This is a genomic window from Pseudoalteromonas sp. 78C3, from assembly GCF_002836695.1.
Classification (GTDB): Bacteria; Pseudomonadota; Gammaproteobacteria; order Enterobacterales; family Alteromonadaceae; genus Pseudoalteromonas; species Pseudoalteromonas arctica.
Map to the genome: position 1 here is coordinate 1 of NZ_PJAV01000121.1, position 55,225 is coordinate 55,225.

Sequence of the window (55,225 nt, forward strand, 5' to 3'; positions counted from 1 at the left end):
TGCTTGTAGAAAAAGTGATTCAGGTATTCCTCTATAGCGGAGCGTCTCTTAGTGAATAATTCACTTAATTTAACGAGTTAAAGTGCTCGCTGATGCGAGCGTAGCGACTCCCGACGCTAAAATCACATCGAGAATAGCTACAGTGTTCTTATTTCACGAGCTGGGTTACCTGCTACTACAGTATTAGGCATTACATTTTTAGTAACCACAGCACCCGCACCCACAATACTATTTTCACCAATGCTTACACCCGCTAAAATAATTACACCTGCGCCAACCCATATGTTATTGCCTAACGCGATAGGCGCTGCAAAGTTTTCCTTATTAAGCTTTTTTGCTGGATTAGTAGCATGTGACACAGCTAAAAGCTGAACGTTCGGGCCTATTAAGCAGTCATCACCCATGGTGATTAAGTAATTGGCCAGTGGCTAGTTGAGGTGTAATTAATATTTATAAAAGTAGGATTGTTAATGAAGGCTGAGATATTTAGTCGTTAATCGCTATTTAGAAGTTTTACCTAGTTGTCTTGTTCTAAATTTTATATAGATACTTCTAATAAAGTACTTAAGAAAACTGTACTATTACAGGTGTTTTAAAATAACTATAACGAGAAACATATGAAATTATTAACTGCAGCAACTTTAATAGTTGCTTCATCGACAGCTTTTGCAAGCCCTGCACCGTTAGTGTCTATTCCTACTCATGATGCCTTTTTTAATAGTATTGCAGCGCATTGCGGTAAAGCTTTTGAAGGTGAAGTAGCGGTAGATAACGCGAAAGGGCCAAGCTCATTTACAGATAAAAAGCTGGTTATGCATGTACGTAAATGTAGCGAGGCTGAGTTACAAGTACCGTTTCATGTAGGAGACGATGCATCACGTACGTGGATCATAACGAAAACGGGTAGTGGCTTGAGTTTAAAGCACGATCATCGTCATAAAGATGGAACAGACGACGCATCAACTATGTATGGTGGCCATACGCTTGATGCAGGGTTTTCGCAAATGCAGTCGTTTCCAGCAGACCAATACTCTAAAGAGTTATTCGTAAAACAAGGCATTGCACAGTCTGTAGGTAATACATGGCAAATGTATATTTACTCAGAAGTATTTACTTATCGATTAATTCGCCAAGGACGTGAGTTTAAGGTGGATTTTGATTTAACTAAACCGATTACTCCACCATCAGCACCTTGGGGTTATAAAGACTAAGGTTACTTACCCTTGTTTGTATCTTCTTTAGTTTCGCATTGTAGTAAAACACTTAAATCTGGTTGGTAAGCACGTGGTTTTGTTGGAAAGCGCTCGTACTCTTGCACGCCTTCAAGTATTTTCAACATAAAGGTATTGCCGCGGCATAGACGGTCAGCATGGCGTAATAAAAATACACTTTGATTGGTAAAGTGTTTGTAATCGTCTGACTGGATTTCTATTTTATAGTTGTCTTCGCCAATTTTTGTTTGGTAGTAATGCACTTTGTTGTCAAAGTCGTAGAGCTTCTCTGTTTCGGCTTTTTCAGCAAGTGCAGTATTTGCACTTGAAAGGGCCACCAGTGTAGCGCCTATAAATAAGCGTGGTGCGTTTATTCCTTTCATAAAATATATCCTTTAATTTGCGAACTTTATACCCATTAATAAAAGTAATAAGGTCGATTTCTTTACGTATTAGTCTAACACCCAAAAAGGGAAAGTGTGATGTTCAAACAAATAAAACAACTTTTTGCTGTATTCGATGAACAGCAGCCAAGTATGCAAGAGCACGATTTAAAAACAGCTGTTGCTGCATTATTAATTGAAGTTATGCGTGCAGATACCAAGCTTGAACATGATGAACAACGAACCCTGACTGTAACCTTAAAAAAGTATTTTAATTTAACAGATATTGAGGTTAATGAGCTTACTAATAACGCGGAAAGTAGCTTAGATGATTCGATAGATTACTTTCAGTTTTCAAAACAGGTTAATGAGCATTGCAGCGCGGCGCAGCGAATAGAAATAATAGAATTATTATGGCGCTTAGCGTATGCCGATGGAGAAATAGATCCCCAAGAAGACTACGTAATACGTAAAGTAGCAGGGCTTTTATATGTAACGCATACCGATTTTATCGCCGCAAAACTCGCGGCGACAAAGTAATTAGTTATTTAGGCGTGCAAGTTATCTTAACTTACTTGCAACGCTTACTAACTGATGAGCAAGCGCCGATACTCGCTCTGCAGTAACAGGTTCATTAATTTGCCCATTTTCATCAAACAATGTGTGTACAGCGGGTACTGCAAGTTGATCGGCAAGCACTAACGATCCAATACCACTTAATATATCACGTACATGATTTAAACCGCGTAACCCACCAAGTCCACCTGGTGATGCTGAAAACAGCGCCACTACTTTATTACGAAAAGCAGGAACAGCACCTTGCTCTGTGCGCGATGCCCAATCAATCGCATTTTTAAGTGCTGCAGTTATAGAGCCGTTGTACTCTGGGCTTGCTAGTAAAATACCGTCAGCTGCACGTAGCTTGTCTTTTAAAAGCTGTACATCGCTTGGTGTACCTTGCGCTTCAATATCTTCGTTAAATAGTGGGATGTTTAATTCGTTTAGTTTTATTACTTCTACTTCAGCACCTGTTTGTAGAGCAAAACGTGCTGCCTCATTAATAATTTTTTGATTAAAGCTTTCTTGTCGAAGACTTCCTGCTAGGGCGATAATTTTTGGTGCTGACATGCTAGTGACCTTTTAGTGTTTAAACTTACAACGCTAATGTAGCAAAATTTTGCTTGTAGAAAACCCCAATAAACGCAACACTTGTGTGCGTAAATGCACATAAGTATAAGGTAAGCAGCATGGCGATAAAATTTGAAGATTGGCAAGACGTTAAAGTAGCGTTTGAAGTAGCACGATTAGGCACGTTAACGGCGGCAGCAGAAGAGCTTAATGTGCACCACAGCACAGTACTTAGGCGAATTAATAATCTTGAAAAAAACTTAAATGCACGCCTTTTTCATCGCCATGCTCGTGGTTACAAGGTTACTGAAATTGGCACCAAGTTATTTGCAACAGCACAAACTATCCATAGCTCCTTAGAGCAGTTACATAACGATATAGCAGCAGCCGATAGCACCCTTAGAGGGAGTTTATTGCTAACGACGGTAAGTGGCTTTATGGATGTACTTGGTGATGTATGTGAGCAATTTCAGGCATTACATCCGCAAGTGCAGTTAGAAGTTATTTTAGAACAAAAAAGGTTAAGGCTCGATCACGGACAAGCACATATTGCAGTTCGTGCAGGCCCAAGGCCTGATGAAGGCGATTATATTGCTCAGCATTTAGCGCAGTTATCATCGGGTTTATACGCTAATAAACGTTACATTAATAAGTACGGCATGCCTAAATTATTAAGTGATTTACAACAACATAACTTTGTATCGGGTGTGGCGGGTTTTAATGCCCGCGTACCTTATTTTGCATGGGCAGATGAACATATTCCTGCATCGCAAATTAAGCTGCGAGTATCTGAAACCGCAGAAGCGACTCGTGCAATAATTAAAGGGCTAGGCATTGGCGGATTACAGCATGACGTAGCGGCGCAATATTCTGATTTAGTACCTATATTACACAGTGAGTTAAGCTGGCCTACCGATGTATGGTTAGTCACGCATCATTTAGTGCATCGCACTGCTAAAGTACAAGCTTTTGCAGGGTTGTTAAAAATACATTTTAGTAAGTTAGCTGCTAATCAATAGTTTTAGCAGCATTTTAGCTGTGTTTTAAATGATTATAGTGTTTTTTTTACTTCTATGCCTAGGCGTTTAGCCAAGCGTACTAAGTTAGCTCTATCTAATTCAAGTACTCTTGCTGCTGCTGACCAGTTGTAGTTATGCTTCTTTAATTGCTCGGTAATTACGTTGTATTGCAACGATTCTACAGCTTGCTTTAAAGGTTGGTTGATTAAGGTGTTGGTTGTACTTTGGCTTGCTACTAGAGAGTTTTGCGGCGCACTCGGGGTTAAATCACAGTGCTCGCTTGTAATGGTTATTATTGGATTTTGCCATTGGCTTTGTTTTGCTTTTAGGGCGCTGCGACTAATAACATGTTCAAGCTCGCGAACGTTACCTGGCCAGTTGTACTGATTAAGCAGTACTTGCGCTTCAGGGCTTAGTTTTAATTGTTTTATCCCTAATTTACGGGCTGTTTGCTCAATAAAATAACCAGCTAAGAGTGTTATGTCGTGCTCGCGTTTACTAAGTGGTGGCACAGTAATAGGGTAGACACTGAGGCGATGGTATAAATCGGCTCTAAAGCGACCTTGAGCTACTTCTTCTTTTAAATTTCTGTTGGTTGCGGCAACTACGCGTACATCTACGTACTTTGGCGTGTCTTCTCCTACCGTTTGTATTTCGCCACTTTGTAGCACTCGTAATAGTTTACTTTGCATGGCCAGGGGCAGTTCGCCTATTTCATCTAAAAATAACGTGCCGCCATCAGCTAATTGAAATTTACCTTGGCGCGAATTTTGTGCGCCTGTAAAAGCCCCTTTTGCATGACCAAAAAATTCACTTTCGGCGAGGTTTTCAGGAAGTGATGCACAATTTAAGTGAATAAGCGGTTGATCTTTTCGAGCTGAATTTAAGTGAATATTACGTGCAACAAGTTCTTTTCCTACCCCTGTTTCACCTAATATAAGCACGCTAAAGTTAGATGCTGCAACGAGTTTAATTTCGTTTTTAAGTGTTTGCATTAGCGGACTTTGACCAATAATTTCACCGCCGTCCCGTGTTAACGCTTCACGATTTAGTTCTTGCACTAATGCACTTGAGTGCTGTGCATGCTGTTTGTAATGGGCAAGCTCTAAAGCTGTTTTAAAATGCGCACTACACAGCGTTTGTAAGGTATTGAGTGTATCAGCGCTTATGCTGTTAAATGCATTGGCGTTAAGGCTATCAAACGTAAGTACGCCAAGTAGCGCGTTTTTATCATAAAGAGGTAAGCCTAAACATGCATGTACCGGTATGTCGCCGGTTTTAGCTAATAGTAATCCGTCGTATGGATCGGGTAGCGGGCAGTCGTGCGCAAATTGTAGCGCGAGTGTGCTTTTGCAAATAGCTTCTAGGCGAGGGTGTTCTACTATCTTAAATCGCCTGCCAAGACTGTCGGACATTAACCCTTTAATTGCCAGTGGTTTTAATTGCTCACCCTGAAGCACTAATAACGCGCTTGCATCACTAGGAATCACCCGCTCAACCGTTGCTAGTAATTGATCAAAGCTATGCTCGTGTAGTGTACTTTGAGCAAGCTCTAGAGCAACTTGTGTAAGGTTGAATTGCTGGTTCATGTCAAAATGACCTGTTTGTGTTCTTATGAGTTAATTTATAGTAGGTCATAAAGACTCATACTGTAAAGTGGTTTAATTTAACTTATTGAATTTAATTAATTAAATTTGTTGGCACAGTATGTGTAATAGCTAAGTAACGTAGTTAGTTACAGAGATCGCCATGAACACACTAATGCTGAATAATTTAAATAATCAAACACAGTTTAGTTCACTATACGAAACAGTATTATTTGCTGCCAATACTGCATTAGCTGTGAGTTTAGTGTGTATTACGGCAAGTATTTTAATTAGCTACCCGTTTGCTGAGTACTTTTCCATGGCGGTGCAAGTATCAGCTCATATTGGGACTATTGTTATTGCTGCTATTTTAAAAGTAAGTTACGTACTGCGCTGTGTTGCACAACATGGTTTAGGGCAGGAGGTACGATAATGCGCCCTATAAACTTAACTGAGCCAATGCCAGCACGCGTTGCTATTCATCAAGTATCTCAATGGCCATTATGGATGCTCGCTTTTAGACCTTTCTTTTTAGGCGGTGGCTTATTGGCATTTTTGTCGGTGGGGTATTGGCTACTTATTTTAACAGGCCATGCAAGTTGGCACTCATCGATACCTGCGACATTATGGCACGCGCACGAAATGCTGTTTGGCTTTGCAGGAGTTGTAGCTGTTGGCTTTTTACTTACCGCTGCACAAACATGGACAGGCGTACCGAGCATAAGTGGGAAAGCCCTTATGTGGCTTACGTTTATATGGCTTGCAGCGCGCTTAGCCTTTTTTGTGATATTGCCTGATATTGCTCATTTTAATTTATATGCTGCACTTACATTACAAGTTATTTGGTGGCTAGGCGCCATAGCAGTACTGGCTAATATGTTATTAAAAGCCAATAGCAAAAGTAACTATCCGTTTTTAGCTATTTTAGCTGTGCTTTGTGGGCTCAATGTATTGTATTTAATACTTGTTTTAAAACAAAACATGCAGCTTGCACTTGGTGTGGTTGATACCGCAGTACTGGTAATTACTTTACTAGTTGGCATTGTTGCGGGTCGCGTTCTACCATTTTTTACCGCTAAAGGTCTAGGTTTAACCGCACAAGTTCGCACTCCTAAAATAGATAAAGCGGTGATGTATTTATCTATTTTGGCTATCACTTTATTTTTCATCAACAAGTTGTTTTTGAACACGATTAATCCTGCGTTAGTTGTTGCAACTGTTGCTGCGCTTCACCTGGTCAGGGCTGGTTTTTGGTGGGATAGCAAGGTATTGAGAGTGCCGTTGTTATGGTCTTTACATTTTTCCTACTTAGCGTTAGGCGTAGGGTTAATGATGGTTGCATTTAGCTTTTATAGCAGTGCAATACAATTTAAAGATGCGCTGCACTTAATCACTATTGGCACAATAGGTATGATGATTTTAGCAATGATGACGCGTGTATCACATGGTCATACAGGGCGTACACTCGCTATTCCTCATTACATGGCTGTTGCTTTTGCGTTTTTGCTTGTGGCCGCTATTACTCGTTCATTACTCCCTTTTATTATTGGGCCTCACCTTGCTTGGCAAATAAGTGCTTTGCTGTGGTTAGTGGCTTTTTCATTATTTTTAATTCACTGCACACCTATATTAACGCGGCGTCGTGTTGATGGGCGTCGTGGTTAGTTCATCCATAGGAAACACATATGTTATCTGATAAAACCATTGAGATTGTAAAAAGCACAGTTCCGTTATTAGCAGAGGCGGGTACGGTTGTTACCGATCATTTTTATAAGCGTTTATTTAGCCATAATCCTGAGCTTAAAAATATTTTTAATATGGCGAATCAAGATACAGGTCGTCAGCAATTTGCACTTTTTAATGCATTGGCTGCGTATGCACAAAATATTGATAATTTAGCCGTATTAAAAGAAGCGCTAACACGTATTAATCATAAGCATACAAGCTTGAATATTTTACCTGAGCATTACCCTATTGTAGGTGCACACTTAATTGGTACGCTTAAAGAGCTTCTTCCTGAGCAATTTACTCCCGATGTTGAATACGCTTGGCGCGAAGCTTACGGCGTACTTGCTGATATTTGTATAACCGAAGAAGCTGCTTTGTATGAGCACAGTAAAAATAAACACGGTGGTTGGGCGGGAACTCGCCAATTTGAAATAACCAACAAACAGGCTGAATCAGAACTAGTAACGAGTTTTACACTTACGCCAGTTGATGGCGAAGCTGTTATTACACATAAACCAGGGCAGTATTTAGGTATTAAAGTTAAGCCAGAGGGCGCTGAATATGAAGAAATTCGCCAGTATTCTATTTCACAAAAAAGTAACGCTAAAAACTACCGTATTAGTGTTAAAAAAGAGCTACAGCCAAAGCCTGGCATGGTGTCTAATTATTTACACTCATTAGAGCAAGGCACTATTGTTGAGCTATACCCGCCGGCAGGAGACTTCTTTTTACGTAATAATACAAGTCCAGCGGTACTCATTTCAGCAGGTGTTGGGCAAACGCCAATGCTGGCTATGCTTGAAACGTTATTAAGTGACAACTCTAATCAAGAGATTATGTATTTACATGCCTGCGAAAATACTCAGCAGCATTCGTTTTCAAAATATTTAAATGAGTTAAATGCAGTTTATAACCGCTTACAAACAATGACGTGGTTTAACCAAGCGACAGAGGGCGCTGACTTTACTGGGTTAATGAACCTAAACGCAGTACAAGCACAGCTACCATTGAGTAATGGTGACTTTTACTTATGTGGTCCTGCCGGTTTTATGGCATTTATAAAAAACCAGTTACTTGAGTTAGGTGTTAAAAACGAGCAGATTCATTATGAAGTGTTTGGTCCGCATCAAGACTTGTAATAACGCTTTAAAATAGAAAAAGGCGCGCAGCGATATGCTGCGCGCCTTTTTTATTAATTTATAAACATTAATAAAGTGCCTTATAACTCTTTACAGGTAACACCTTCAAGTACTGTAGTAAGCTCTTTTTTAGGATAGTAAAGCTCGCATTGGTTATTACGTAGTTGCAAAATAAACTTCTCAGATTTTATATTATGCGCGCCCATAATTACTCTGCCATCAGACCCTTTACTCATTGCATGATCAATTAGCAGTTCGCTACGTTTAGTAAATACCGAATCGGCAAGTGTTACTAATGTGCCTCCCTTAGCTTGTTGAATTGCCTGTTGTAGTGTTGTAATAACGCTGGGATTAACGCTCGTTAATATAGCGGGTTTAGCAGGCTCACTATCTACACTTTGGCATCCGCCTAAAGCGAGCAAGGTGGCTAATGGGAGTAATAATTTAGCCATTACCTTTCCTCACCCAGCGTTGGCCAAGTTAAGTCCATATTACGCTGGGTAAATTGTACCGGCATATTTAAAGGAATGAGAGATTCACGAGAGCTTGAAAAATTAGCTGGTTCTGCTTTTGCAGCAGCCGTTCTAACTGGACAACTGCCATTTTCAACATGAAATAATGCGGTGGCTAAAACGGCCTCGTCACTGTCGCCTAACTGATGATCAAAGTCGTCCTCAATTTCACAACCTTGAACATCAGCATCAAATTGTGGAGTAGGGGTTGGTGTAAACCCCGCAGCGTATTCGCCAAATCCTTTGCTATTTACGCCACTAAACTGAATAGTGTAATAGGTTGTTGCGCAGTTATGAGTTGGGGTAAAGCCATAGGGCTTACCGCAGGTTGTGTCGCCAATTAAAATAACTTCTGCGTCTATACCTTTTAAACCATTAATAAAAGCTTCTGATGCCGAACAGGTGCCTGATGTGCTTAATACATAAACCTTTGATAGGTTTAAATCAGGTAGGTTTTCACCTGTGCTAAAAAAAGTAGAGTAATCTATTTCTTCATCAATAAATGGGAAGGGCGAATCAACGGGTTGTTTATCGTTTTGTTGAGTTTGATAATAAAAGCGGTTGTTAACGTTGGCATTACCGGCAACCATATAAGCTAATTGTGCCGACAGTGCTAATAAACCACCACCGTTATATCTAAAGTCGATTACAAGCTCATCAATACCATCGGTTTTAAACTTATTTACCGCATCAATAAGCCCTTCTTGGGCAATGCTTATATGGCTATTAAATTGCATGTAACCCACGCTTGAACCATTTGCGGTTGTAATCGTTTTAACATTTTGAACAGGTGTTTGTTCAATATTACCAGCGGTTACATTAAATGTTTTTTCGGCGCCATCGTTACTGCGTACAACAATAGTATGTGAGTCGCCGTTAGTAGGACTAAATAAACCTTCGTTAAGCGTATCTACACCCGACTCTGTATTGGTATTAATGCTAACACCGTCAACTGAAAGTACGGTATCACCACGTTGAAAGCCTATTTGGCTTGCAGGCGAATCATCTTCAAGATAAGCAACGCGTAAAATACGATCGGCTGTATCGCCAATAAACGCCCAATTTATACCGTAACCAGAAGTAACGCCCGATTGCGCTTCTTGAAAGTAATCTTCAGTAGGTTCTGAAAAATGAAAGTTATCTTTTTTTGCACCTGAGTCGGTAAGCTGCTCTGTTTTTAATTGGGCAAAATAATCGGCTACTGTGGCAAAGCTTTCAGGGTCGTTATCGGCAATCTCATCATACCAAAGGTATGTTTCGTCGCTCCAAGAGCGAAGCCAAAGCTTTTCATAAAGGGCAGAACCCGCTTGATCTGGGTAGGGGTTGTTGTTATTAAAGGGATCGTTACCCGTACGAGGGATTTCGCAAAAGTTTTTTAAATCGTTAGAGGGCTCAAATACCGCCGCTGTCCATGTTGGGCTGCTACTAACAGGTGTTGTAACTATAGGCGTGGTAACTACAGGAGCAGAGTCGATACCGCCTCCGCCGCCACAACCCGTTAAAGCAAAGCCCGAAAGTGCTGCAAAAATGGCAAGCGAGGTTTTATTATTTTTAAACATAGTTAAGGACTTTCTGTAAATAAGTTGTTTAAAATATTACAACACTCGCTCGTTTATTCAACATTTATAACTTTGATTTATGTAAATGAGTGTTAAAGCTTAGAGCTTGCTCGCACTACTTGTATCTGCAAATGCTTGCTTTTTCCACGCATTAAATAACTTTTGCTGTTTATCAGAGATTTTTAAACCGTATGTTTTCTGCATGTAAGCGTAAGTGTCGGCTATACGTTTACGTGCATAGACAGGCGGTTCAACTACACGTTGCTTAAAGTTTACTTTTACTTCGCAGCGACCATACTGTGTGGCGTTTTCGCTAAGCATGCCAAAACGATAATTAGAGCGATCGGCATTAATTTCGCCAATAGCTGGCGCTAAGTTATTTATATCAGCTTCCATTTTTCTAAATTTAGCACTTACTTTACGGCAGTTTTTACGTCCGCCATCTTGCCAACATTGTAGCTGATGACCAAATTCCCACGCCGGAACAATATGTTCCCACTCAATGCGTAGTGCTCGCACATTTACTTTGCCTGAGCGGGTAAGTGTATTTCGAGGAATGTAACCACAGTTAGAAGGATCAGGAATGAGTTTTTTGCCTTCTTTTTTGATATCACAACCGCAGTAAATACTTTTGGCGTTGTCAGGGAGGGTTTTAATTAAATGTCTTTTAGCCGTTGAAAAACGGGTAAATTGTTCGGCAGATACCGAAAAACACACACAGCAAGCCAGTAAGGCCAGAATAAATCGAGTCATATCCATCACAAATGTGAACTACAGGAACAGGCAGTTTAAAGCCTTGAAGATAAAAGATAAAGTTAACTTAAGGCCTGCACTTATATTACTAAAAAGTGTCCGATTAATTTTTTATTCAAAGTTATTTTCACTATTCATTTATTTCTTACTATTTATCGTATTTTAACCACACAAGATTATACGTTAAGGAGTATGCTTAAAGCTTACTCAATATGGGGATTTGGATTGCAAATGAAATTTGTTGATTATTATGCAGTGCTCGGAATATCGCCTGATGCAGACGATAAAGCGGTTAAAGTAGCTTATAAAAAATTAGCCAGAAAATATCACCCAGATGTAAGCAAAGAGCCTCAAGCAGAAGATAAGTTTAAAGAAATAGCAGAAGCTTACGAAGTCATTCATAACAAAGAAGAACGCACTAAATACGACGAGTTACGTCGTCATCAACAAAATCGTGCTCGTCAACAGCAAGGTAATTATGGTGGTAACAATGCCTCATCGCAAAGTAATTATCAGCAAAGCGATCCTCAAACCGATCAAGAGTTTTCTGATTTTGTTAATTCAATGTTTGGCGGCGCCGGTGGATTCAATCGTTCCGGGCAGAGCAGAAGTAACGCTACTCGCGCGCAAAAAGGACAAGATGTGGAAATAGAGTTCCCGATTTTTCTTGAAGAGACTTTAGTTGATACCGTTAAGCCTGTTGAGTTTATGTTACCGCAGCGAGATAGTAGTGGTCGTGTCTCTGAAATTAAAAAATCACTTAAAGTGAAAATTCCCGCAGGTTCAGTAAATGGCGAACGAATTCGACTAAAAGGGCAAGGCGGATTAGGGTCAGCGAACGGGCAAAATGGCGATTTGTACTTACAAATTAGTTTAGTGCCCCACCCATTATTTGATGTTGAAGGTCATAACCTAAATATAGTCGTCCCTCTTGCACCATGGGAAGCGGCTCTTGGTACAAAAATAAATTTACCTACGTTGGCAGGCAAAATCCAATTAACTATTCCATCTAATAGTCAGTCTGGTCAACGCTTGCGTATTAAAGGTAAGGGATTAATGAGTAAAAAAGCCAAAGGTGATTTATTTGCTGTGCTTAAAATTGTTAATCCAACATCTGTTGATGATACCAGTAAAAAACTTTGGGAAGAATTAGCCGAAAAAGCTCACTTTGATCCCCGTAATAACTGGAGCAAGCCATAATGCAAATTATCGTGACACAAAAAGATGATTTACTTACTAGCAAAGAGCTATGTTTGAGTAGTGATATTAGCGAAGCAATTTTATATGAGCTAGTTGAGCACAATATTGCGGTTCCAATTGAGGGGAAGCATGTTACGCAGTGGCAATTTACGGTATCTGCAGTGACCTTAGTTAAAAAAGCGGCCCGTATTCAACATGACTTTTCGTTAGATTGGTCGGCAATAGCTTTAGTTTTACAATTGCTGGATGAGCGTGATGAGTTGATTTTCGAAAACGAAATGTTAAAGCGACATTTGAGTCGATTTAAACACTTGGAATAAAATCTGCCCTTGGGTACTTCCTAGGGCTTATTTAGTCTTTGGTGAGAGTGCGCTAGTTCTTAAAAACCAATATGACTACTTTGATTTATTCTTACTTTTAATTCGGATAAATCGTTTTAGTCGTATGTTTTGCATAAGTAGTAATATTCCACTTAGGCAAAAAAGTACGCTGGTTGCTGCAAAACTAATAAGCAGCGGATTATTAAAATCCTCTCGCTCATCGTAATCCATAATATGTAACATCCAAAAAAAGTCGAAAATTCGCCATAGTGTGCTGCGAACGGTGACAACTCTGCCGTTATTTTCTGACAAGTACAGTGTTGTGTTAAATGTGTCGTCAAATTGTACCTGCCAAACATTGGTTTTATATCCAACTTCTCGCATACCTTGCTTTAGCAGTACAGCGCTTGTCACTTGAGCATCAATAAGTAAGTGTGCTTTAGCATTTGCGGTAATTTGTATTTTAGTTGGCGGCTCAAAAGGTCGGCCTGTTATACCGTTAAAGCTTTGCTGTTCATCTTTATTTATTACTGTAATTATAGGTGTGGTTAAAAAGTTCTCAAAAATTATTTGTGTTGGATTAACCACCTGAGATGCAATATCGTTAAGGGAGGCAACATAATCAGCCTGCGTAAATGGGTTATTAAGAGTACGTGTTGCAAGATGCTCCCCATGAACTTTATCAAGAGGAATAGCGCTCATGACTAAACCGCCTAATAGCCAAGCTAAAATTTGTAATGTGAGCAAATAACCGAGCCATTTATGTAACTTGCGAGCATACTTAAATATTTTTTTATTCATGTTTTAGTCTTATTATTTTTAGAGGCTAGTTTATTACATTAATGGGATTAGTTACTGCGACATTTTGTCGCAGTTTAAACTATAGCTTACTGTAATCATTTAAAAATAAAAAAGATTACACTTAAATTGCTAACATGACTTATTTGTTTAATTGAGCTGAGTGTTTGATATCCAGCTAGCTTTAAACGCTAAAAAATACTTAAAAGCTGCGAAATATCTATATAAAGTGGTTAATAGAGCATAGTTGATTTGGTATAACGGTAAAACTGCGTTAAAGTTTGCAATGAAATTATTAGAGGATAAATACGAAACGATGTCGGAAATTCAATTTTTAAATGTAGATCTTGAGCTTGAATCAAAGCAAGATATTAGTTTGCTAGTGGCAGACTTGAAAAAAGTCGCGACGATTTTACATTATGACAAAGACGAATACCGTCAATTAGCGCGTATTGAAGCAACAGGTGTAGTAAACACGCCTGACAAAGCAATAAACCATATATGTGAGCTTATTGAATCGTGTTCGCGTAACGCGCTAAAACAATGGTTAAGCTGTTCACGTAGAACGTTTGATATTGGTTTTGAATCAGGCACTTCACCTAAGTGCTTTAATCAAGCCTTAGATGCAGATACACTATTGCGTATATCTGCGATTGGTGCGGGTATGGAAATTACAATTTACCCAATCGAAAAGTAACTATCTTCGCTCTACGACTGCTGCGGTCATTTTTGATACGCAGCACAGCTCATTGCGGCTATTTGTAATTTTTATTTCCCACACTGAACTACGTTGGCCAATATGAAACGCTCTTGCCGTTGCTGTTAAAGTGCCGTTGCGAGATGCTTTTAAATGACTTGCGCTAATTTCCTGCCCCACGCAGTAAAATTTTGTAAAATCGACAACAAAGTTAGCTGCATAGCTGGCAACTGTTTCGGCAAGTACAACGTTAGCACCGCCGTGAACCATTCCCATTGGGTTATGATGCTCAGGAATTGCCGGCATAGTGGCTACTAAGTAATCATCACCAATTTCAGTGACTTCTATTCCCATGGTTTTCATTAATGTTCCTTGGCCATCAATGCCTTGTTCTAACTGCTTGCACAGCTCTAAAGTGATGGGCTGGTACCAAATACTCATAATGACTCCTTTGCTTTTTTAATCATTTATAAACCTAGCTTTAGTTATATCCCTAAAATGTACACAAGTGAAATTACTTTGGCTATTTTAAGGCTTAATTTAAATTTGCGATTTTTATTTAACTGTATATACTCACAGTTAAATGTACTGTATGGAAAACCAGTTGTATGCGACCATTAACGAACCGCCAAGCTCAAATACTCGAACTAATTAAAGTTTTTATTAAAGACACTGGTATGCCTCCTACACGTGCTGAAATAGCGCAAACATTAGGTTTTAAAAGTGCCAATGCTGCTGAAGAACATTTAAAAGCACTTGCTAAAAAAGGCGCAATTAAAATGAAACCAGGTGCAAGCCGTGGTATTCAGTTAATTGAAGAAGAAGAGCCAGAACAATTAGGTTTACCGCTTATAGGGCGTGTTGCTGCTGGTTCACCTATTTTGGCGCAAGAGCACGTTGAAAGTCACTGCAAAATCGATCCATTAATGTTTAAACCGGCTGCAGATTTTTTACTACGCGTTAACGGTATGAGCATGAAAGATATTGGTATTATGGATGGTGATTTACTTGCTGTACATCGTACTCAAACCGCTGAAAATGGGCAAGTTGTTGTTGCCCGCCTAGACGAAGACGTAACTGTAAAACGTCTTGAGAAAGCGGGTCGTAAAGTATTACTTCATGCTGAAAACGACGATTTTGAATCTATTGAAGTAGATCTTGAGAATGAGTCTTTTAATATTGAAGGCTTAGCCGTTGGCGTTATAAGAAACGCTGATTGGATGTGACTTTAAAAATAGCTTTTAAACAAGCAGTTTTATAAATGCGTACTAATTAGTACGCATTTTCTGTTTTAAATTCGCACTAAAAATAGGGCATAAATAGCTCACTGACAATTTAAGCTGTAAACTTTTTTGCACTTATATTTTCCCCCTCCGAATGCGTTAAACCCCTTTGTTTTGCTCATCTTTTGAACTTCCTGTTACCTAGTTGGTTACTGATTTTTTATTAATTACTCAATATCACCTGATTGTTTTTTATACTAAAACTTGCTTGTTGTTCATTTTTTAGCTAATTATTAATGTGCTGAGCTAATAATAACTCACAGCTTTTTAGTTTTGAGAACACACAATATACACAAACCCGTTGTTGGCGCAGCAAAACCAATCAATATTAAATGAGATTGACTAAAAAAATAAAAATAACGAATTGGCGTTTAAGCCGTATGCCTCTTCGCTTTGCATTCGCAATAGCATCAAAGGAGCCGTCACATGGGTAAACTGACCTCTACCTTGTGGCTTATATTATGTGTTTTTTCGCACCCAGTTTTGGCTAACAGCCAATACAATATGCGCAAAGGCGTAACCGATATAAGCAATAATGTATATCAGCTGCACATGACCATATTTATAATATGTTGTGTGATTGGGGTGATAGTGTTCGCAATTATGTTTTGGGCACTTATTCATCACCGCAAATCTAAAGGGGCTGTACCTGCCCAATTTCACGAAAGCACTAAAGTAGAAATACTTTGGACTGCAATCCCGTTTGTTATTTTAATTGCTATGGCAGTACCAGCCACTAAAACCCTAATTGCAATGGAAGATGCCAGCAAAGCTGATCTCACTATTAAAATTACAGGCTCGCAATGGAAATGGCATTATGAATATATGGGTGAAGATGTAGAGTTCTACTCTATTTTATCTACCCCGCAAGATGAAATCGCGAACCTTGCAGATAAAAATCCTAACTACTTACTTGAGGTTGATAAGCCTCTTGTACTGCCAATAAATCAAAAAGTACGATTTTTAATGACTTCTGACGATGTTATTCACTCTTGGTGGGTACCTGATTTTGCAGTTAAAAAAGATGCGAATCCCGGCTTTATAAACGAAACATGGACGAACATAAACGAAGAAGGTACTTACCGAGGCCAATGTGCTGAGTTGTGTGGTAAAGATCATGGCTTTATGCCTGTTGTGGTGGTCGCTAAATCTGAGGCTGATTTTAAAACGTGGCTTGCAGATGCAAAGCAAGCTAAACAAAAAGCAGCATTAGCAGATGCCGCATTACTTGATAAAACCCTCCCAAAAGAAGAATTAATGACTTTAGGCGAACAAGTATATATGGCCAATTGTGCTGCATGTCATCAGCCTACTGGCATGGGGTTACCGGGTGTATTTCCTGCACTTAAAGGCAGCCCTATAGTGCTTGGCAATATAAAAGATCACATTGATGTAGTTATCCATGGGCGACCCGGTACGGCAATGCAAGCATTTGCCAAACAGTTATCTATAAAGCAATTAGCAGCGGTTATTACTTATAAACGTAATGCGTGGGGTAATGATACGGGTGATGTTATTCAACCGAGTCAAATACAGGCAGCACTTGATGCCAAAGTGGAGGCGAACTAATGAGTAGCATAGTAGAACAACCTAACGCCAATGAAGCTCATCATGCTCATCACCCAGCTAAAGGTTTTAAACGCTGGCTTTACACAACTAATCATAAAGATATAGGTAGTTTATATTTAATTTTTTCGCTGACCATGTTCTTAATTGGTGGCGGGATGGCTATGGTGATCAGAGCTGAATTATTTCAACCAGGTTTACAGTTGGTCGATCCTCACTTTTTTAATCAAATGACCACAGTGCATGGTTTAATTATGGTGTTTGGTGCGGTTATGCCGGCCTTTACAGGCCTTGCTAACTGGATGATACCACTCATGATTGGCGCGCCAGATATGGCATTGCCAAGAATGAATAACTGGAGCTTTTGGATTTTACCGTTTGCGTTTTTAATCCTATTGGCATCGTTATTTATGCCTGGTGGGGGTCCTGCATTTGGCTGGACTTTTTATGCACCACTGTCTACAACATACAGTAATGACAATACTGCATTGTTTGTATTTGCCGTACATATTATGGGGATTAGCTCAATAATGGGCGCAATCAATGTGATTGTAACTATAGTGAACTTACGTGCCCCTGGCATGACATGGATGAAGTTGCCCTTATTTGTATGGACGTGGCTAATTACTGCCTTTTTATTAATAGCGGTAATGCCAGTGCTTGCAGGGGCTGTCACTATGGTACTTACCGATAAGTATTTTGCGACCAGCTTTTTTGATGCCGCAGGCGGTGGCGACCCGGTGATGTTCCAACACATTTTTTGGTTTTTTGGTCATCCCGAAGTATACATAATGATTCTTCCTGCCTTTGGCATTATATCTACAATAGTACCTACCTTTTCTCGTAAAAAACTTTTTGGCTATGCCTCAATGGTATACGCCACATCCTCCATAGCACTATTGAGCTTTATTGTATGGGCTCATCATATGTTTACCACTGGGATGCCGGTCGCTGGCGAGTTGTTTTTTATGTACGCGACCATGCTTATATCGGTACCTACAGGAGTAAAAGTATTTAATTGGGTTGCCACAATGTGGAAAGGCTCAATAACTTTTGAAGTGCCAATGCTTTTTAGTATTGCGTTTATTGTGCTGTTTACCTTAGGTGGCTTTTCGGGGTTGATGCTGGCAATTACACCTGCTGACTTTCAGTACCATGATACTTATTTTGTAGTGGCGCATTTTCATTATGTATTAGTAACAGGGGCTGTATTTTCGATAATGGCGGGGGCCTATTACTGGCTGCCCAAGTGGACGGGCAATATGTTTAATATCACGCTAGCTAAATGGCATTTTTGGCTATCGCTGGTGAGTGTGAACGTACTGTTTTTTCCTATGCATTTTGTAGGGCTTGCCGGTATGCCGCGTCGAATTCCCGATTATGCACTTCAATTTGCCGACTTTAACGCAATCATAAGTATTGGTGGATTTGCCTTTGGTTTATCGCAATTGTTGTTTGTAGCTGTGGTAATTAAATGCGCGCGTGGCGGTGATAAAGTGCCTGCAAAAGTATGGGAAGGGGCAGAAGGGCTTGAGTGGGAAGTTGACTCTCCAGCGCCATATCATACTTTTTCTACGCCGCCGGTAATTAAGTAATGACACACGCACCGCTACTCAAACGTTTGGTACTTATTTGCATAGGCATGTTTGCCTTTGCCTTTGCTTTAGTACCTTTGTATGACGTGTTTTGTGATGTAACAGGGCTTAATGGAAAACCTTCGCTTGAGCAAGCAGAGCAAAGTACACAAATAGTACAAAATCGAGAAGTCGGCGTTAGCTTTACTACTCACGCACAAAGTGGTGCACCATTTGAAGTTAAATCAAAAGAATACAGTGTAGTGGTAAAACCCGGTGCAATGCGTGAAGTAATGTTTAGTGCTAAAAATAACAGCAATCTAGATAAAGTAATGCAGGCTGTACCATCAGTCTCGCCAGGTAAAGCGGCAAAGTATTTACACAAAATAGCCTGTTTTTGCTTTGATCAGCAACCTCTAAAAGCAGGGGAAGAACTTGAATTTAAATTACTTTTTTATGTTGATACCGCACTGCCAAGCGATATTGAAGAATTAACTTTATCTTATACCGTATTTGATATTAGTGAACAGCTGGTGGCAAGTAACAACTAGCTTTTTAAACTAGTGTGAAACTAGGAGTAAATAAAATGAATCAAGAATATGAGCATTATTACGTACCTGAGCAAAGCCCATGGCCTATTGTAGGTGCTGTTGCATTGTTTTTTATTGCAGTAGGGGCAGGCTTGACTGTTATGAGTGTAGGTAAAGAAGGTGGTAGCGGGGTTTATCTGCTTTATGCCGGTATTGCTGTACTTGTGTATATGTTGTTTAGCTGGTTTAAAAATGTAATTAGTGAATCGGACCAAGGTTTGTACTCAGCACAAATGGATCGCTCTTTTAGACAAGGTATGAGCTGGTTTATTTTTTCTGAAGTTATGTTTTTTATGGCCTTTTTTGGTGCGCTTTTTTATGCACGCGTATTGTCGGTACCTTGGCTTGGAGGCGCAGGCAATAATGCAATGACTAACGAGGTTTTATGGCCAACTTTCGAAGCTGTTTGGCCGCTAGTTTCAACACCTGCTGGCGAAACTACTCAAGCTATGGGCTGGCAAGGCTTACCGCTTATAAATACCTTAATACTGCTTACTTCCTCAGTTACTTTACATTTTGCCCACGTAGCGATGGAAAACAATAAACGCACTCCACTTAAAGTTTTTTTAGGCGCTACTATTTTATTGGGCGTTTGCTTTTTAGGGCTGCAAGTTGAGGAGTACATGCATGCATATAATGACCTTAACCTAACGCTAGATGCGGGTATTTACGGTAATACGTTCTTTTTATTGACTGGTTTTCATGGCATGCATGTAACGTTAGGAACGGTACTTTTATTTGTAATATTTTTACGGATATTAAAAGGGCACTTTACTAGAGATAAGCATTTTGCTTTTCAAGCAGCTGCTTGGTATTGGCACTTTGTTGATGTGGTGTGGCTGTGTTTGTTTGTATTTGTATATGTGCTGTAGCGTTTATTGGCGAATTATTTGCTTTAATAAAACCAAGTTTAAGCGCTGCAATAACAACAACTAAAACAACGACCGAAAACAATACGCGACGACCTAAAAAGTGAGACATAGGTCGTCCCCCAGTTTTCCCTGACACCATAATAAACAATGCTCTAAATAAGTTAAAAAGTATAAATATTAACAACAGTACGATAATAATTTTAATAATCACTGAGTTGACCCTTTATGCAGTTAGTTTTATGGCACAAACAAAAGCTTAGTTCACTAATCACACTTTGTATGGTTGTGGTTGTTGTACTTGTGTGTGTGCGACTAGGATTTTGGCAGTTGGAGCGAGGTGAGCAAAAGCAGCAACAACTAACCGCTATTGCTAAGCAACAGAATCGGGGTGTGATGAGCTGGTCTCAATTACTTAACCTGCCTGATAGCTGGAACAAAACTGGTGTATTGGTTGAGTTAAAAGGGCGGTTTGTACAAAACCAATATTGGCTTTTAGATAATCAAGTTTATAACGGGCAAGTAGGGTACGACCTACTTGCTTTACTAAAGCCAGACAGCGAAGAAAAAGTGATTTTAGTTAATTTAGGATGGGTAAAAGCGCTAATATCTAGAGATACACTGCCAAAGGTTACTCTGCCTACAGGTGTTTTTATTCTTAAAGCGCAAATAAAAGAAAATAACCTAAGTAGCTTTACGCTTGAAGATAAAACTACAAATAACGACTTACCTACAAGAATCCAATCTATCGACTTGAATATGCTGAGCACTCAAAGCCAGCAATCATTAATTAATTTTATGGCTTACAGACAAGGTACTGGTGATGAGATTGCAACACCTCATTATGAGGCAGTTGTTATGAGCCCTCAAAAGCATAATGCCTACGCTGTGCAATGGTTTTTAATAGCTGTTGCATGTGCTGTTGTGGCTATTTTTGCGAGTAAAAAAAGGACACATAATGAAAAATAATCCCCTTTTGTTGTTTGTGGGTTGCTGCGCAATCCCATTAGTTTTGGCATATGGCGCATTAAAGTTTGATTGGTTACCTACTGCAATTACTAATAATGGTGAGTTTTTAAGCCAAGAAATAAAACTTAAAAATTGGCCGCAAAATAATCCCAAACAATGGACTATCGCACTTAATTATTCAAACGAATGTAACACCCCATGCAGCGAACAGCTCAATGCACTTAATAACTTATATGTGGCACTTGGTAAAAACCAAGGCAAGGTTGATATGGCTGTAATGGGAAGTCCCGACAATAAAAATCTACCATGGAAAATTATTACCGAGCAACAGAGTTTAAATCCTGCAAGTTTATATTTAATTGATCATATGGGGTTAGTGGTACTTGAATACCCCTTTAAGGTCGAGCCACAAGAAAACCGTTTAGTACAAAAAGGATTATTAAAAGATCTAAAAAAATTACTTAACTATTCTCGTTCTAGCTAACTAAGTTGAGCTTAAGTTGGAGTATCTGATGTATAAAAATTATAAAAACTTAGTATTAATAACAGGATTACTCGCTTTGATTGTAGTTGCTTTAGGTGCGTACACCCGCTTAAGTGATGCAGGTTTAGGGTGCCCCGATTGGCCTGGTTGTTATGGCTTTTTAACGGTACCTAAGCATGAGGCTGACATAGCCTTAGCAACTCAAAGCTACCCCGATATGATGTTCGAAACCGCAAAAGCGTGGAAAGAAATGATTCATCGCTACTTTGCAGGTGCTTTAGGCTTACTTATTTTAGGTTTATTTGTGTTGGCTTTTTTAAAACGCCAATATCCAACTACGCCAGTTAAATTGCCTTTGGCTTTACTTCTACTAGTGGTGTTTCAGGCTGCCCTTGGTATGTGGACAGTAACCATGAACCTTCAGCCGCTTATTGTAATGGGCCACTTATTAGGTGGCTTTAGTATTTTGTCACTTATAACGCTTTTATATTTACGGCTAACCGCAAAACCTATTATGGGTGGCGATAGCGGCGCAAAACGCTATTTCGGTTTAAGTTTAGTAGCGCTCAGTGTATTAATTATCCAAATTGCACTTGGTGGTTGGCTGGCTGCAAATTACGCCGCTCCACATTGTAGTGGTTTGCCATTGTGTAATTACGCACAACCGTTTTCATTGAGTAGCGTATTTCAATTACCACTTGAGCACAGTAATTATGAGTTTGGTGTGTTATCGCAGCAAGCGCGTATGTCTATTCATTTATTACATCGCATTTGGGCACTCGTTACTTGCATTGTTCTGGCGTTAATTATGTGGAAAATATACAGCCAAGCGTACTCTAAAAAAATTAAAAATTGCGTTGTGAGTGTATTACTTGTTCTGCTTTGCCAAATTAGCTTAGGGCTTATTTTAGTACATTGGCATATTCCGTTGGGAGTTGCACTGGCGCATAACTTGATGGCAGCCATACTGTTATTAAGCATGGTTAGGTTGTGTTATTACCTAAAATCACGCACATAAAGGGGAAATATGATGGCACTTATAATTGATAAAAAAATACTGCTACCCGTTAATACTCAATCGCTAATTTCGCGTACTCATAGTTTGCTGCAAGACTACTTAGCAATTAGTAAATTTAAAGTGGTAGCCATGCTGGTGCTAACAGCTTGGGTTGGTTTAGCGCTGGCTCCCGATGTAGGGCGCGGTATGGTCGTACAGTTTATTAGCTTGTTAGGTATAGGGCTACTTTCTGCTGCTGCAGCTGTTATTAATCATGTGGTTGATAGCGAGATAGACTCAAAAATGGCGCGGACTCGTCATCGCCCTGTGGCTAAAGGGCGTTTAAGTAAAACACATGCGCTTAGTTTTGCAGCTGTTATTGGGGTTGCTGGTTTTATTATGCTGATGGTGTGGGCCAATACCTTAACCGCTATATTAACGTTATTTGCATTGGTAGGTTATGCATTTGTTTATACATCATTTTTAAAGCGTGCAACGCCGCAAAATATTGTTATAGGTGGGTTGGCTGGCGCAATGCCTCCATTATTAGGTTGGGTGTCAGAAACAAACCAAATGGCAGCAGCCCCTTGGTTACTCGTAATGATAATATTTACCTGGACCCCACCACACTTTTGGGCGCTGGCTATAGCACGAAAAAGTGATTATGAACGCGCTAAAATCCCTATGTTACCAGTAACCCATGGTATCGATTTTTGTAAAACGTGCGTCGTTGCTTACTCTGTTTTACTCGCTGTTGTTTGCGTATTACCTTATTTAATCGGTATGTCTGGATTAATCTATTTGATAGGTGCATGTGTATTAAATGCCGTGTTTATATATAAGGCGGTCAATTTAAAAATTGCTGGAAATGATGAGACTGCAATGGACTTATTTCGTTTTTCGATTATTCATTTAATGGTACTCTTTGTAATCTTATTTATAGATAAATGGCTCCCTTTATGAAGCAGTTATGGCTTGGATTAATTGTTATTTTAGTTTCGTTTTTATCAGCATGTTCAAATGAAAATAGTCCACCAGATGTAGATGCATTAGTTTACGAAAATGCAAAGCCACTGTCTGATTTTACGCTAAACGATCAGCGCGGCGAATTAGTAACTAAGCAACAATTTTTAGGACAGTGGAATTTAGTATTTTTAGGCTACACAAGCTGCCCAGATATTTGTCCATTAACACTTGCTAAGTTAAATGCTGTTTATAAAAACTTACAAGCAGATTATCCGCTACAAGTTTGGTTTTTATCGGTTGATCCAAAACGCGATACACCAGCTAAACGAAAGCAATATATAGATTACTTTAACCCAGACTTTTTAGCTGTATCAGGGGAACATAAACACCTTTTTCCTGTTGTTCGAGAGCTTGGTTTAATTTACGCCATTAGCGATAGTAGTGAATCAGAATATGCTGTTGATCATAGTGCCTCGGTCGCTATGGTTGATCAAAATGGAGCCGTTAGAGCTATTTTTAAACCAGAGTTTAAACAAGGTAGTGTGCCATTAATTAATGCGACGACTTTAACCGAAGAGTTTAAAAAAATAGCTGATTACTATAAAAACTAGTTTTTTACTTTTTACCAATTTTAAAGGAGCTTTAGGCTCCTTTTTTTGTATTTTAACGACAGGTTAAATTTAATTAAGCATTTTATGGCAATTTTAATAACTAGGGCTAAGCTTTTGTTATGAATTGAATTGACAGGGAATGCACTTACTAAATGCTAAAACTTCCGAGCGAACTTGCTATTACGCAAGTTGAAACACTACATAAAGACTTACTACACGAACTCAATAGCAACGATGATATCTGTCTTGATATTAACGATGTGATTTCTGCTGATACTGCCTCAATTCAACTTTTATGCGCCTTACAAAAACACCTACTTACTATACAGCACAAAATAATATGGGTAGGCAGTAGCGAGGCCTTAACGCATACAATTAATAAACTTGGCTTAAGCCAATACTTAACAACCGAAAGTAAAAGTTAGGGGTATATATGAAAAGAATTTTAGCGGTTGATGATTCAGCATCGATGCGTCAAATGGTGAGCTTTACATTAAAAACTGCCGGGTTTGATGTAACCGAAGCTAAAGATGGCAGTGAAGCTCTCGCTATTGCCAAGCAACAAGATTTTGATGCCGTGATCTCAGATGTAAACATGCCAATAATGGATGGAATTACATTAATACGAGAGCTGCGTACTTTACCGAGTTATAAATTTACACCATTACTAATGCTTACTACAGAGTCGGGCTTAGAAAAAAAGATAGAGGGTAAAGCTGCTGGTGCAACAGGCTGGATTGTAAAACCATTTAATCCCGATCAGCTACTAGCGGTAATTAAAAAAGTTATTCGCTAAGGAGCGCAGTGTGAGTATAGATTTAAGTCAATTTTTTGAAGTTTTCTTTGAAGAGAGTTTTGAAGGCCTAGATACCATGGAGGCTGAGCTATTAAACTTAGTGCCAGGTGAGGAAGATTTAGAAACTATCAACACTATTTTTAGAGCTGCTCACTCAATAAAAGGAGGCAGTGGCACTTTTGGTTTTAGCTCCGTTGCTGACTTTACTCATGTACTTGAAACACTACTGGATCAAATTCGCCAAGGTGAACGAGAGCTTAGTACCGAGCATGTCAATTTATTACTCAAAGCTGTGGATTGCTTGCGTGCTTTACTTGCTGCACTTCAAGGTGAGCAAGAGCCAGATTTAACCGAGGCAGATTCGTTAAAAGTACAATTTGAACGTGTACTTGGAATGAAAAACGAAACACAAGGAAATAAACCTCAAAGCTTTGACGAGCAAACAAGTAGTAACACCTATCAAATAGACTTTAAACCTCATCATCATTTATTTAAAACAGGAAACGAGCCACTGTATATGATCAGTGAGCTTGAAGAGCTAGGTGAGTTAGAAACCACAGTATTTTACGATGAAGTTCCAGAAATTACAGATTTGAGCAGTGATGAATGCTTTTTACATTGGCGCTTTTTTTTAGATACTAGCCATGATGAAAAAGCCATAAAAGAAGTATTTGAATGGGTAGAAGACGATGCCGACATAACAATTGAATTATGCGGAGGCTTATTTGGCAATGATGAGCCAATACAACCTAATCAAGGTGAGATATCTAAAGCTGTTGAGCTTGAAACATCCGATTCAATAAAAGTAGCTGAGCTACCTAGTAAGCCAAAGCAACCCGCTGCTAATAAAGATAAAAAACCTGCAAGTACACCAGAGTCTACCTCCATTCGAGTTGGTATTGATAAAGTCGATTCGTTAATAAATATGGTAGGTGAACTTGTTATTACACAAGCGATGCTCAATCAGCTTAGCGAACAAGAAATCACACCAGCCACAATCACTTTACTACAAGAAGGTCTAGCGCAACTTGCCCATAATACGCGTGATTTACAAGAAAATGTGATGCGCATTCGTATGCTGCCAATAAACTTTGTATTTAGTCGTTTTCCTCGATTAGTGCGAGATATAGCGCAAAAACTAAATAAGCAAGTTGAGCTAAAGTTGATTGGAGAGCAAACCGAGCTTGATAAAACAGTAATGGAAAAAATATCCGATCCTATGGTGCATTTAGTGAGGAACTCACTTGATCATGGATTAGAGACTGTTGAGCAAAGACTGGCGGCAGGTAAAGATCCCGTTGGCACAGTAACCTTAAATGCATTTCATCAGGGTGGAAACATTGTTATTGAAATAATGGATGATGGGCAGGGGTTAAATACAAAAAAAATAAAAGAAAAAGCCATCGCTAACGAATTAATCTCAGCTGATAACCATCTCAGTGACGATGAAATAAATGAGCTTATTTTTATGCCCGGCTTTTCGACAGTAGATGAGGTAAGTGACTTATCTGGTCGTGGAGTTGGGATGGATGTAGTTAAGCGAAATATTCAATCATTAAATGGCTCAGTAGAGGTAACCTCAGCGGCCGGTGTTGGTTCTACGTTTACTATTAGATTACCACTTACTCTCGCTATTTTAGATGGGCAATTAGTTAAGGTGGCTCAGCATACTTATATTATCCCGCTCATTTCTATTGTGGAATCTCTGCAAATTGATATTGCTAAAGTGAGTCGAGTGGGTAAAAGCCTTGATGTATTGAGGCTTCGGGACGAATACATTCCTATTTTAAGGCTCTACGATATTTTTAATCATAAAAATGCCATTGAATCACTCGATAAAACGCTGCTTGTTGTTGTAGAAACAGATAACCAAAAGGTGGGTTTATTAGTTGATGATTTACTGTCTCAACAACAGGTTGTTATTAAAAGTTTAGAGGCTAACTATCATAAAGTTGATGGCGTATCGGGAGCCACTATTTTAGGCGATGGGCGTGTATCGCTGATTGTGGACATTAGCGGCTTAATAAAGCTCTCAGGTTTAAAAAAACCAGGTAGCCAAGAATTAACGATTGAAACGCAAGCCACTTTGGAGGCGTTATGAGCTCAGAGCAAAGCCAGTTAAGTAATCAATTAAATCTTCAGCAACAGCAAGGTGTAAAACAGTTTTTAACTTTTATTATGGCTGATGAAGAATACGGCGTTGATATTTTAACAGTACAAGAAATTCGCAGTTGGGAAGAAATTACAGTACTGCCCAATGCGCCTGAATTTGTAAAAGGCGTTATTAATTTACGTGGAACAATAGTGCCAATTATTGATTTACGGTTGCGCTTTGGATTACCAAGTGTCGACTATGGGCCATTAACGGTGGTTATCGTTGTTAAAATAGAATTTGAACTAGGTAGTAAAATTATAGGTGTTGCTGTTGATGCCGTTTCTGATGTTTACAGTATTGCGGAGCAAGATGCGAAAGCGGTTCCTAGTTTATCTGAGTCGAATAATTGTGAATATGTAGCTGGGTTGGTGAATGTTGGTGAAAAAATGGTAGCGCTAATTGACCTGCAAAAAACAATGAATATTTAGCAAATAGAAACTAAATGAATAATAAACTTAAAGGTGGTGATGAGCATGGGATGGTTTAGTAATCCAAAGCAGTCAAAATCAAGTAATGATTTAATTGTAGACGCATTGAATAAATCATTAGCGGTGATTGAGTTTGAACCTAACGGAAAAATAATTACTGCAAATATGAATTTTCTAAACGCGATGGGCTATCGTCTTGAAGAGGTTCAAGGCCAGCATCACTCTATGTTTGTTGACCCAGATGAAGCTCAGGGCAACGATTATAAGAACTTTTGGCAACGCCTGCGTAATGGCGAGTTTATCTCAGATGAGTTTAAGCGTAATGCAAAAGGTGGAACTGAGGTATGGATCCAAGCAACTTATAACCCAATTGTTGATGAGCAAGGGCAAGTATTAAAAGTAGTTAAGTTTGCCACCGACGTGACCGAGCAAAAGTTAATAGCAGCAGAAGCTTCAGGGCAAATTAGTGCTATAAGTAAATCTCAAGCGGTTATCGAGTTTAATTTAGATGGCACTATTATTGATGCCAATGATAACTTTTTAAATGCACTTGGTTATCAACTTAGCGAGATTAAAGGTCAGCACCATAGGCTTTTTATTGACCCCGAACATGCAAATAGTATCGAATATAAAGAATTTTGGGCCAAACTAGGTCGTGGTGAATTTGATTCAGGGGAATATTTAAGAATAGGGAAGCAGGGTCAGGAGGTTTGGATTCAAGCATCTTATAACCCAATTTATGATATGAACGGCAAGCCGTTTAAAGTGATTAAATACGCATCTGATATTACTGAACAAAAAGAGCTTGAAAAAGCATCTCGCAAAGCAGCCGATTTAGCAAATGCGCTTAAAGTTTGCCAAGCGAACGTAATGATTGCTGATGAAGACCTTAATATAGTATTTGTGAACGATCGTGTTCAGAAAATGCTAAAAGTCCGCGAAAAAGAATTACAAACTGTATTACCAAGCTTTTCTGTTGATAATTTAATTGGCACATGTGTTGATGATTTTCATAAGCACCCTAATCATCAGCGCGATTTATTAAAAAATCTCGATAAGCCTCATAAAGCCGAATTACTTTTAGCGGGTGTCACTTTCACCTTGATTGCTTCACCTTGGATTAGCCAAGATGGAAAGCATTTAGGCACCATTGTTGAGTGGGAAGATAGGACCAATGAGGTTGCGCTTGAAAAAGAAATTGCTGAGCTGATTGGTGCTGCAGGTAATGGCGAATTAGATACAAGAGTCGCGGAAGAAGGCAAGGAAGGATTCTTTTTACGTTTGGCTCAAGGGCTAAATAGCTTAGTTAAAATAGTTGATGATGCAGTTGCTGACACGGGCAGTATGCTCGATGCGATGGCAAATGGTGATTTATCAAAACGAGTTGAAAAAGAATATAAAGGCTCATTTGATAAACTCAAACGCGATGCTAATGCTACGGCAGATAAGTTAACGGAAGTGATTAATCGTATTAATTCATCGGCAACGCTTGTAGCCAGTGGTGCAGAGGAAATCTCTCAAGGTAATGCTGATTTAAGCCAACGTACAGAAGAGCAAGCCTCATCACTTGAAGAAACAGCGTCGAGCATGGAAGAGATGACTAGCACCGTTCGCCAAAATGCTGATAACGCAAAAGTGGCAAACGATTTAGCAGAAGAAACATGCGAAAAGGCGATTCAAGGTGGTGAGGTTGTAAATAGAGCAGTTACGAGCATGTCGGCAATTAATGAGTCGAGCAAGAAAATTGCAGATATTATTGGTGTCATTGACGAAATAGCATTTCAAACTAACTTATTAGCGCTTAATGCTGCAGTAGAGGCTGCAAGGGCTGGTGAACAAGGTCGAGGCTTTGCGGTTGTTGCAGGTGAAGTTCGTAATTTAGCACAGCGCTCTGCAGGCGCAGCGAAAGAAATTAAAGAGTTAATAAGAGATAGTGTAGGCAAAGTAGCTGATGGCTCTCAATTAGTTAATGAGTCGGGCGCTACACTTAAAGAGATTGTTGTATCGGTACAAAGAGTGACGCAAATGATTTCTGATATTACAGAGGCATCTGAAGAACAAAGTGCGGGTATTGAACAAGTTAATACCGCCATCTCACAAATGGACGAAATGACGCAACAAAATGCCGCCTTAGTAGAGCAAGCCTCTGCCGCTGGCGAGTCTATGGCTGAGCAAGCTAATGAGATGCGCCAACTACTCAACTTTTTCTCAATAGGTCAGCAAGAGATGGCGATGATTTCGCCGACTATGCGCACACCTAAATTATCTCATAAGTCGCAAAGCAGTTTTGTAAGTAATAAACCCAGAGGCGATAACTTTGTAGACTCTGCTGATGAATGGGAAGAATTTTAACAACGAATCTTCTTATATACCTCGCTGAATACATAATCACAGCGAGGTATTATTTGGCAGGCTAAATTGAGAGCGAACAATGAAAGAGTTTTTGTGTACCGACCGCGACTTTAAAGAAATTGCCAGTTTAGTTTATAGCGCATGTGGAATTGTATTAGGTGAGCATAAGCGAGAGATGGTTTATTCACGCTTAGCAAGACGTATTAGAGAGCGAAAACTAACTGACTTTAAAGCCTATTTAGAGTATTTAAATAGCCATAAAGATCAGGAGTTTGATGCCTTTATTAATGCAATAACAACTAACTTAACGTCTTTTTTTCGTGAAATACACCACTTTGAATTTATAAAATCTGAGCTTGTACCTGCTCTCTTAAAGGCAAATAAAAATAGTAAGCGAGTAAGAATCTGGTCTGCAGGTTGCTCAACAGGAGAAGAGCCCTACAGTTTGGCGATGACTTTAAATAATGCATTTCCGAGCAATTGGGATGTAAAAATACTAGCAACCGATTTAGATTCTAATGTATTGGCAAAAGCACAAAAGGGTATTTACACCGCAGCGAATGTTAACGGCTTAGATGACGTGCAACTTAAGCGTTGGTTTTTAAAAAGTAAAGACGGTGAAAACTATAAAGTTAAAGATAGACTAAAAGAGTCTATTTCATTCAAGCGTTTAAACTTATTGCAAGATTGGCCAATGAAAGGATCATTTGATCTTATTTTATGTCGTAATGTTGTTATTTACTTTGATAAAGAAACAAAAGATCAGCTTTTTAAACGTTACGCCAATATATTAAATGAACAAGGTTATTTGTTTTTAGGTCACTCAGAAAGTATGGGAAAAGAGCATACGCAATTTAAAAATTTAGGGAAAACTATGTACCAAAAGGGACAAAATGCACGCAGAGTTTAGGCCGGTATTACCTAACTTTGAACATATTAAACGATATTGGGACTCGGGCCGAGGTAGCGTTGTTGCTAAAGTGCTTCCGGGTGAGTTTTATGTTTCTAAAAATAATGAGCTGATCTCTACAGTTTTGGGTTCGTGTATCGCGGCTTGTGTTTACGATGAAGTACTAGGGATTGGGGGCATGAATCACTTTATGTTACCAATTCAAAAGGGAGTAGAACTTAAGAATGCGCATAGTTTAAGTTGTCGGTATGGCAATTGGGCTATGGAGTATCTTATAAACGAAGTTTTAAAAAATGGTGCGTCTCGCCGTAACCTAAAAGTAAAACTTTTTGGTGGGGGTAAAATTATTAGTGCGATGACTGATATAGGGCTGGGTAATATTAGTTTTGCAGCGGCGTATATTAAAGAAGAGGCATTAAATCTAGTTGCCCACGATATGGGTGGACCATGGCCACGAAAAATATTTTTTCATCCGAACACCGGTAAAGTTCATATGAAAAAACTTAAAAACCTACATAATAATACGATTGAAAAACGCGAAGTCCGTTACTTACAAAACCTTAAAAAGCAAGAAGTAGTAACTGATATAGAGCTGTTTTAGGAGTATGCATGATTAAAGTATTAATAATTGACGACTCCCCCTTAATTAGGCGTTTACTCACTGAAATATTACAGCAAGCTAAAGATATTACGGTAGTGGGGAGCGCTGAGGATCCCTACGAAGCTCGCGAAATGATAAAAAAGTTAAATCCTGATGTATTAACGCTCGACGTAGAAATGCCAAAAATGGATGGCATTAGTTTTTTAAAAAACTTAATGCGATTAAGACCAATGCCAGTAGTGATGATTTCAACACTGACCCAAAAAGGCTCTCCTATTACACTCGAGGCACTCGAATTAGGGGCTGTTGATTTTATAGCTAAGCCTACTAATAACGTAAGAGAGCAATTGAGCCAATATGCATCACTTGTTCAACAAAAGGTGCGAATAGCTGCTGGAGCAAGAGTAAGAAGCTATAAAAAAACGGTCGTCACAAATGAGCCTATTAATACCCATTCTCAATTTTTACTTAATAAAGTAATTGCGATAGGTGCTTCCACGGGGGGTACTGAGGCTATCAAAGAAGTACTTATTAAAATGCCACAAAATTGCCCGCCCATTGTAATTACTCAGCATATTCCTCCTGTGTTTAGCGCCTCATTTGCTGAGCGAATGAATCGTACATGCACGATAAATGTGAAAGAGGCTGAACATGGCGATAAGCTTAGCACTGGCTGGGCTTATATAGCACCAGGTGGTTTTCATTTAAGTATTAAAAAGCGAGGTGTTAGCTTGTATTGCCAGCTTGATGATGGCGAGCCGGTCAACAGACATAAACCTGCGGTAGATGTGCTGTTTAACTCATTAGTTGAGACAGGAGCTAAAAACGTAGTTGCAGCCATACTAACAGGGATGGGGAGTGATGGCGCAAAAGGGTTACTTGCACTAAAACAAAACGGTGCGTATACCTTGGCTCAAGATGAGTACTCATCGGTGGTATGGGGTATGCCTAAGGCTGCCGCTGAGTTAAATGCAGCAGACGAGATAGTTGCGCTGGATAAAATAACCCAGCGACTATTACATCAGGCAGTTAAGGTTTAGGCGCTTCAATTACCCAAGGCTGCGAAAACCAAAAATAATCACCAGGGTTAGAAATAGAAGGGGCCGTACAATTAAAACGAGATCGCCCTTTATTAAGCACCTTTGGTGAGGTTATTTCGACTGTATTTTTATTTACCCATTTTAAATCTGCTTGGCCTACGCTTGATACGTAACAGGCAAATTGGCTTTTATGAAAGTCACCCATTTTAAATTCAATTGTGAGCGTGGGTGGATTTTGTTGTGTAACGCTATCTTGATAAGTTAAATTGGTGATATTAAACGCGCGTGAGTTAAGCTTAGTAATAAGAGTTTCTAGTTTGCTGTAAAAGCCTGATGCAGGAAAACGCGGTAAGCGGCTAAAATTAGAGTCTTTATTTACAGCGCCGGAGTGCTGACCAATACCCACAAAACCAAGCTCTGTCACAAGTGCTTGCAGCTCGTTATTAAACTCACCATACGGGTATGCTAAGTATTTATAGTCGTGGCCTATTTCTTCTTTTATACGCTTTTGAGAGCTAATAATATCTTGCTTAATACGTGATTGCCATTGTGCATCGGTTTCGTTTTCAAGCTTAAGGTGTAAGTAATCATGTTGTCCGCTATGATTGGCTATTAATGCCCCTTTTTTAGATAATTCTTTGAGCTTATCCCACCCCATTACGTAGCTCATGCTCTCGTCTATTAATTTAGGATTTACAAAGATAGTGTACGGGTAGCCAAACTTTTCTAAAATAGGCGCGGCTTGTTCATAGTTATTGTTATAACCATCATCAAAGGTGATGGCGACAGTTTTATCAGGTAAGGTTTCACCTTGCTGAAGTGCGTTTATTAAGTCATTAAGAGGAATAACGTTAAAGTTGTGCTCTTTTAAATAGCTCAAATGTTTAGTGAATGTATTGGCGCTAACGCTCGTTACAGCGGGTAGGGTTTCACTAACATGATGATACTGTAAAATAACGGCTGCTTGAGCCCGCACAGATACACTAATGAGGATAAATAATACTAAATGAAACAATTTCTTATACATAATAAGGCACACCATAAAAGCTTGCTGTTGTTAGCGGGTCCGATGATACTATCAAATATCACAGTGCCGTTGTTAGGAATTGTTGATACCGCTGTAATTGGGCACTTAGGAAGCGCTCATTACTTAGCGGGTATTGCCCTTGGCTCTGCAGTTATATCTATTTTATTTTGGCTTGCTGGTTTTTTAAGAATGAGTACCACGGGGCTCGTGGCACAAGCATACGGAAAAAACGATTTAACCCAACTTGCCGCTTTACTTAAACGAAGCCTATTGCTTGCAAGCGCAGTGGCCGTGCTATTAATTGTGTTATCCCCATTAATAAAGCACGCTATTGCTTATCTCTCCGCCGCCAATAGCGATGTACTTATCCAAGCGTATCAGTATTTTAGCATTCGTATTTTTAGTGCTCCAGCAGCATTGTGTAATTTAGTGTTACTGGGTTGGATGCTTGGTGTACATTATGGTCGAGGCCCATTTTATTTATTACTCGTCACTAATATCGTTAATATAGTACTCGATATTTATTTTGTTGTTTATTTAGATTGGGCAGTTGCAGGCGCTGCGTGGGCTTCACTTATTGCTGATTATACGGCTTTAGTATTTGCACTGTTTTTAGTGGTTAAACTAGCTAAAAAACAAGACATTGATCTAAATGTACCGAATTGGTTGAGTATTAGCAAAATGGCTGAATTATTGAGTTTGAATAGAGATATATTTATTCGCTCTTTAATACTGCAATTATGCTTTAGTTTTATGACGTTTTACGCAGCGCGTATAGGCGAAACCACATTAGCTGCTAATGCTGTTTTACTTAACTTTCTAATGTTGGTGAGTTTTGCTCTTGATGGCGTTGCTTACGCGTCTGAGGCAAAAGTAGGGCAAGCTAAAGGCCAAGGAAGCGTTAAAAATATAGAGCTTTGGGTTAAAATAAGTGTATTTTGGGGCATGCTTTTTGGCGTCTTATATAGCGCTTTTTTTGCATTATTTGGCCGCGGTATAATCAAGCTTTTAACCAATGTGCCAGAGGTTATTCAAGAGGCAACACACTATTTACCATGGCTAATAGTGTTGCCTATTTTGGCCATGAGTTGCTTTTTGTTTGATGGTGTTTTTGTAGGGCTTACGCGAGCAAAGAACATGCGTAACAGTATGATACTTTCAGCTGGAGTTGGCTTTTTTGGTGTGTTTTGGGTGTTTATAGACTGGCAAAATAATGGGTTATGGCTTGCTATGAGCTGTTTTATGTTAATGCGCGGGGTTACATTAATAATTAAATATCACCACTTAAAAATAAATAATCAGCTATTAGATTAAACTAAATAAATGGTTTATTTCCAGAGATCGGGGTCGTGGTGTTTAGGGCCCATATCTTTTAAAACTTGTGAAAAACGATTAGCAAAAATACCGCAGTAGCCCCAACCGGCAAAAAATAATGCGGGGAGTAAAATTATAACGCCAATTATTTGTAAGCTGTAGTGAGTGTAATACCCAATAGATATGAATATCACGGCTAGCACAAACAGTGCTAAGCCGTGAAAAAAGCGCTTTAAGCTCAGCTTAGGGTTGCTCCCTAAGCGATAAATAAGCTGCTTTAGCATTTAGAAGGCCTAATAGTAAGAGTGATCGCCCGCTTCATGCTCTGTTATATCAGCAACACCGGTGATTTCTTCAAACTTAGCTATCATTTCTTTTTCAATACCTTCTTTTAGCGTTACATCGATCATAGAACAACCGTTACAACCACCACCAAACTGAAGTATAGCTATACCTGCAGCTGTAATTTCAACAAGGCTTACTTGACCACCGTGGTTAGCAAGTTGTGGATTTACTTCGGTTTCTAGCATGTGCTGTACACGCTCGTTTAACGATGCATCGTTACCTATTTTACGCGCCTTTGCATTTGGTGCTTTTAGCGTTAACTGAGTACCCATTTTGTCGGTAACAAAATCAATTTCAGCTTCTTCTAAAAATGGAGCACTTTCTGCATCTACAACGGCATCAAAACCGTTAAAGTTTAGGCGAATATCGCTCGCTTCTACAGCGTCTTCTGGACAATAAGACACACCACATTCCGCTTGTGATGAACCAGGGTTTACAACAAACACACGAATATTGGTTTGTTGTGATTGATCTGCTAATAGTTTAGCAAAATGCGCTTGCGCTGTTTCGGAAATAGAAATCATAAAACCATCTATACTTGACTAAATTACTCGGATACTGCGTATCATACTCCGCTCATCGTGTTGCGGCTAGTGTTGAGCGTAAAAAGTTGGCATCTATTTTAAGCAATGGTAGCGTGCAAACAACGAACATTTTTTGAGTGATTTATATGCGTTTGGTATTAACATTAATGGTGGTGTTGCTTAGCTTTTCAAGTGTAGCTAAGCCACTTTCGTATTATTTTGAACAAGATGTAAAATTTGACCCTTCAATTCCTACTCCTGAGCAAGTACTCGGCTACGAAGTAGGAGAGTGGCACGTGAGACACGATCAGCTCGTACGTTATATGGAAATACTTGCTGATAAAAGCGACCGTATAAATTTTGAGGTGATTGGCCGCACGCATGAACAACGCCCGTTAGTAATGCTAACAATTACTGCTGCTGATAAGTTATCAAGCATAGAGCAGACACGCCAAGCTCACTTAGCACGCTTAAGTAATAACAGTAGTAAAGCACAAGACGATCCTGCCGTTGTATGGATGGGTTATAGCGTTCATGGTAATGAGTCATCAGGTAGTAACTCATCATTGCTGGTGGCTTATTATTTAGCTGCTGCACAAGGTACTGAAATAGATGAGCTATTAAATAACACGGTTATTTTACTCGACCCTTCACTTAATCCTGACGGGCTTGCTCGTTTTGCTAATTGGGCCAACAGTAACCGAGGCATGAATTTATCAAGTGACCCTAAAACCCGTGAGCATGTTGAAAACTGGCCTAGCAGCCGTACTAACCACTATTGGTTTGATTTAAATCGCGATTGGCTACTGCTACAGCATCCTGAATCGCGTGCACGTATTGCTAAATTTCATCAGTGGAAACCAAATATTTTAACTGACTTTCATGAGATGGGTCCAAACAGCAGTTACTTTTTTCAACCAGGTATTCCAAGTCGTAAGCACCCTATAACACCTGATGAAAATGTTACCTTAACAAAGGCAATTGCCAACTATCATGCAAAAACTTTAGATGAAAACAATGCACTTTATTTTACAGAAGAAAGCTTTGACGATTTTTACTATGGAAAAGGCTCAACTTACCCAGATGTAAATGGCGGCATAGGCATTTTATTTGAACAAGCAAGTTCTCGCGGACATATTCAAGACACCATAAATGGACCTTTGAGCTTTCCTTTCACTATTAAAAATCAACTGTTAACGAGTTTATCTACCTTTAAGGCAGCAGTTGATAACCGCCAAGCATTACTTGATTACCAGGCTAAGTTTTACAATCAAGCTACAGATTTAGCCAGCGATGAAAGCTTTGAAGGTTATGTTGTTGAAGGTGCAAGCGACAACACCCGTATTATGCACTTTTTAGAATTGTTAAAGCAGCATCAAATTAACGCTTACCCACTTACTAAATCATTAAAAGCAGATGGTAAGAATTTCAGTACACATAGCTATTTTGTACCATTAGCACAACCACAATATCGTTTAGTAAAAGCGATTTTTAGTGAGCAAAAAAACTTTGCCGATAATACTTTTTACGATGTATCTGGCTGGACATTAGCGCATGCGTTTAATTTGCCATTTTCTAAAGTTAAAAGTAGTTGGGGATTAAAAGTTGCTGATAAAGCATGGGAAAAAGTAGCAACCCCATCATTTTCTTCACTCACCGAAGGTTACGCATTTGGTTTTTCGTGGGATGATTATTTAGCACCTAAAATGTTAAATAGCTTATTACAGCAAGGTATAAAAGCACGTGTAGCGCTAAAAGCATTAACGGCTAAATCAACATCAGGAGAAATTAATTTTAAACCTGGAAGTATTATTATACCGGCTGGACTACAAACAAATACAGATTGGATTACCTTGCTAAATAAAGCACAAAATGAGTTTGGTATTGCAATCAAACCTATTACATCAGGTTTAACAAGCAAAGGAGCCGATTTAGGGTCGCGATCAATGGCGGTTGTTAGTGCTCCAAAAGTACTGCTTATTGGCGGGCAAGGCGCAAGCCAGTACGAAGTCGGCGAAGTGTGGTATTACCTAGATCGATTTGTAGGTGTTGCACCAACAATTGTTGAAATGAACCGCTTTAGTTCACTCGAGTTAAGTGAATACAGCCATATTGTGCTTGCTCATGGCAATTACAATAGCTTATCTGATGCCGACAAAGTGGCTATTAAAAGCTGGGTAAGAAAAGGCGGCGTTATTTGGGGTCACAAAGGCGGCGCTAAATTTTTAGCTGATCAGCAATTACTCAAAGCAAGCTATCTATCACGACAAGATGTAGCAAGTGCATTTAAAACGACAGGTTTAAGTTATGGCGATAAAGATCATTTAGCAGGACGTCAACGCATTGCAGGTGCTATTTTTAATACTAATGTAGACTTAACTCATCCGCTTACATTTTCACTTAAGCGTAATACATTGCCCGTATTCAAAAACAGTACTTGGTTGCTAGAAGCTTCCGATGCTCCGTTCGTAAATGTACTTACCTACACTAAAAATCCATTATTGGCAGGCTTTACCGATGCCGTTAATGTTGAGCAAGTTGCTGGCGGCGCAGGCTTAATTGCTCACTCATACGGACGAGGTACAGTAATAGGCATGACCGATGACCCTGTATTTAGAGGTTACTGGTATGGGACTAGTCGACTACTAAGCAACGCTTTATTTTTTGGCCATACGTTTCGTGCAAATGGCGAATAATACTAATTCGCTTAAATTAAGTGATCTATTTTGAGGATGGAAAAACGTGTTGATAGCTAGGCAAAAAATTCGCTATTTAGTTGTTCTCGGCAATTGCTCCTGCATTGCTCTACCTTCTGCATCCATGCAGTCGTAAATGAGAATTTTTTAACTCAGGTAGCGACACGTTTAGCCCCGTAAAATGATTAAGTATTATTGCGGATTGGTATAATACTTTTTAATAATTAAATAGGCGTTAAGCAAGTTGTAAAAGCCCACACTTGTTTAGCGCCTGCTTGTTTTAGTGCACTAGTAGCTGCGTTTAATGTTGCCCCTGTCGTCATCACATCATCAACAATAGCGACTGTTTTACCGCCCATATCCTGTGTACAAATAAAGGCATTTTTTAAGTTTTTAATACGCTTTGCTTTAGATAGCTCCGACTGGGCTTGTGTTTTTTTATCGCGAATAAGTACGTTACTCACTGATGCGTAATTAGCTAAACATGGTTGCCAAACTTGGCTTACCTGATTAAACCCGCGAGTAATGAATCGGCTTTTATGAAGAGGTAAAATAATAAAGGTATCGGGCAAAGTAGGGCTTTGCTCAAAAAACTGCGTTAATTGTTTTTGTATAACTTGCTGCAGTGCCTTTTTATAATGAATTTGATTATTAAATTTTAGCCTTTTAAGCCAATGTTCAAAGGGAGGTTGATAAAAAGCACAGGCAAATAATTTATCAAACTCGCAATTAGGAAACATCTCAACAATATCGGGTCGATGCAGTAAATTCTTATGCTTACTAAAATCAAACAATGGTAAATCTTCAAGGCAATAATCACAAAGCCCTAAAGAGGTCGTAATCGTATTTTGACATTGCATGCAATAAGAGGGAAATAACCAATTTAAAACGGCTTGTTTCACTGACTCGCTCCTTGCATTGCAATCGCCTTTTTAAACGTTATGATGAGCCTAAGTTTGGTAAAGGTTAGGCAAATATGCAAAATGAGTTAGTGTTATTACATGGTTGGGGAATGAATCAGGGCGTATGGCAGTTAGTACAGCCAGAACTTGAGTTTTTATATTCAGGAAGTGTACGTAGCCTTGACCTACCTGGGTTTGGTAATAACCATGTTTGCCCAAGCCCTTATACTTTGCATGATGCAGCAGAAACTTTAAGTAAGCAGTTAAAGCCGAAGACCATTTTAATGGGGTGGTCGTTAGGTGGATTATTTGCACTTTATATTGCTAAGCATTGGCCTGAAAAAGTATCAAAAGTTATTTTAATTGCATCGACTCCTTTTTTTGCGGAGGCAGATAATTGGCCCGGAATAAAAGCGAATGTATTGGCGCAGTTTAAAGAGCAGTTAGTTAATCATCGAGAAAAAACAATAGAGCGCTTCTTAGCTATTCAAGCGATGGGTAGCGAGTCGGCGCGTGATGATATAAAGCTGCTTAAACAATTACTAAATCAGTACAGCGCACCACAAAGCGACGCCCTGAGTGCTGGTTTAGATATTTTACAAAACGACGATTTACGTGATTTATTTGCTCATTGTCCAGTACCTATCAAAGGAGTATTTGGCCGACTTGATGCCTTAGTGCCTTATAAAGCAATTAGTGAAATGTCAGTACTAAATACTGAGTTTGAATACGAAGTGCTAGATAAAGCGTCGCACGCGCCGTTTATTTCTCATAAAAGTGAGTTTTTATCTGTCGTTAAATCAATGCTTTAAAATAGAGCTAAGAATAGCGCTGTTTAAAGCTTTATTTTGAGCAGAACCTGAGCGATAATTAAACAATGTTTATTTGGTGGAGGTTTTAATATGCCAATCGGATCTGTATTTAATAGTGGTGTAGAAGGGTTTAATCGAGCTAGCCAAGGTATTGAAAAGGCTAGTGCTGAGATTAACCGTGCCAGTATAGAACAGCAAGATGACGCACAATTAGCGCAGCAACGTCAGCTTACAGCAGCACGCCCTGAAGAAGCTATTACTGCACCTGTAGCACAGCCAGCTCGTGTTGATGAAGCGCTTGTTAACTTAAAAGTTGAAGAGTTTAATGCCAAGGCAAATACGCAATCAATTCAAACGGCCGATGATGTACTTGGCACGTTAATCGATATTAAAGTTTAGTATTATGAATATTGTCACGCCATTTCCATCTATCAATATAAACACTGCAAATGTTTATACGGAAACTGCACGGCGTGACAACCAACTACGCGAAGTTATTCCTGCTCCCGCATCTAGTAGCGCAAGCAATACAGAAACCAAAGCGCAAAGTGATTCTGAAAAAGCAAAATTACCAGGCAGTAGCGATGGTGCGACGTATAACGCAACGGGAAAAATAGCAGACGAAAAGTCAGTTCAGCAGCGCGATGGAAACTCAGAAAACCCTGAGGGCTCTGAGGAAGAAAGTGAAGCAATCGAGAAAAAAGAATCTGAGCAAGAAGAGCTGCAATTAGAACAAGAACAACAACAAATTACAGAGCTAAAAGCACGAGATACTGAAGTACGAATACACGAGCAAGCGCACGCTTCTGTAGGTGGGCAACATGCTGGCTCGCCAAGCTATGAGTATCAACGTGGCCCAGATGGTACTAACTACGCAGTTGGCGGAGAAGTACAAATAGATGTATCTGAAGTTCCCAATAATCCGCAAGCGACTATAGACAAAATGCAAACGGTACGCGCTGCCGCATTAGCGCCTGCAGAGCCTTCGGGAGCTGATCGCTCTATTGCTGCAGATGCTACGCAAAAGCTAGCAGTGGCTCAAGCTGAGCTTGCACAACCTGAAAAAGAAGACGACGAAGACGCAAAAAGTAAGCTTGAAGCTTCATTCTCTAGCGATGAAAGCAACGATACAAAAACAGCTAAAAGTGATGAGCAAACACGTGATGCCGATGTTGAGGCACGGGCGGGGCGTATTGCTAACTTTTATCAAATGGCTACATCGCCAGCGAGCCAAAGTAGTTTTTCAGCGTTAAGTTAATAATTTAGTAAAACGTAACCACAAAAAAACCGCTTACGCGGTTTTTTTCGTTTTAGCTTAGCTGTACAACTATTATTTTTTCACTTTAGCATTAGCGAACGCATCGGCAAATGCATTACCCATTAACGCATTACCGTTGTCACGTTTAGGCTTTGCAGCGCGAGGTTGCGAATTATTAGCACGTGCTTGTGGCTTTTGCGTAGCTGGCGCTGCTGACTTATTACTTGTGTCAATGTCGTCATCTAAGCGCATAGTAAAGCTTATACGTTTACGTGCAGCGTCTACTTCAACAACTTTAACCTTTACAATATCACCAGCTTTAACAACTTCACGCGGATCTGATATAAATTTATTCGTGATTGCTGAAATATGCACTAAACCATCTTGGTGAACACCTACATCAACAAACGCACCAAAATTAGCAACGTTTGAAACCACGCCTTCTAAAATCATACCTGGTTTTAGGTCACTAATTTTTTCAACACCGGCTTTAAACTCAGCTGTTTTAAATTCAGGGCGAGGATCTCGACCTGGTTTATCAAGCTCAGTAATAATGTCGGTAACGGTCGGTAAGCCAAATTTTTCGTCAGTGTAATCGTTAGCAGCAAGTTTAGTTAAAAAGTCGCTGTTACCAATTAGGTTACTGACATCTACGCTATTGCGTTCACAAATACGTTTAACAACAGGATAAGCTTCAGGGTGAACTGATGAGTTATCTAGAGGATCGCTACCATTGTTAATACGTAAAAAACCAGCCGCTTGTTCAAATGCTTTTGGCCCTAAACGCTCAACCTTTTTAAGCTCACTACGTTTAGTAAATGTGCCGTTAGCATCGCGATAATTAACGATATTTTGCGCTAATGTTTTGTTCAAACCAGATACGCGTGTAAGTAGCGGTACCGATGCCATGTTTAAATCTACGCCTACTGAGTTTACACAGTCTTCAACAACTGAAATAAGACTTTGGCCTAATTGGCTTTGCGATACATCGTGTTGGTATTGGCCAACACCAATTGATTTTGGCTCAATTTTAACAAGTTCAGCAAGAGGGTCTTGAAGGCGGCGCGCAATAGAGACAGCCCCTCGTATAGAAACATCTAAATCTGGAAATTCATTAGCTGCAAATTCAGAAGCTGAGTAAACCGATGCACCCGCTTCGCTAACCATAATTTTACTAAGTTTAAGTTCGCTGTTTGCTTTCATAAGCTCAGCAACCAACTTATCTGATTCGCGTGATGCAGTACCGTTACCAATCGCAATTAGCTCAACTTTATGCTGACGACAAAGTTGCTCTAACGTACGCACTGATTTATCCCAATGATTTTGTGGTGCATGAGGGAAAATAGTTTGTGTAGCTAGTAATTTACCTGTGCTATCAACAACGGCAATCTTACAGCCAGTACGAAGGCCTGGATCAAGACCTAAAGTAGTACGGGGGCCTGCAGGTGCTGCCATTAATAAATCTTTTAAGTTTTTAGCAAATACGTCGATTGCACCAGCTTCTGCTTTTTCGCGCATTGCTGAAAAAAATTCATTCTCTAGGTGTAATCCTAACTTAATTTTCCACGCCCATTGCACAACGTTTAATAACCAAGGACTTGCCGCTTTATATTTAATATCTAAACGGTAATGGTCAGCAATCATGTTGGCACATAGTTGCGCTGAATTTTCAGCGCTAGGCTCTGGATTAACATTTAACTGAAGTACACCTTCATTTCGGGCTCTAAGCATAGCAAGCGCACGGTGAGAAGGTACTTTTTTGAGAAGTTCTTGATGCTCGAAGTAGTCACGGTATTTTGCACCCGCTTGCTCTTGACCTTTAATTACAGTGCTTTCAATTGCGCCGTTTTGACTAATGTGGCTTCTAAATTTAGCAAGTAATTTTGCGTCTTCAGCAAAGCGCTCCATCAAGATAAATTTAGCGCCTTCGAGTACCGCTTTTGTATCTGCAAAGCCTTTTTCAGCACTTACAAACTGCTCTGCTTGTTGCTCTGGGTCAAGGTTAGCATCTTTAAATAGTGCATCTGCAAGTGGCTCTAAACCAGCTTCAATTGCTATTTGGCCTTTAGTACGGCGCTTAGCTTTATAAGGTAGGTATAAATCTTCAAGTTCAGTTTTACTTTGTGCATTAGTTATATCGGCACTTAGCTCTGGCGTTAATTTATTTTGCGATTCGATGGTCGATAAAATAAAACTACGGCGCTCTTCTAGTTCACGTAAATACGATAAACGCTGCTCTAAAAGGCGTAATTGGGTGTCGTCTAGGCCGCCGGTAACTTCTTTTCTGTAGCGGGCAATAAAAGGAACAGTTGCGCCTTCATCAAGTAATTTTGTAGCTGCAACAACCTGTTGCTGCTGTGCGTTTAACTCACCGGCTAAACGTGCAGAGATATCGCTCATGCAAAAACCTTTTTATACAATAAAATAAGACCAGAAGCGTGTTACTGGCGCCGTTAATTGCTTGAATAATATCACAGGAGGTAGTAATAAAAAGCTCTTAAAGCAAGCTATTTCACTTGCTTTAAGATGGTTGGGAAGGGAGTAAATCAATTCAACTAAAAGAGCGCCCTAGTGAGGATGCTCAATGTTTTCTAATACTTCACTGAAAGAGTGAGCAATAGGGCTAATATGTAGTGGAATATGTAATGTTTTAGCTATTTGGCGAGCTGAAATTAAACCACAAATTTCGCTACTTGCTGTTGTTACTAATAAAAACATTACACCTTGATGCTCCATTGTTTGCAGCGCATCACCAATACATGCATAGCTTAAACTTTGCATGCTTACACCTGTAAGTCGGCTAATTGGCGTCATAATATCGCGCAAGCTTACTTCACTTCGTGGGGTATTTAAACGCTCTGCAATAATAGTAATTTTAGAGCTTTGTAAATCGGCGCTAGAAACAAGACCAATCAATTTTTGGTTCTCGTCGGTTACTAAAACAAAATCAGATTGTTGTGCACTAACTTGTTTAAGTGCATCTGTAATCGTTGTTGTATGCTCTGCACGAATAGGCGTTTTTTGAGTAAAGTTATTTACCATTTTTAGCGCTGGAGATGATAAATCAATCAATGGTTGATCATCTGCAAATGTGCTTGCAATAACGCCGTGAGAAACATTTTGAGTACGTAATTCTTTAAAGTTAGACATAGTAGTCACCTTAGTAGTTATAAAATTTAATTAAGTTGTAAAGTAATGAATTAAATTAAATAGCTAGGTGGTCCGCGTTGGTACGCAGTGCTAAAAGGTCTGTTTAGATTGGTGCTCTTATAAAAAGAATCTACGACATTAGGAAGTGGTTGAAGCGACCTAAAGGTAATAGTATTAACGTGAGAGTCTACGTCAAAATCGAGGTTTGCTTGGTCAGGAATGTCACAAGCAATAAAGTGATTAGATAGTTTAGCGTTATCAAGGTTTACTTCAGTGTTACTGGCATGCAGCGTCAAACTTACACTCATTAAAAGTGCAAACAATACGGCATTATTTAATATGCGCTGTACTATGTTTGACATAACCACGACCTTAATTAACTGCTTTCAAATTAAACAAATCAACTTGAATAATTCAGTTATAGCTTATTGGCTTAATTTACACAATCAAAAGTTAACATGATCTGAATCAAAACTTTTTATTTCTTTTTTTGGTAATCGATACTGTTTACATACCACTGTTTTTTACCCTGAGGAGTAGGTACCTCAAAATCGTCATCTATTTGTTTTTTAATTAGCGCCCGCGCCATAGGTGAGTCTATCGATATGTAATCTTTTCGGTCGTAAATTTCATCAGGTCCGACAATTCTGAATTTTTTAGTTTCACCTTCTTCGTTTTCAATTTCGACCCATGCACCAAAAAACACTTTTCCATCTTGAACGGGAGAGTAGTCGATGATTTTTAAATCAGGTATGCGTTTGCGTAAATAGCGTACACGACGGTCAATTTGGCGTAGCAAACGCTTGTTGTACTGATAGTCTGCGTTCTCAGAGCGATCTCCGAGGCTGGCTGCCCAGCTTACTATTTTTGTTACTTCTGGGCGTTTAACGTTCCATAGTTGGTCGTGTTCTTGTTGTAATTGTAAGTAACCTTCGCGGGTAACTAAATTTGTTTTCATGGTGAATTCTTTATTAGCTCTAATGGTGTGCACGTTATTAAATTTGCCAAAACTTGTCGAGCGTAAAATGTAATAAAGTACGAGTAAGTAAGCTTTGAAATGTTCAGTAACAATCTAAGCAAGTAATTAGTTTTTGATTATTAAGTTTTTCATTTATATTAATTAGTAATTGGATATAAAAATAAGAAAGAGATTATGGGACACGAAACCACAAAAGTATTAGTTGTTGATGACGATATGCGCTTACGCAGTTTGCTTGAACGTTATTTAGTAGAGCAAGGCTTTATTGTTAGAACCGCAGGAAACTCGGAGCAAATGGATAGACTCCTAGAGCGAGAAAACTTTCACTTAATGGTTCTCGATTTAATGCTCCCAGGCGAAGATGGCTTATCTATTTGCCGCCGTTTACGCCAAAAAGAAAATGAAATTCCTATTGTTATGCTTACTGCAAAGGGCGACGAAGTAGATCGCATTATTGGTCTTGAACTTGGCGCTGACGATTACATTCCAAAACCATTTAACCCACGTGAGCTACTTGCTCGCATAAAAGCCATTTTACGTCGCCGAGCAAAAGAAGTGCCAGGCGCACCTGCTGCTGAAGAAAACTTAATCGCTTTTGGTAAATTTACGCTTAATTTAGCAACGCGCGAAATGAGTGAAGGGGATAAAACAATATCGCTTACCAGTGGTGAGTTTGCAGTGCTTAAAGCGCTTGTTTCGCATCCACGTGAGCCACTTAGCCGCGATAAGCTAATGAACTTAGCGCGTGGCCGCGATTACAGTGCGCTTGAGCGAAGCATTGATGTGCAAGTGTCGAGACTTCGCCGCATGATTGAAGTAGATGCTGCCAATCCGCGATATATTCAAACCGTTTGGGGTTTGGGGTATGTGTTTGTTCCCGACGGTGAAAAGTAATATTTATGGGCATGTTTCCGCGCAGTGCTTTTGGACAAACTGTTTTTTTAGTGGCGGCTCTGCTGCTCATAAATCAAATAGTGTCTTATGTTACGGTTAGTTTTTATGTTGTAAAACCAACCATTGAGCAAGTTAACTTGATGCTTGCTAAGCAAATTAAAACAGTATTCATTGACTGGGAAGATGGCGTTGAAATAAACGACGAAGTATCTGCAAAGTTTTTTGAAATTACTGGCATTGAAGTCATGACTCAGCGAGAAGCGATGCGTCAAGGGCTTGGGCAAAGCCGCGAATATTCTATGCTATCGCGCAGCATGACTGAGCAACTTGGTGGTTATTCTCGTGTACGTATTAGCCAAACTGATCCGTTGATTTATTGGGTTGAAGCACCGCAAGCGCCAGGTTATTGGGTAAAAGTACCGCTTAAAGGCTTTAAAGAGAACAACTTAGAGTTTTTAACTTTTTACTTATCAAGTATTGGCTTTTTAAGTGTGCTGGGTGGGTGGTTGTTTGCAAGGCACCTTAATAGACCATTAAAAGCACTGCAACAGGCTGCAGTGAAAGTGGGTAAAGGCGACTTTTCTACCAAGTTAGAAGAACAAGGCTCAACAGAAGTAATAGAAGTAACGCGCGCGTTTAACCAAATGTCGCGCGGAATTGCTGCACTTGAAAACGACCGCCGTTTACTAATGGCCGGTGTATCTCATGATTTACGTACGCCGCTTACGCGTATCCGTTTAGCCACCGAAATGATGGTTGATGAAGACGACTATCTCCGTGAAGGTATTATTTACGATATAGAAGACATGAACGGGATTATTGATCAGTTTATTGAGTATCTACGCCACCATAAACGTGAAGAACTAAGCTGCGAAGATATAAATGCTTTAGTTGCCGAGGTTGTTAATTCTGAGCTTCAGCATCAACGTACTATTACGTTTAAAAGTAATCCAAATATAGGCAATATACCGTTAAGCTCTGTGGCTATTAAACGTGTAATTACCAACATGATTGGTAATGCGCTGCGTTATTCTGAGGGCGATATTGAAGTACTTAGCTACTTTAATTCAAACAAAAAGTATGTAGTTATCGCTGTAAACGATAATGGCCCCGGCATTCCTGAAAACGAACTAGAGTCTGTGTTTGAGCCCTTTAAACAAGGCGATGCAGCTCGCGGAAGTGAAGGCAGTGGTTTAGGCCTTGCTATTATTAAACGCATTGTTGATATGCACGACGGTAAAGTAAAGCTAGAAAACCGCCCAGAAGGCGGTTTAAGTGCACAAGTATACTTGCCAATAAAGGTATCAACCCCTGCATAGTAAATGCAGGGGGCCCATTATATTAAAGTGCTTTAAAACGAATAGCTGTACCGCCACTAGTGGCTAATTTAAGCGTTAGTTTATCGCTTGCAGTTACAACACGTTTTTCGATAGCTAGATCGTACGGATTGTTTTTCCACTCTGCGCTTTTACCATCTTTATAAATTTGTGCTTCAAATTTTTTGCCTTGCTCTAAAAAGTCGAGTTTTACCTCAATAGTTCTGGCTTTTTCGTCAGTAACAGCACCTAGGTACCAATCGTTTCCTGAGTATTTAGTGCTTTTACGTTCTTTACGAGCGAATACAATAAAGTCGCCTACTTCACCATCAATAGCAATGCTTTGCTGCCAATCTGTTGGTACGTCTTGAATGAATTGAAATGCATCGGGCTTAGCCAAGTAGTTTTTAGGTAAGTCGGCAGCCATTTGAATTGGGCTATACAAAACAACATAAAGTGCAAGTTGTTTGGCAAGTGTAGTTTGTGGGCGGTTTGTATCGCCTCCTAAACCATTAAAGCTCATATCAAAAATACCTGGCGTAAAGTCCATTGGTCCTGCAAGCATGCGGGTAAAAGCAAGCATTGGTACATGCTCTGGTGGATTAGGTGGTGAACCCCATGCATTATATTCTTGTCCGCGTGCACCTTCGCGCGCAATCCAGTTTGGATAAGTACGGCGCAGGCCTGTATCTTTAATTGGCTCGTGAGTATTAATGCTAATTTTATGCTTAGCCGCAAGTTTTACGTTATAAAGGTATTCGTTAACCATAAACTGGCCGTCATGCCATTCGTGGCGAGCAATACCGTTTTTGTCTATACGTTTTATATTTCCGCCATCGGCTACATAACCTGTTTTTACTTGGCTTACGTTTGATTTTTCGTAAAGGGCAAAAGCATCTTCCATTTGGTCACTGTAGTTGCTTACATTGCCTGATGTTTCATGGTGGCCAATGAGCTGTACGCCTTTTTCTTTGCCGTATTGAGCAAGCGCTGCTATATCAAAGTCGTCGTACGGTTTGGTAAAGTTAAATACATCGCCATTAAAATACCAATCGCCATCCCAACCAATATTCCAGCCTTCAACGAGTACGCCATCAAAACCATACTGCGCTGCAAAATCCATATAGTATTTTGTGGTTTGCGTAGTGGCGCCGTGTTTTTTACCGCTACCCCAAGTTTGCGTGTTTATATGCATACCCCACCAAATACCCACGTATTTGCCAGGCTTAACCCACGACACGTCGCCGAGTTTATTGGGCTCGTTTAGGTTTAGTATTATATCTGAATTAACTAAGCCAACAGCGCTGTCGGCTATTTGAATGGTGCGCCATGGTGTTTTAAAAGCACCTTGTTTTTTAACTGCAACACCATCTGACCACGGCGTTAAATCGGCAGTGAACGTACCAGAGCGGCGTTGATTAAGCACCATGCCTGCGTAATCAACAAGTGCGGCTTCATGAATACTAATATGAGTACCGTCACTTGTTTTAAACGTAAATGGTGTGTGAGCTAGTGGAGCTTCGTTAAGTGGGGTAGTGTTGTAAACATATTCGTAGCGGTTCCAGCCACGAGCAGGTATCCACCATGCTGTTGCATCATGGCTATTGTTTATTGCAAATTCAGTTAACTCTTTGGTTATTTCTGTATGTTCGAACCCGGCTTGTTGTGGTACTTCGTACCTAAAACCTACACCACTATCAAATGCTTTAAATCGAATAGTGTAGGTACCTTTATTTGGCTCGTTTTTTGTAAAGGTAACGGCTACTTCGTTATATTCGTCAATAACGTTTTGGCGTTCGCCCCAGGGTTGTTGCCACTGCGAGTTAACGCTTTGTTGTTCAATGCTTTTAATTTTAAAGCCGTCGCTAAAAGCTGCTTGTGTTTTAAATTCAAACCCCAGTAAAGATTTGTTTATAACCGCTTTGTTTTTAAATTTTATCGCGTAGCTTGGCGTGTTGTTTTCGTCAGAGATGCTTACTGTTATTTGTGTGTCTGGCGATTTTAGCTCTACGGTTTGTCCGTAGCTATTACTAGCAAAGGCTAAAAGCACAAGTGCTGGTATTCTCATGGTGTGTCCTTAGATGAGTCGGTGGTGACATCTAAGGATAATGACTGTTGATGATTAATACGACTGCTTACATACGTATTCAATGTTTTAAAAAATAGAAAGAATTTGGTGGCTTAATCGGTCTATAATGTAAACAAATTGATAATAGCGACAAGAAAATGATAAAAAGCTTACTTTATGTATTTTTACTAAGTGTTAGTACTGGAGTTTTTGCAGCAAATATTACAATTAAAAATGCTAATAATGACCCATTACCTAATGCTGTTGTATGGCTAACTGCAGGAGACCCCTCTAGCGTTATTCCTCCAGAAGCACCTTATGCGATGACCCAGCAAAATAGAGAATTTAAGCCGCGTATTTTAGTTGTCCCACAAAATGCAAAGGTAGAGTTTCCGAATGCGGACTCAATCATGCATCATGTTTATTCATTTTCTAAAGCCAAAACGTTCGAATTAAAGCTATATAAGGAGCACCCAAAAGCGCCCATTACTTTTGATCAAACGGGTGTTGTTGAGCTTGGCTGTAATATTCATGATTGGATGTTAGGTTATATTGTGGTGGTAGATAGTACTATTTTTGCAATCACTGATGAAAACGGGAATGTTGATTTAAATGCCAATGCAGGCGAATACACGTTAAGTGTTTGGCATTCTGGGTTTAGTGATATTAGTAAGGTTGAATCTCAAACTATTACTGTGGCTACTAACCCTATCACTTATAAAGTAAAGCAGGAAATTGCGGAGCAAATTGACTTTGCTACGGATGAATTTGATGACTATTAATCGCTTAATGAGGCTGGCATTTTTAGCCGGTGCTTTATGTTTTAGTAATGCATTGTATGCACAAGTAAAAGGCTTGATACAAATTAGAGCCGTGCAGGGGGACGATATACGTAGCTTCCAAGAGGGCGGTCTTGGGCTATATCGGCACGATACTAAAAGCGACGAACTTATTTTATCCCAAGGTATTTTAGATTTTAATGTTGATTTAGCATCTAGTTGGTCGGCTCATGGGGTGTTAAATGCGAATCAAGATTCTGACGTTGGCCTTGGTTTTACGCAGGCTTATATAAAGTATCAGCCGCTATCTAACAGCAACTATAAATGGCACATGCGCGTGGGGGGCTTTTACCCACTTATGTCGCTTGAAAATCCTGATATAGGGTGGACTTCTCCTTATAACTATACAAACTCAGCTATTAATAGCTGGATAGGCGAGGAAGTACGCACTGTTGGCGCAGAGGTAACTATTAAGCGCCCAGCAAAACGTTTTAACAGCGCTCATAGCTTTAGTTTTGTAGGTGCTACATTTAAAGGCAATGATCCTGCCGGTACTTTACTTGCGTGGCGTGGTTTTGCATTACACGATAGACAAACTACATTTAACGAAAGTATTAAATTTGCGCCTATAGCGGCATTAAATGCATACGAATTACGTTGGCAGGCTAATCAGGTTTTACCGTTTGAAGAAGTAGACGGTCGTTTTGGCTATTACGCTGGCGTACATTGGGATTACTTAAAAAAATCACAATTTCGAATTTATTATTACAACAATAATGGCGACCCAACCACACTTAATATTAGTACAGGGCAGTATGCTTGGGATACTCGCTTTACAAGCGCCGCTTGGCTTTATAAGTTTAATAGTAAAACACGTTTAATAGCACAGGTACTTAATGGTAAAACTGAAATGGGCAGTAACGCATTAATTGATAATGCTTTTTATAGCCATTATTTAATGCTGAGCCATAAAGAAGGCAAACATCGAGTTTCAGTACGTTATGATTATTTTAAAGTTACTGACAACGACACAACTGCGTTTGACCCTAATGCCAGCAATGGGGAAGGCTTAACCGCAACATGGCGCTACCAGCTCACTAATAAACTACAAATAGGGGTTGAAGGTTCTGCACTTAAAAGTGCTGCAAAAAATAGAGAGCCAATTGGATTTAATGAACGAATCTCGCAGCAGCAAATAATGCTAAATGCGCAATGGCGTTTTTAAAAGTATAAAAAAGGGAGCATTTAAATGCTCCCTTTTTAGTTTAATAAAATTGGTATAGATTATACCAACCTGCATAAATCTTTGATCAATTTAACGAATTAAATTGCACTATAACGTCGTTAAAAATTTTTTATTTAGAACAACTAGATACAAAAATTTTTGCCTAGTTCTAGCGTAATTTTCTTAACGTTAAATAGACCTCGTATATAAGCAGATTGGTATTACGTTTCACTACTAGTTCCCTTTAGTCTACTTGACAATTTATTCATATCAAAACAAACTACCTACTAGTAGATTGCTAAATAGCTAATAGGTAAACAAATGACTAAACCAGTAATAATTATAGGTGGCGGACTGGCCGGCTTATACAGTGCGTATAAATTACAACTGCTTAATATTGAGTACTTATTACTGGAAGCCAAATCGCAATTAGGCGGCCGAATTTTTGCTGCGCAATCACCAATAAATAACGATGTTAGTTTTGATTTGGGTCCTACGTGGATATTTCCCCACCAACCAAAAATTCAAGCTTTAGTAAAGTCACTCCGCTTAAGTATATTTGAGCAATACAACAAAGGTGATGTGTTATATCAAGCGCCTAATTCCAAGCAACCTCAACAAATTGCAGGTGCTGGAGATATGCAGTTATTTAGGCTTAAGCACGGCATGAATACCCTAATAACTGCCTTATACGAGCAACTTAATCCTGATTCAGTGTTATTAGAACACAATGTCACTGAGCTTAAAAAAGGTGATAATAACTGGCAAATTACAGTTAATCACTTAGGTAATATAAAGCACTTTACTACTGAAAAACTAATTTCAGCAATTCCTGCTCGTATGGTTACAACACACTTAACACCTGAACTATGGGCTACTCAAACGCTCATAAACCGCCTTAGTAGTGTACCTACATGGATGGCAGGACAAGCCAAATTTATAGCTACTTTTGAACATGCATTTTGGCGTGATAAAAACTTATCAGGACAATGCTTTAGTCGCGTAGGCCCAATGGTCGAAATTCACGATGCCAGTGCTGAAGATGGCAATTACGCCGCATTATTTGGCTTTATAGGTGTGCCCTACTTATCAAGAAACCAAGTAACTAAAGAGCAATTAATTCAAGCCTGTGCCCAGCAGCTTAGCTACTTTTATGGTAAAGATGCTGAAAAGGCAACGGGGTATTTTATTAAAGATTGGGCAGACGATAAGTTTGTAGCTAATAGAGACGATCAAACTCAGCCTTCGCAGCACCCAGAATTTGATTTTTCAGGCTTAGATGAGCAATTAAATAACTTGAACATTCATTTTGTAGCGAGTGAGTTTGCAAAACAAGAAGCAGGATATTTAGAAGGCGCAATAAACGCGGTGGATGACGCTATTAAATTTTTTGTTAATTAATAGCCCTGTATTTACTGATAACTTAACCATCAAGGGCTTTAATTTTACAGCCCTTGATGGTTATAAATGTTAGTTATTTTTAGCAACGTCTTCGCCACTGCCTAGTAGAGTGGCAACCCACTTACCTTCAGCACTGGCTTCTAAACCTATTTTTACAATCATAGTTAATGGCACAGATAAAAGCATACCCACAGTACCTAATAACCAGCCCCAAAATATTAATGATAAAAATACCACTAGCGTTGAAAGACCCAGCCCTTTGCCCAAAAACTTAGGCTCTACAATATTGCCCATTACCGTATTTATTGTTAAATAACCTGCAGCAACCAATCCCGCAATTAACGGACCTTGAGTAATAAGCGCAAGTAATACAGCCGGTACAGCCGCAATAATTGACCCAATATTAGGAATGTAATTGAACATAAATGCCAATACCCCCCACAGCACAAAGTAGTCAACGTCTAAAATCCATAAGTAAAACGCAGCAATAATACCCGTACCTAAACTTACTAGCGTTTTAATTGCCAGATATGAATTAATAGACTCTAAAAAGCGGTCAATTTGCTTCATTTTGCTATCGGGATCTTCAAGTGCCATGTGTATTTTTTTGCTTAGCATTGGCCCTTCAAACAACATAAAAACAACGGTTAAAATAATTAAAAACATGTTTGCCATTACGCCACCTAAACCGGTGAGCATATTAGTGGCTACATCAACCATTTTACCTGGGTCGAACATATTGATTAACTGTTCTTTATTAATCAGTATGTTGTATTGAGATGCTAAATCTACAAGCCATACAAATTCTTCTTTGAGTTGTGTTTTATACTCAGGAAGTTGCTGCGAAAAATCGTTTATTGATTGCCCTACAAGCCCGCCAAGGCTTACACCTAAGCCAACTATAATAAGCACTACCAACATAACAGCAATGCCTTTAGGAATTTTGTAGCGCGCAAAAAACTTGATAAGCGGATTACAAATAATGGCAATAAACGCCGCCAAAATAAACGGAATAATAATTACACTTGCCGCTTTTATCCCCGCGAGTACGACCACTAAGGAAGCAAAAACTATTAAGCTTTTATTTACTCCAGTTAAACTTGCCAATTTATTAATCCTTTTATTAATGATATGGCTTTAGTGTAAGGCAAAAGGTAATTAAATGAAATAATTACGAAGTGATCATAAAAGCCTGTTTTACGTATAAATTTGCAAAGCTGTTTGCTAGCGAGTATGTTTTTTAATCACTTGCTACTATTTTATTGTAAGGATTAATAATGCATATATTTGTTACTGGCGCGACGGGATTAATTGGTAAGCACTTATGCCCTTTTTTACTTCATCATAATACTGTTACTGTGCTTAGCCGAAATCCGACTAAAGCAAACGTATTATTGGGCCATAAAGTTAAAGCCGTAAGCAATGTCAATGCAGTAGATTTTAACACTGTTGATATTGTTATTAATTTAGCTGGCGAACCTATTGTAAATAAACGCTGGAGCGACAAACAAAAGCAAATAATACGCGACAGCCGTATTGGTGTTACACAACAAATTAGTGAAGCTATTAAAGCTTGTAGCACTGCCCCGCATACTTATATATCTGGAAGCGCCGTTGGGTTTTATGGTCGACAAAATAGTAACCCTATTGATGAAACTTTTGAAAACCCACACGACGAATTTAGCCACCAGCTTTGTAAAGACTGGGAAAATGCAGCGCTACTCGCGCAATCAGAACACACCAGAGTGTGCCTTTTGCGCACGGGTATTGTTTTAGCTAAAAAAGGTGGAGCATTAAGTAAAATGCTCCCTGCCTTTAAATTGTGTTTAGGCGGCCCAATTGGTAATGGCGAGCAAGGAATGTCGTGGATACACATCGACGATATGATTCAGCTAATACTCTTTATTATTAAGCATCCAGAAATATCTGGCCCTGTTAACGCAACTGCGCCAAATCCTGTAAGCAATGCTCAATTTGGTAAAAGCTTAGGCGAGGCGTTATCGCGACCTGCATTTATCACTATGCCCACTGCAGTACTTAAACTATTAATGGGTGAAATGTCAGACTTACTAACAACGGGACAATTTGTAGTCCCTAAAAAGGCGCTCGTTCATAATTATCGTTTTCATCATCCTGATATTAAATCAGCTTTAGAGAGTTTGGTTTAGCGGGCGTTAATAATTCTTGAGGTAAAATATAAAAATTGAAAAAGCAATCCTTTTAACTGAATTGATCTTTCCTTATTAATACATAATAATTACAACAGTTAGTTAAATATATATTTCATCATTTTATAATAAAGAGAATAAAT

Annotated in this window: 57 protein-coding genes and 1 pseudogene; 38 read left to right on the forward strand and 20 right to left on the reverse strand. The window is 39.3% G+C overall.

Features of this window, described 5'->3' with window-relative positions:
- Window positions 1–137 precede the first annotated feature (137 nt).
- Window positions 138–428 (reverse strand): annotated as a pseudogene (locus CXF76_RS04980) (DapH/DapD/GlmU-related protein); the annotation flags it as partial.
- Window positions 429–617: 189 nt separating this feature from the next.
- Between CXF76_RS04980 and CXF76_RS04985 the strand changes: the two are divergent.
- On the forward strand, window positions 618–1,211 hold the full coding sequence (locus tag CXF76_RS04985) for a hypothetical protein (RefSeq protein WP_024591702.1): 594 nt from the start codon (window positions 618–620) through the stop codon (window positions 1,209–1,211).
- Window positions 1,212–1,213: 2 nt separating this feature from the next.
- On the opposite strand, the gene CXF76_RS04990 is transcribed toward CXF76_RS04985, so the two are convergent.
- A complete protein-coding gene (locus tag CXF76_RS04990; RefSeq protein ID WP_024591701.1) occupies window positions 1,214–1,594 on the reverse strand; it encodes a hypothetical protein in 381 nt (126 codons plus the stop codon).
- A gap of 99 nt (window positions 1,595–1,693) precedes the next feature.
- Here CXF76_RS04990 and CXF76_RS04995 point away from each other — a divergent pair, with 99 nt between their 5' ends.
- Window positions 1,694–2,134: a tellurite resistance TerB family protein gene (locus CXF76_RS04995; RefSeq protein WP_024591700.1), complete on the forward strand. Its 441-nt coding sequence runs from the start codon at window positions 1,694–1,696 to the stop codon at window positions 2,132–2,134.
- 21 nt (window positions 2,135–2,155) lie between these two features.
- On the opposite strand, the gene CXF76_RS05000 is transcribed toward CXF76_RS04995, so the two are convergent.
- Window positions 2,156–2,722 (reverse strand): NADPH-dependent FMN reductase, encoded by a 567-nt coding sequence (locus CXF76_RS05000; RefSeq protein WP_007584922.1) that lies wholly within the window; start codon window positions 2,720–2,722, stop codon window positions 2,156–2,158.
- Window positions 2,723–2,841: 119 nt separating this feature from the next.
- Between CXF76_RS05000 and CXF76_RS05005 the strand changes: the two genes are divergently transcribed.
- On the forward strand, window positions 2,842–3,741 hold the full coding sequence (locus CXF76_RS05005; protein ID WP_101163179.1) for a LysR family transcriptional regulator: 900 nt from the start codon (window positions 2,842–2,844) through the stop codon (window positions 3,739–3,741).
- 32 nt (window positions 3,742–3,773) lie between these two features.
- Here the strand turns inward: CXF76_RS05005 and norR are convergent, their stop codons facing one another.
- Window positions 3,774–5,330 (reverse strand): nitric oxide reductase transcriptional regulator NorR, encoded by a 1,557-nt coding sequence (gene norR, locus CXF76_RS05010; RefSeq protein ID WP_008138686.1) that lies wholly within the window; start codon window positions 5,328–5,330, stop codon window positions 3,774–3,776.
- A gap of 160 nt (window positions 5,331–5,490) precedes the next feature.
- Between norR and CXF76_RS05015 the strand changes: the two genes are divergently transcribed.
- Genes CXF76_RS05015 through hmpA form a run of 3 tightly spaced genes read left to right on the forward strand, consistent with a single transcriptional unit; the run spans window position 5,491 to window position 8,194 of the window.
- Window positions 5,491–5,760: a hypothetical protein gene (locus CXF76_RS05015; RefSeq protein WP_007584928.1), complete on the forward strand. Its 270-nt coding sequence runs from the start codon at window positions 5,491–5,493 to the stop codon at window positions 5,758–5,760.
- Window positions 5,760–6,992 (forward strand): NnrS family protein, encoded by a 1,233-nt coding sequence (locus CXF76_RS05020; RefSeq protein WP_010555391.1) that lies wholly within the window; start codon window positions 5,760–5,762, stop codon window positions 6,990–6,992. The genes CXF76_RS05015 and CXF76_RS05020 overlap by 1 nt, the downstream gene beginning before the upstream one ends.
- Window positions 6,993–7,012: 20 nt before the next feature.
- Complete coding sequence (gene hmpA, locus CXF76_RS05025) at window positions 7,013–8,194, forward strand: NO-inducible flavohemoprotein (RefSeq protein ID WP_101163180.1); 1,182 nt, start codon at window positions 7,013–7,015, stop codon at window positions 8,192–8,194.
- 80 nt (window positions 8,195–8,274) lie between these two features.
- Here hmpA and CXF76_RS05030 read toward each other — a convergent pair whose 3' ends face one another.
- From CXF76_RS05030 to CXF76_RS05040, 3 genes are all read right to left on the reverse strand, one after another.
- Window positions 8,275–8,646 carry a hypothetical protein gene (locus CXF76_RS05030; protein WP_002959634.1) on the reverse strand — a complete coding sequence of 124 codons (372 nt, stop codon included), beginning with the start codon at window positions 8,644–8,646 and terminating at the stop codon, window positions 8,275–8,277.
- The gene (locus CXF76_RS05035) at window positions 8,646–10,265 is read right to left on the reverse strand and encodes a S41 family peptidase (protein ID WP_101163181.1); all 1,620 of its coding nucleotides are present in this window, start codon (window positions 10,263–10,265) and stop codon (window positions 8,646–8,648) included. The genes CXF76_RS05030 and CXF76_RS05035 overlap by 1 nt, the downstream gene beginning before the upstream one ends.
- 99 nt (window positions 10,266–10,364) lie before the next feature.
- The gene (locus tag CXF76_RS05040; protein WP_029751433.1) at window positions 10,365–11,018 is read right to left on the reverse strand and encodes an endonuclease; all 654 of its coding nucleotides are present in this window, start codon (window positions 11,016–11,018) and stop codon (window positions 10,365–10,367) included.
- A gap of 231 nt (window positions 11,019–11,249) precedes the next feature.
- Between CXF76_RS05040 and CXF76_RS05045 the strand changes: the two genes are divergently transcribed.
- Window positions 11,250–12,218 (forward strand): DnaJ C-terminal domain-containing protein, encoded by a 969-nt coding sequence (locus CXF76_RS05045; protein ID WP_101163200.1) that lies wholly within the window; start codon window positions 11,250–11,252, stop codon window positions 12,216–12,218.
- Window positions 12,218–12,538: a chaperone modulator CbpM gene (locus CXF76_RS05050; protein WP_007584937.1), complete on the forward strand. Its 321-nt coding sequence runs from the start codon at window positions 12,218–12,220 to the stop codon at window positions 12,536–12,538. Before CXF76_RS05045 ends, CXF76_RS05050 begins: the two co-directional genes overlap by 1 nt.
- 75 nt (window positions 12,539–12,613) lie before the next feature.
- On the opposite strand, the gene CXF76_RS05055 is transcribed toward CXF76_RS05050, so the two are convergent.
- Entirely contained in the window at window positions 12,614–13,339 is a 726-nt protein-coding gene (locus CXF76_RS05055; RefSeq protein ID WP_024591693.1) for a membrane protein, read from the reverse strand.
- 313 nt (window positions 13,340–13,652) lie between these two features.
- Between CXF76_RS05055 and CXF76_RS05060 the strand changes: the two genes are divergently transcribed.
- A complete protein-coding gene (locus CXF76_RS05060; RefSeq protein WP_008138697.1) occupies window positions 13,653–14,033 on the forward strand; it encodes a hypothetical protein in 381 nt (126 codons plus the stop codon).
- Here the strand turns inward: CXF76_RS05060 and CXF76_RS05065 are convergent, their stop codons facing one another.
- On the reverse strand, window positions 14,034–14,474 hold the full coding sequence (locus CXF76_RS05065; protein WP_101163182.1) for a PaaI family thioesterase: 441 nt from the start codon (window positions 14,472–14,474) through the stop codon (window positions 14,034–14,036). It abuts the gene before it with no gap.
- Between the two features lie 167 nt (window positions 14,475–14,641).
- On the opposite strand from CXF76_RS05065, the gene lexA reads away from it, so the two are divergent.
- The 5 genes from lexA to CXF76_RS05090 all read left to right on the forward strand — a co-directional run bounded on the left by lexA (window position 14,642) and on the right by CXF76_RS05090 (window position 19,918).
- Window positions 14,642–15,259 carry a transcriptional repressor LexA gene (lexA, locus tag CXF76_RS05070; protein ID WP_007584941.1) on the forward strand — a complete coding sequence of 206 codons (618 nt, stop codon included), beginning with the start codon at window positions 14,642–14,644 and terminating at the stop codon, window positions 15,257–15,259.
- A gap of 483 nt (window positions 15,260–15,742) precedes the next feature.
- Window positions 15,743–16,885 carry a cytochrome c oxidase subunit II gene (gene coxB / locus CXF76_RS05075; protein WP_101163183.1) on the forward strand — a complete coding sequence of 381 codons (1,143 nt, stop codon included), beginning with the start codon at window positions 15,743–15,745 and terminating at the stop codon, window positions 16,883–16,885.
- Window positions 16,885–18,477, forward strand: a complete 1,593-nt coding sequence (ctaD, locus tag CXF76_RS05080; protein WP_007584944.1) for a cytochrome c oxidase subunit I — start codon at window positions 16,885–16,887, stop codon at window positions 18,475–18,477. The genes coxB and ctaD overlap by 1 nt, the downstream gene beginning before the upstream one ends.
- The gene (locus CXF76_RS05085; RefSeq protein ID WP_002959612.1) at window positions 18,477–19,007 is read left to right on the forward strand and encodes a cytochrome c oxidase assembly protein; all 531 of its coding nucleotides are present in this window, start codon (window positions 18,477–18,479) and stop codon (window positions 19,005–19,007) included. Before ctaD ends, CXF76_RS05085 begins: the two co-directional genes overlap by 1 nt.
- Window positions 19,008–19,042: 35 nt before the next feature.
- Window positions 19,043–19,918, forward strand: a complete 876-nt coding sequence (locus tag CXF76_RS05090; protein ID WP_101163184.1) for a cytochrome c oxidase subunit 3 — start codon at window positions 19,043–19,045, stop codon at window positions 19,916–19,918.
- On the opposite strand, the gene CXF76_RS20890 is transcribed toward CXF76_RS05090, so the two are convergent.
- On the reverse strand, window positions 19,821–20,129 hold the full coding sequence (locus CXF76_RS20890; protein ID WP_076916441.1) for a DUF2909 family protein: 309 nt from the start codon (window positions 20,127–20,129) through the stop codon (window positions 19,821–19,823). The two genes, CXF76_RS05090 and CXF76_RS20890, sit on opposite strands and share 98 nt — an antisense overlap.
- A 14-nt stretch (window positions 20,130–20,143) precedes the next feature.
- Between CXF76_RS20890 and CXF76_RS05100 the strand changes: the two genes are divergently transcribed.
- The 13 genes from CXF76_RS05100 to CXF76_RS05160 all read left to right on the forward strand — a co-directional run bounded on the left by CXF76_RS05100 (window position 20,144) and on the right by CXF76_RS05160 (window position 32,224).
- Window positions 20,144–20,884 carry an SURF1 family protein gene (locus CXF76_RS05100; RefSeq protein WP_101163185.1) on the forward strand — a complete coding sequence of 247 codons (741 nt, stop codon included), beginning with the start codon at window positions 20,144–20,146 and terminating at the stop codon, window positions 20,882–20,884.
- Window positions 20,874–21,368, forward strand: a complete 495-nt coding sequence (locus tag CXF76_RS05105) for a hypothetical protein (RefSeq protein ID WP_002959602.1) — start codon at window positions 20,874–20,876, stop codon at window positions 21,366–21,368. Before CXF76_RS05100 ends, CXF76_RS05105 begins: the two co-directional genes overlap by 11 nt.
- 28 nt (window positions 21,369–21,396) lie before the next feature.
- Window positions 21,397–22,386 carry a COX15/CtaA family protein gene (locus tag CXF76_RS05110; protein ID WP_007584952.1) on the forward strand — a complete coding sequence of 330 codons (990 nt, stop codon included), beginning with the start codon at window positions 21,397–21,399 and terminating at the stop codon, window positions 22,384–22,386.
- 12 nt (window positions 22,387–22,398) lie between these two features.
- The gene (gene cyoE, locus CXF76_RS05115) at window positions 22,399–23,328 is read left to right on the forward strand and encodes a heme o synthase (protein WP_002959598.1); all 930 of its coding nucleotides are present in this window, start codon (window positions 22,399–22,401) and stop codon (window positions 23,326–23,328) included.
- A complete protein-coding gene (locus CXF76_RS05120) occupies window positions 23,325–23,942 on the forward strand; it encodes an SCO family protein (protein ID WP_101163186.1) in 618 nt (205 codons plus the stop codon). Before cyoE ends, CXF76_RS05120 begins: the two co-directional genes overlap by 4 nt.
- Before the next feature lie 152 nt (window positions 23,943–24,094).
- Window positions 24,095–24,367 carry an STAS domain-containing protein gene (locus CXF76_RS05125; RefSeq protein ID WP_101163187.1) on the forward strand — a complete coding sequence of 91 codons (273 nt, stop codon included), beginning with the start codon at window positions 24,095–24,097 and terminating at the stop codon, window positions 24,365–24,367.
- An 8-nt stretch (window positions 24,368–24,375) separates the two neighbouring features.
- Window positions 24,376–24,738: a response regulator gene (locus CXF76_RS05130; RefSeq protein ID WP_007584956.1), complete on the forward strand. Its 363-nt coding sequence runs from the start codon at window positions 24,376–24,378 to the stop codon at window positions 24,736–24,738.
- Window positions 24,739–24,748: 10 nt separating this feature from the next.
- Complete coding sequence (locus tag CXF76_RS05135; protein WP_101163188.1) at window positions 24,749–26,839, forward strand: chemotaxis protein CheA; 2,091 nt, start codon at window positions 24,749–24,751, stop codon at window positions 26,837–26,839.
- A complete protein-coding gene (locus tag CXF76_RS05140; RefSeq protein ID WP_007584959.1) occupies window positions 26,836–27,321 on the forward strand; it encodes a chemotaxis protein CheW in 486 nt (161 codons plus the stop codon). Before CXF76_RS05135 ends, CXF76_RS05140 begins: the two co-directional genes overlap by 4 nt.
- Before the next feature lie 45 nt (window positions 27,322–27,366).
- On the forward strand, window positions 27,367–29,673 hold the full coding sequence (locus tag CXF76_RS05145) for a methyl-accepting chemotaxis protein (RefSeq protein ID WP_101163189.1): 2,307 nt from the start codon (window positions 27,367–27,369) through the stop codon (window positions 29,671–29,673).
- 79 nt (window positions 29,674–29,752) lie between these two features.
- Complete coding sequence (locus tag CXF76_RS05150) at window positions 29,753–30,583, forward strand: CheR family methyltransferase (protein ID WP_024591684.1); 831 nt, start codon at window positions 29,753–29,755, stop codon at window positions 30,581–30,583.
- Window positions 30,567–31,184: a chemoreceptor glutamine deamidase CheD gene (gene cheD, locus CXF76_RS05155; RefSeq protein ID WP_007584962.1), complete on the forward strand. Its 618-nt coding sequence runs from the start codon at window positions 30,567–30,569 to the stop codon at window positions 31,182–31,184. Before CXF76_RS05150 ends, cheD begins: the two co-directional genes overlap by 17 nt.
- An 8-nt stretch (window positions 31,185–31,192) precedes the next feature.
- Window positions 31,193–32,224 (forward strand): protein-glutamate methylesterase/protein-glutamine glutaminase, encoded by a 1,032-nt coding sequence (locus tag CXF76_RS05160; protein ID WP_007584963.1) that lies wholly within the window; start codon window positions 31,193–31,195, stop codon window positions 32,222–32,224.
- Here CXF76_RS05160 and CXF76_RS05165 read toward each other — a convergent pair.
- On the reverse strand, window positions 32,214–33,251 hold the full coding sequence (locus CXF76_RS05165; RefSeq protein WP_101163190.1) for a polysaccharide deacetylase family protein: 1,038 nt from the start codon (window positions 33,249–33,251) through the stop codon (window positions 32,214–32,216). The genes CXF76_RS05160 and CXF76_RS05165 overlap by 11 nt on opposite strands.
- Before the next feature lie 42 nt (window positions 33,252–33,293).
- On the opposite strand from CXF76_RS05165, the gene CXF76_RS05170 reads away from it, so the two are divergent.
- Window positions 33,294–34,565, forward strand: coding sequence for an MATE family efflux transporter (locus CXF76_RS05170; RefSeq protein ID WP_101163201.1), 1,272 nt, complete (start codon window positions 33,294–33,296; stop codon window positions 34,563–34,565).
- Window positions 34,566–34,579: 14 nt separating this feature from the next.
- On the opposite strand, the gene CXF76_RS05175 is transcribed toward CXF76_RS05170, so the two are convergent.
- Window positions 34,580–34,849 (reverse strand): hypothetical protein, encoded by a 270-nt coding sequence (locus CXF76_RS05175; protein ID WP_101163191.1) that lies wholly within the window; start codon window positions 34,847–34,849, stop codon window positions 34,580–34,582.
- 9 nt (window positions 34,850–34,858) lie between these two features.
- Window positions 34,859–35,434 carry a Fe-S biogenesis protein NfuA gene (gene nfuA, locus CXF76_RS05180; RefSeq protein ID WP_007584966.1) on the reverse strand — a complete coding sequence of 192 codons (576 nt, stop codon included), beginning with the start codon at window positions 35,432–35,434 and terminating at the stop codon, window positions 34,859–34,861.
- Between the two features lie 146 nt (window positions 35,435–35,580).
- Between nfuA and CXF76_RS05185 the strand changes: the two genes are divergently transcribed.
- Entirely contained in the window at window positions 35,581–38,130 is a 2,550-nt protein-coding gene (locus tag CXF76_RS05185) for a M14 family zinc carboxypeptidase (protein ID WP_101163192.1), read from the forward strand.
- A 224-nt stretch (window positions 38,131–38,354) separates the two neighbouring features.
- Here CXF76_RS05185 and CXF76_RS05190 read toward each other — a convergent pair whose 3' ends face one another.
- A complete protein-coding gene (locus CXF76_RS05190; protein WP_101163193.1) occupies window positions 38,355–39,032 on the reverse strand; it encodes a ComF family protein in 678 nt (225 codons plus the stop codon).
- Between the two features lie 74 nt (window positions 39,033–39,106).
- Between CXF76_RS05190 and bioH the strand changes: the two genes are divergently transcribed.
- From bioH to CXF76_RS05205, 3 genes are all read left to right on the forward strand, one after another.
- Window positions 39,107–39,844 carry a pimeloyl-ACP methyl ester esterase BioH gene (bioH, locus tag CXF76_RS05195; protein ID WP_101163194.1) on the forward strand — a complete coding sequence of 246 codons (738 nt, stop codon included), beginning with the start codon at window positions 39,107–39,109 and terminating at the stop codon, window positions 39,842–39,844.
- 90 nt (window positions 39,845–39,934) lie between these two features.
- The gene (locus tag CXF76_RS05200; RefSeq protein ID WP_007584971.1) at window positions 39,935–40,243 is read left to right on the forward strand and encodes a hypothetical protein; all 309 of its coding nucleotides are present in this window, start codon (window positions 39,935–39,937) and stop codon (window positions 40,241–40,243) included.
- A 4-nt stretch (window positions 40,244–40,247) separates the two neighbouring features.
- Complete coding sequence (locus CXF76_RS05205; RefSeq protein WP_101163195.1) at window positions 40,248–41,102, forward strand: putative metalloprotease CJM1_0395 family protein; 855 nt, start codon at window positions 40,248–40,250, stop codon at window positions 41,100–41,102.
- Window positions 41,103–41,174: 72 nt separating this feature from the next.
- Here CXF76_RS05205 and CXF76_RS05210 read toward each other — a convergent pair whose 3' ends face one another.
- The 4 genes from CXF76_RS05210 to greB all read right to left on the reverse strand — a co-directional run bounded on the left by CXF76_RS05210 (window position 41,175) and on the right by greB (window position 45,210).
- Window positions 41,175–43,502 (reverse strand): Tex family protein, encoded by a 2,328-nt coding sequence (locus CXF76_RS05210; RefSeq protein ID WP_101163196.1) that lies wholly within the window; start codon window positions 43,500–43,502, stop codon window positions 41,175–41,177.
- 168 nt (window positions 43,503–43,670) lie between these two features.
- Window positions 43,671–44,252, reverse strand: a complete 582-nt coding sequence (locus CXF76_RS05215; RefSeq protein ID WP_024594284.1) for a CBS domain-containing protein — start codon at window positions 44,250–44,252, stop codon at window positions 43,671–43,673.
- Window positions 44,253–44,302: 50 nt separating this feature from the next.
- Complete coding sequence (locus CXF76_RS05220) at window positions 44,303–44,614, reverse strand: hypothetical protein (protein WP_024607436.1); 312 nt, start codon at window positions 44,612–44,614, stop codon at window positions 44,303–44,305.
- 116 nt (window positions 44,615–44,730) lie between these two features.
- The gene (greB, locus tag CXF76_RS05225; protein WP_024607435.1) at window positions 44,731–45,210 is read right to left on the reverse strand and encodes a transcription elongation factor GreB; all 480 of its coding nucleotides are present in this window, start codon (window positions 45,208–45,210) and stop codon (window positions 44,731–44,733) included.
- A gap of 195 nt (window positions 45,211–45,405) precedes the next feature.
- Between greB and ompR the strand changes: the two genes are divergently transcribed.
- The gene (gene ompR, locus CXF76_RS05230) at window positions 45,406–46,125 is read left to right on the forward strand and encodes an osmolarity response regulator transcription factor OmpR (RefSeq protein WP_002959552.1); all 720 of its coding nucleotides are present in this window, start codon (window positions 45,406–45,408) and stop codon (window positions 46,123–46,125) included.
- A 5-nt stretch (window positions 46,126–46,130) separates the two neighbouring features.
- Window positions 46,131–47,444, forward strand: a complete 1,314-nt coding sequence (gene envZ / locus CXF76_RS05235; protein ID WP_007584979.1) for a two-component system sensor histidine kinase EnvZ — start codon at window positions 46,131–46,133, stop codon at window positions 47,442–47,444.
- A gap of 22 nt (window positions 47,445–47,466) precedes the next feature.
- Here the strand turns inward: envZ and CXF76_RS05240 are convergent, their stop codons facing one another.
- On the reverse strand, window positions 47,467–49,509 hold the full coding sequence (locus CXF76_RS05240) for a glycoside hydrolase family 97 protein (RefSeq protein ID WP_101163197.1): 2,043 nt from the start codon (window positions 49,507–49,509) through the stop codon (window positions 47,467–47,469).
- A 158-nt stretch (window positions 49,510–49,667) separates the two neighbouring features.
- Here CXF76_RS05240 and CXF76_RS05245 point away from each other — a divergent pair, with 158 nt between their 5' ends.
- The 3 genes from CXF76_RS05245 to CXF76_RS05255 all read left to right on the forward strand — a co-directional run bounded on the left by CXF76_RS05245 (window position 49,668) and on the right by CXF76_RS05255 (window position 52,914).
- Window positions 49,668–50,291, forward strand: coding sequence for a hypothetical protein (locus CXF76_RS05245; protein WP_007584982.1), 624 nt, complete (start codon window positions 49,668–49,670; stop codon window positions 50,289–50,291).
- Window positions 50,281–51,513 (forward strand): hypothetical protein, encoded by a 1,233-nt coding sequence (locus CXF76_RS05250; protein WP_101163198.1) that lies wholly within the window; start codon window positions 50,281–50,283, stop codon window positions 51,511–51,513. Before CXF76_RS05245 ends, CXF76_RS05250 begins: the two co-directional genes overlap by 11 nt.
- 321 nt (window positions 51,514–51,834) lie before the next feature.
- On the forward strand, window positions 51,835–52,914 hold the full coding sequence (locus CXF76_RS05255; RefSeq protein ID WP_101163199.1) for a flavin monoamine oxidase family protein: 1,080 nt from the start codon (window positions 51,835–51,837) through the stop codon (window positions 52,912–52,914).
- Window positions 52,915–52,983: 69 nt separating this feature from the next.
- On the opposite strand, the gene CXF76_RS05260 is transcribed toward CXF76_RS05255, so the two are convergent.
- Window positions 52,984–54,021 (reverse strand): AI-2E family transporter, encoded by a 1,038-nt coding sequence (locus tag CXF76_RS05260; RefSeq protein ID WP_024590908.1) that lies wholly within the window; start codon window positions 54,019–54,021, stop codon window positions 52,984–52,986.
- Window positions 54,022–54,191: 170 nt separating this feature from the next.
- On the opposite strand from CXF76_RS05260, the gene CXF76_RS05265 reads away from it, so the two are divergent.
- Complete coding sequence (locus CXF76_RS05265; RefSeq protein WP_010552533.1) at window positions 54,192–55,082, forward strand: TIGR01777 family oxidoreductase; 891 nt, start codon at window positions 54,192–54,194, stop codon at window positions 55,080–55,082.
- Window positions 55,083–55,225: the final 143 nt, after the last annotated feature.

What these genes read in the sequence shown, in the direction of transcription:
- CXF76_RS04985 (WP_024591702.1), top strand. Translation starts at nt 618, where the DNA reads ATGAAATTATTAACTGCAGCAACTTTAATAGTTGCTTCATCGACAGCT.
- CXF76_RS04990 (WP_024591701.1), bottom strand. Translation starts at nt 1,594, where the DNA reads ATGAAAGGAATAAACGCACCACGCTTATTTATAGGCGCTACACTGGTG.
- CXF76_RS04995 (WP_024591700.1), top strand. Translation starts at nt 1,694, where the DNA reads ATGTTCAAACAAATAAAACAACTTTTTGCTGTATTCGATGAACAGCAG.
- CXF76_RS05000 (WP_007584922.1), bottom strand. Translation starts at nt 2,722, where the DNA reads ATGTCAGCACCAAAAATTATCGCCCTAGCAGGAAGTCTTCGACAAGAA.
- CXF76_RS05005 (WP_101163179.1), top strand. Translation starts at nt 2,842, where the DNA reads ATGGCGATAAAATTTGAAGATTGGCAAGACGTTAAAGTAGCGTTTGAA.
- norR (WP_008138686.1), bottom strand. Translation starts at nt 5,330, where the DNA reads ATGAACCAGCAATTCAACCTTACACAAGTTGCTCTAGAGCTTGCTCAA.
- CXF76_RS05015 (WP_007584928.1), top strand. Translation starts at nt 5,491, where the DNA reads ATGAACACACTAATGCTGAATAATTTAAATAATCAAACACAGTTTAGT.
- CXF76_RS05020 (WP_010555391.1), top strand. Translation starts at nt 5,760, where the DNA reads ATGCGCCCTATAAACTTAACTGAGCCAATGCCAGCACGCGTTGCTATT.
- hmpA (WP_101163180.1), top strand. Translation starts at nt 7,013, where the DNA reads ATGTTATCTGATAAAACCATTGAGATTGTAAAAAGCACAGTTCCGTTA.
- CXF76_RS05030 (WP_002959634.1), bottom strand. Translation starts at nt 8,646, where the DNA reads ATGGCTAAATTATTACTCCCATTAGCCACCTTGCTCGCTTTAGGCGGA.
- CXF76_RS05035 (WP_101163181.1), bottom strand. Translation starts at nt 10,265, where the DNA reads ATGTTTAAAAATAATAAAACCTCGCTTGCCATTTTTGCAGCACTTTCG.
- CXF76_RS05040 (WP_029751433.1), bottom strand. Translation starts at nt 11,018, where the DNA reads ATGACTCGATTTATTCTGGCCTTACTGGCTTGCTGTGTGTGTTTTTCG.
- CXF76_RS05045 (WP_101163200.1), top strand. Translation starts at nt 11,250, where the DNA reads ATGAAATTTGTTGATTATTATGCAGTGCTCGGAATATCGCCTGATGCA.
- CXF76_RS05050 (WP_007584937.1), top strand. Translation starts at nt 12,218, where the DNA reads ATGCAAATTATCGTGACACAAAAAGATGATTTACTTACTAGCAAAGAG.
- CXF76_RS05055 (WP_024591693.1), bottom strand. Translation starts at nt 13,339, where the DNA reads ATGAATAAAAAAATATTTAAGTATGCTCGCAAGTTACATAAATGGCTC.
- CXF76_RS05060 (WP_008138697.1), top strand. Translation starts at nt 13,653, where the DNA reads ATGTCGGAAATTCAATTTTTAAATGTAGATCTTGAGCTTGAATCAAAG.
- CXF76_RS05065 (WP_101163182.1), bottom strand. Translation starts at nt 14,474, where the DNA reads ATGAGTATTTGGTACCAGCCCATCACTTTAGAGCTGTGCAAGCAGTTA.
- lexA (WP_007584941.1), top strand. Translation starts at nt 14,642, where the DNA reads ATGCGACCATTAACGAACCGCCAAGCTCAAATACTCGAACTAATTAAA.
- coxB (WP_101163183.1), top strand. Translation starts at nt 15,743, where the DNA reads ATGGGTAAACTGACCTCTACCTTGTGGCTTATATTATGTGTTTTTTCG.
- ctaD (WP_007584944.1), top strand. Translation starts at nt 16,885, where the DNA reads ATGAGTAGCATAGTAGAACAACCTAACGCCAATGAAGCTCATCATGCT.
- CXF76_RS05085 (WP_002959612.1), top strand. Translation starts at nt 18,477, where the DNA reads ATGACACACGCACCGCTACTCAAACGTTTGGTACTTATTTGCATAGGC.
- CXF76_RS05090 (WP_101163184.1), top strand. Translation starts at nt 19,043, where the DNA reads ATGAATCAAGAATATGAGCATTATTACGTACCTGAGCAAAGCCCATGG.
- CXF76_RS05100 (WP_101163185.1), top strand. Translation starts at nt 20,144, where the DNA reads ATGCAGTTAGTTTTATGGCACAAACAAAAGCTTAGTTCACTAATCACA.
- CXF76_RS05105 (WP_002959602.1), top strand. Translation starts at nt 20,874, where the DNA reads ATGAAAAATAATCCCCTTTTGTTGTTTGTGGGTTGCTGCGCAATCCCA.
- CXF76_RS05110 (WP_007584952.1), top strand. Translation starts at nt 21,397, where the DNA reads ATGTATAAAAATTATAAAAACTTAGTATTAATAACAGGATTACTCGCT.
- cyoE (WP_002959598.1), top strand. Translation starts at nt 22,399, where the DNA reads ATGGCACTTATAATTGATAAAAAAATACTGCTACCCGTTAATACTCAA.
- CXF76_RS05120 (WP_101163186.1), top strand. Translation starts at nt 23,325, where the DNA reads ATGAAGCAGTTATGGCTTGGATTAATTGTTATTTTAGTTTCGTTTTTA.
- CXF76_RS05125 (WP_101163187.1), top strand. Translation starts at nt 24,095, where the DNA reads ATGCTAAAACTTCCGAGCGAACTTGCTATTACGCAAGTTGAAACACTA.
- CXF76_RS05130 (WP_007584956.1), top strand. Translation starts at nt 24,376, where the DNA reads ATGAAAAGAATTTTAGCGGTTGATGATTCAGCATCGATGCGTCAAATG.
- CXF76_RS05140 (WP_007584959.1), top strand. Translation starts at nt 26,836, where the DNA reads ATGAGCTCAGAGCAAAGCCAGTTAAGTAATCAATTAAATCTTCAGCAA.
- CXF76_RS05145 (WP_101163189.1), top strand. Translation starts at nt 27,367, where the DNA reads ATGGGATGGTTTAGTAATCCAAAGCAGTCAAAATCAAGTAATGATTTA.
- CXF76_RS05150 (WP_024591684.1), top strand. Translation starts at nt 29,753, where the DNA reads ATGAAAGAGTTTTTGTGTACCGACCGCGACTTTAAAGAAATTGCCAGT.
- cheD (WP_007584962.1), top strand. Translation starts at nt 30,567, where the DNA reads ATGCACGCAGAGTTTAGGCCGGTATTACCTAACTTTGAACATATTAAA.
- CXF76_RS05160 (WP_007584963.1), top strand. Translation starts at nt 31,193, where the DNA reads ATGATTAAAGTATTAATAATTGACGACTCCCCCTTAATTAGGCGTTTA.
- CXF76_RS05165 (WP_101163190.1), bottom strand. Translation starts at nt 33,251, where the DNA reads ATGTATAAGAAATTGTTTCATTTAGTATTATTTATCCTCATTAGTGTA.
- CXF76_RS05170 (WP_101163201.1), top strand. Translation starts at nt 33,294, where the DNA reads ATGATACTATCAAATATCACAGTGCCGTTGTTAGGAATTGTTGATACC.
- CXF76_RS05175 (WP_101163191.1), bottom strand. Translation starts at nt 34,849, where the DNA reads ATGCTAAAGCAGCTTATTTATCGCTTAGGGAGCAACCCTAAGCTGAGC.
- nfuA (WP_007584966.1), bottom strand. Translation starts at nt 35,434, where the DNA reads ATGATTTCTATTTCCGAAACAGCGCAAGCGCATTTTGCTAAACTATTA.
- CXF76_RS05185 (WP_101163192.1), top strand. Translation starts at nt 35,581, where the DNA reads ATGCGTTTGGTATTAACATTAATGGTGGTGTTGCTTAGCTTTTCAAGT.
- bioH (WP_101163194.1), top strand. Translation starts at nt 39,107, where the DNA reads ATGCAAAATGAGTTAGTGTTATTACATGGTTGGGGAATGAATCAGGGC.
- CXF76_RS05200 (WP_007584971.1), top strand. Translation starts at nt 39,935, where the DNA reads ATGCCAATCGGATCTGTATTTAATAGTGGTGTAGAAGGGTTTAATCGA.
- CXF76_RS05205 (WP_101163195.1), top strand. Translation starts at nt 40,248, where the DNA reads ATGAATATTGTCACGCCATTTCCATCTATCAATATAAACACTGCAAAT.
- CXF76_RS05210 (WP_101163196.1), bottom strand. Translation starts at nt 43,502, where the DNA reads ATGAGCGATATCTCTGCACGTTTAGCCGGTGAGTTAAACGCACAGCAG.
- CXF76_RS05215 (WP_024594284.1), bottom strand. Translation starts at nt 44,252, where the DNA reads ATGTCTAACTTTAAAGAATTACGTACTCAAAATGTTTCTCACGGCGTT.
- CXF76_RS05220 (WP_024607436.1), bottom strand. Translation starts at nt 44,614, where the DNA reads ATGTCAAACATAGTACAGCGCATATTAAATAATGCCGTATTGTTTGCA.
- greB (WP_024607435.1), bottom strand. Translation starts at nt 45,210, where the DNA reads ATGAAAACAAATTTAGTTACCCGCGAAGGTTACTTACAATTACAACAA.
- ompR (WP_002959552.1), top strand. Translation starts at nt 45,406, where the DNA reads ATGGGACACGAAACCACAAAAGTATTAGTTGTTGATGACGATATGCGC.
- envZ (WP_007584979.1), top strand. Translation starts at nt 46,131, where the DNA reads ATGGGCATGTTTCCGCGCAGTGCTTTTGGACAAACTGTTTTTTTAGTG.
- CXF76_RS05240 (WP_101163197.1), bottom strand. Translation starts at nt 49,509, where the DNA reads ATGAGAATACCAGCACTTGTGCTTTTAGCCTTTGCTAGTAATAGCTAC.
- CXF76_RS05245 (WP_007584982.1), top strand. Translation starts at nt 49,668, where the DNA reads ATGATAAAAAGCTTACTTTATGTATTTTTACTAAGTGTTAGTACTGGA.
- CXF76_RS05250 (WP_101163198.1), top strand. Translation starts at nt 50,281, where the DNA reads ATGACTATTAATCGCTTAATGAGGCTGGCATTTTTAGCCGGTGCTTTA.
- CXF76_RS05255 (WP_101163199.1), top strand. Translation starts at nt 51,835, where the DNA reads ATGACTAAACCAGTAATAATTATAGGTGGCGGACTGGCCGGCTTATAC.
- CXF76_RS05265 (WP_010552533.1), top strand. Translation starts at nt 54,192, where the DNA reads ATGCATATATTTGTTACTGGCGCGACGGGATTAATTGGTAAGCACTTA.